General features: G+C 58.2%; 44 protein-coding genes. 20 read left to right on the top strand and 24 right to left on the bottom strand.

Features of this window, described 5'->3' with window-relative positions; genetic code table 11:
* Positions 1-491 precede the first annotated feature (491 nt).
* Entirely contained in the window at positions 492-3,332 is a 2,841-nt protein-coding gene (locus VEG30_09185) for a bifunctional YncE family protein/alkaline phosphatase family protein (GenBank protein ID HXZ80090.1), read from the top strand.
* Positions 3,333-3,382: 50 nt separating this feature from the next.
* On the opposite strand, the gene VEG30_09180 is transcribed toward VEG30_09185, so the two are convergent.
* Positions 3,383-5,512, bottom strand: a complete 2,130-nt coding sequence (locus VEG30_09180; protein HXZ80089.1) for a S9 family peptidase — start codon at positions 5,510-5,512, stop codon at positions 3,383-3,385.
* A gap of 324 nt (positions 5,513-5,836) precedes the next feature.
* Between VEG30_09180 and VEG30_09175 the strand changes: the two genes are divergently transcribed.
* Positions 5,837-6,862, top strand: a complete 1,026-nt coding sequence (locus tag VEG30_09175) for a hypothetical protein (GenBank protein HXZ80088.1) — start codon at positions 5,837-5,839, stop codon at positions 6,860-6,862.
* Positions 6,863-7,047: 185 nt separating this feature from the next.
* Here VEG30_09175 and VEG30_09170 read toward each other — a convergent pair whose 3' ends face one another.
* Positions 7,048-7,557 (bottom strand): HNH endonuclease, encoded by a 510-nt coding sequence (locus VEG30_09170; GenBank protein HXZ80087.1) that lies wholly within the window; start codon positions 7,555-7,557, stop codon positions 7,048-7,050.
* A 160-nt stretch (positions 7,558-7,717) separates the two neighbouring features.
* The gene (locus VEG30_09165) at positions 7,718-8,323 is read right to left on the bottom strand and encodes a ComF family protein (protein HXZ80086.1); all 606 of its coding nucleotides are present in this window, start codon (positions 8,321-8,323) and stop codon (positions 7,718-7,720) included.
* A gap of 571 nt (positions 8,324-8,894) precedes the next feature.
* On the opposite strand from VEG30_09165, the gene VEG30_09160 reads away from it, so the two are divergent.
* Together VEG30_09160 and VEG30_09155 are read left to right on the top strand one after the other, a co-directional pair.
* Positions 8,895-10,952, top strand: a complete 2,058-nt coding sequence (locus tag VEG30_09160; protein ID HXZ80085.1) for an oligopeptide transporter, OPT family — start codon at positions 8,895-8,897, stop codon at positions 10,950-10,952.
* Between the two features lie 199 nt (positions 10,953-11,151).
* Entirely contained in the window at positions 11,152-12,423 is a 1,272-nt protein-coding gene (locus VEG30_09155) for a GAF domain-containing SpoIIE family protein phosphatase (protein ID HXZ80084.1), read from the top strand.
* A gap of 41 nt (positions 12,424-12,464) precedes the next feature.
* On the opposite strand, the gene VEG30_09150 is transcribed toward VEG30_09155, so the two are convergent.
* The 10 genes from VEG30_09150 to VEG30_09105 form a co-directional block, all read right to left on the bottom strand.
* Positions 12,465-12,845, bottom strand: coding sequence for an EVE domain-containing protein (locus VEG30_09150; GenBank protein HXZ80083.1), 381 nt, complete (start codon positions 12,843-12,845; stop codon positions 12,465-12,467).
* 118 nt (positions 12,846-12,963) lie between these two features.
* Positions 12,964-13,146, bottom strand: coding sequence for a hypothetical protein (locus VEG30_09145; GenBank protein ID HXZ80082.1), 183 nt, complete (start codon positions 13,144-13,146; stop codon positions 12,964-12,966).
* Entirely contained in the window at positions 13,146-13,601 is a 456-nt protein-coding gene (locus tag VEG30_09140; GenBank protein ID HXZ80081.1) for a DUF6677 family protein, read from the bottom strand. Before VEG30_09140 ends, VEG30_09145 begins: the two co-directional genes overlap by 1 nt.
* A complete protein-coding gene (locus VEG30_09135; GenBank protein HXZ80080.1) occupies positions 13,601-14,767 on the bottom strand; it encodes a M24 family metallopeptidase in 1,167 nt (388 codons plus the stop codon). The genes VEG30_09140 and VEG30_09135 overlap by 1 nt, the downstream gene beginning before the upstream one ends.
* A 193-nt stretch (positions 14,768-14,960) precedes the next feature.
* Positions 14,961-16,817, bottom strand: a complete 1,857-nt coding sequence (locus VEG30_09130) for a carbon starvation protein A (GenBank protein ID HXZ80079.1) — start codon at positions 16,815-16,817, stop codon at positions 14,961-14,963.
* 106 nt (positions 16,818-16,923) lie between these two features.
* Positions 16,924-17,685, bottom strand: coding sequence for a DNA alkylation repair protein (locus VEG30_09125; GenBank protein ID HXZ80078.1), 762 nt, complete (start codon positions 17,683-17,685; stop codon positions 16,924-16,926).
* A gap of 22 nt (positions 17,686-17,707) precedes the next feature.
* Positions 17,708-19,180 (bottom strand): sodium:solute symporter family protein, encoded by a 1,473-nt coding sequence (locus VEG30_09120; GenBank protein ID HXZ80077.1) that lies wholly within the window; start codon positions 19,178-19,180, stop codon positions 17,708-17,710.
* Positions 19,181-19,268: 88 nt separating this feature from the next.
* The gene (locus VEG30_09115; GenBank protein HXZ80076.1) at positions 19,269-19,568 is read right to left on the bottom strand and encodes a DUF167 domain-containing protein; all 300 of its coding nucleotides are present in this window, start codon (positions 19,566-19,568) and stop codon (positions 19,269-19,271) included.
* Positions 19,565-20,275 carry a YggS family pyridoxal phosphate-dependent enzyme gene (locus VEG30_09110; GenBank protein HXZ80075.1) on the bottom strand — a complete coding sequence of 237 codons (711 nt, stop codon included), beginning with the start codon at positions 20,273-20,275 and terminating at the stop codon, positions 19,565-19,567. Before VEG30_09110 ends, VEG30_09115 begins: the two co-directional genes overlap by 4 nt.
* Before the next feature lie 10 nt (positions 20,276-20,285).
* Positions 20,286-21,746, bottom strand: a complete 1,461-nt coding sequence (locus tag VEG30_09105) for an amino acid permease (protein HXZ80074.1) — start codon at positions 21,744-21,746, stop codon at positions 20,286-20,288.
* A gap of 131 nt (positions 21,747-21,877) precedes the next feature.
* On the opposite strand from VEG30_09105, the gene VEG30_09100 reads away from it, so the two are divergent.
* The gene (locus VEG30_09100; protein ID HXZ80073.1) at positions 21,878-22,990 is read left to right on the top strand and encodes an aromatic ring-hydroxylating dioxygenase subunit alpha; all 1,113 of its coding nucleotides are present in this window, start codon (positions 21,878-21,880) and stop codon (positions 22,988-22,990) included.
* 165 nt (positions 22,991-23,155) lie between these two features.
* Positions 23,156-23,461, top strand: coding sequence for a hypothetical protein (locus tag VEG30_09095; GenBank protein HXZ80072.1), 306 nt, complete (start codon positions 23,156-23,158; stop codon positions 23,459-23,461).
* Between the two features lie 97 nt (positions 23,462-23,558).
* Here the strand turns inward: VEG30_09095 and VEG30_09090 are convergent, their stop codons facing one another.
* Complete coding sequence (locus VEG30_09090; protein ID HXZ80071.1) at positions 23,559-23,810, bottom strand: hypothetical protein; 252 nt, start codon at positions 23,808-23,810, stop codon at positions 23,559-23,561.
* A gap of 211 nt (positions 23,811-24,021) precedes the next feature.
* Here VEG30_09090 and VEG30_09085 point away from each other — a divergent pair, with 211 nt between their 5' ends.
* A complete protein-coding gene (locus VEG30_09085) occupies positions 24,022-24,621 on the top strand; it encodes a cysteine dioxygenase family protein (GenBank protein ID HXZ80070.1) in 600 nt (199 codons plus the stop codon).
* A gap of 26 nt (positions 24,622-24,647) precedes the next feature.
* Here VEG30_09085 and VEG30_09080 read toward each other — a convergent pair whose 3' ends face one another.
* Positions 24,648-25,106: a DUF1569 domain-containing protein gene (locus tag VEG30_09080; GenBank protein HXZ80069.1), complete on the bottom strand. Its 459-nt coding sequence runs from the start codon at positions 25,104-25,106 to the stop codon at positions 24,648-24,650.
* 290 nt (positions 25,107-25,396) lie between these two features.
* Between VEG30_09080 and VEG30_09075 the strand changes: the two genes are divergently transcribed.
* A complete protein-coding gene (locus VEG30_09075) occupies positions 25,397-25,774 on the top strand; it encodes a response regulator transcription factor (GenBank protein HXZ80068.1) in 378 nt (125 codons plus the stop codon).
* On the opposite strand, the gene VEG30_09070 is transcribed toward VEG30_09075, so the two are convergent.
* On the bottom strand, positions 25,771-26,028 hold the full coding sequence (locus VEG30_09070) for a hypothetical protein (protein HXZ80067.1): 258 nt from the start codon (positions 26,026-26,028) through the stop codon (positions 25,771-25,773). The two genes, VEG30_09075 and VEG30_09070, sit on opposite strands and share 4 nt — an antisense overlap.
* A gap of 461 nt (positions 26,029-26,489) precedes the next feature.
* On the opposite strand from VEG30_09070, the gene VEG30_09065 reads away from it, so the two are divergent.
* The 4 genes from VEG30_09065 (at position 26,490) to VEG30_09050 (ending at position 34,456) form a co-directional block, all read left to right on the top strand.
* Positions 26,490-26,768, top strand: a complete 279-nt coding sequence (locus VEG30_09065; protein ID HXZ80066.1) for a hypothetical protein — start codon at positions 26,490-26,492, stop codon at positions 26,766-26,768.
* Between the two features lie 1,213 nt (positions 26,769-27,981).
* Positions 27,982-29,721, top strand: a complete 1,740-nt coding sequence (locus tag VEG30_09060; protein ID HXZ80065.1) for a hypothetical protein — start codon at positions 27,982-27,984, stop codon at positions 29,719-29,721.
* Positions 29,722-29,733: 12 nt separating this feature from the next.
* The gene (locus VEG30_09055; protein HXZ80064.1) at positions 29,734-30,615 is read left to right on the top strand and encodes a hypothetical protein; all 882 of its coding nucleotides are present in this window, start codon (positions 29,734-29,736) and stop codon (positions 30,613-30,615) included.
* 1,402 nt (positions 30,616-32,017) lie between these two features.
* Positions 32,018-34,456, top strand: a complete 2,439-nt coding sequence (locus VEG30_09050) for a protein kinase (protein HXZ80063.1) — start codon at positions 32,018-32,020, stop codon at positions 34,454-34,456.
* 110 nt (positions 34,457-34,566) lie between these two features.
* On the opposite strand, the gene VEG30_09045 is transcribed toward VEG30_09050, so the two are convergent.
* Both VEG30_09045 and VEG30_09040 read right to left on the bottom strand, forming a co-directional pair.
* Positions 34,567-35,175: a redoxin domain-containing protein gene (locus VEG30_09045; protein ID HXZ80062.1), complete on the bottom strand. Its 609-nt coding sequence runs from the start codon at positions 35,173-35,175 to the stop codon at positions 34,567-34,569.
* Positions 35,176-35,209: 34 nt separating this feature from the next.
* Entirely contained in the window at positions 35,210-36,052 is an 843-nt protein-coding gene (locus VEG30_09040; GenBank protein HXZ80061.1) for a protein-disulfide reductase DsbD domain-containing protein, read from the bottom strand.
* Positions 36,053-36,297: 245 nt separating this feature from the next.
* Between VEG30_09040 and nrfH the strand changes: the two genes are divergently transcribed.
* Complete coding sequence (gene nrfH / locus VEG30_09035; GenBank protein HXZ80060.1) at positions 36,298-36,798, top strand: cytochrome c nitrite reductase small subunit; 501 nt, start codon at positions 36,298-36,300, stop codon at positions 36,796-36,798.
* Positions 36,791-38,212, top strand: coding sequence for an ammonia-forming cytochrome c nitrite reductase subunit c552 (locus tag VEG30_09030; GenBank protein ID HXZ80059.1), 1,422 nt, complete (start codon positions 36,791-36,793; stop codon positions 38,210-38,212). The genes nrfH and VEG30_09030 overlap by 8 nt, the downstream gene beginning before the upstream one ends.
* 132 nt (positions 38,213-38,344) lie before the next feature.
* Here the strand turns inward: VEG30_09030 and VEG30_09025 are convergent, their stop codons facing one another.
* The gene (locus tag VEG30_09025) at positions 38,345-39,445 is read right to left on the bottom strand and encodes a hypothetical protein (GenBank protein HXZ80058.1); all 1,101 of its coding nucleotides are present in this window, start codon (positions 39,443-39,445) and stop codon (positions 38,345-38,347) included.
* Between the two features lie 431 nt (positions 39,446-39,876).
* On the opposite strand from VEG30_09025, the gene ppk1 reads away from it, so the two are divergent.
* From ppk1 to bfr, 5 genes are all read left to right on the top strand, one after another.
* Positions 39,877-42,087: a polyphosphate kinase 1 gene (gene ppk1 / locus VEG30_09020; GenBank protein HXZ80057.1), complete on the top strand. Its 2,211-nt coding sequence runs from the start codon at positions 39,877-39,879 to the stop codon at positions 42,085-42,087.
* Positions 42,088-42,113: 26 nt separating this feature from the next.
* Positions 42,114-42,662 (top strand): GNAT family protein, encoded by a 549-nt coding sequence (locus VEG30_09015; GenBank protein ID HXZ80056.1) that lies wholly within the window; start codon positions 42,114-42,116, stop codon positions 42,660-42,662.
* Positions 42,663-42,779: 117 nt separating this feature from the next.
* Positions 42,780-44,075: a GGDEF domain-containing protein gene (locus VEG30_09010; GenBank protein ID HXZ80055.1), complete on the top strand. Its 1,296-nt coding sequence runs from the start codon at positions 42,780-42,782 to the stop codon at positions 44,073-44,075.
* 379 nt (positions 44,076-44,454) lie between these two features.
* Positions 44,455-44,997, top strand: coding sequence for a hypothetical protein (locus VEG30_09005; GenBank protein ID HXZ80054.1), 543 nt, complete (start codon positions 44,455-44,457; stop codon positions 44,995-44,997).
* A 127-nt stretch (positions 44,998-45,124) separates the two neighbouring features.
* The gene (gene bfr / locus VEG30_09000) at positions 45,125-45,604 is read left to right on the top strand and encodes a bacterioferritin (GenBank protein ID HXZ80053.1); all 480 of its coding nucleotides are present in this window, start codon (positions 45,125-45,127) and stop codon (positions 45,602-45,604) included.
* Between the two features lie 35 nt (positions 45,605-45,639).
* Here the strand turns inward: bfr and VEG30_08995 are convergent, their stop codons facing one another.
* The 4 genes from VEG30_08995 to VEG30_08980 all read right to left on the bottom strand — a co-directional run bounded on the left by VEG30_08995 (position 45,640) and on the right by VEG30_08980 (position 53,101).
* Complete coding sequence (locus VEG30_08995) at positions 45,640-46,641, bottom strand: zinc-dependent alcohol dehydrogenase family protein (protein HXZ80052.1); 1,002 nt, start codon at positions 46,639-46,641, stop codon at positions 45,640-45,642.
* A 493-nt stretch (positions 46,642-47,134) separates the two neighbouring features.
* Positions 47,135-48,445: an SEL1-like repeat protein gene (locus VEG30_08990; GenBank protein HXZ80051.1), complete on the bottom strand. Its 1,311-nt coding sequence runs from the start codon at positions 48,443-48,445 to the stop codon at positions 47,135-47,137.
* A 182-nt stretch (positions 48,446-48,627) separates the two neighbouring features.
* A complete protein-coding gene (locus VEG30_08985) occupies positions 48,628-49,338 on the bottom strand; it encodes a DUF169 domain-containing protein (protein ID HXZ80050.1) in 711 nt (236 codons plus the stop codon).
* Between the two features lie 283 nt (positions 49,339-49,621).
* Complete coding sequence (locus VEG30_08980) at positions 49,622-53,101, bottom strand: carboxypeptidase regulatory-like domain-containing protein (GenBank protein ID HXZ80049.1); 3,480 nt, start codon at positions 53,099-53,101, stop codon at positions 49,622-49,624.
* A gap of 601 nt (positions 53,102-53,702) precedes the next feature.
* Here VEG30_08980 and VEG30_08975 point away from each other — a divergent pair.
* Entirely contained in the window at positions 53,703-54,209 is a 507-nt protein-coding gene (locus VEG30_08975; protein HXZ80048.1) for a transposase, read from the top strand.
* 544 nt (positions 54,210-54,753) lie between these two features.
* On the opposite strand, the gene VEG30_08970 is transcribed toward VEG30_08975, so the two are convergent.
* On the bottom strand, positions 54,754-55,424 hold a 671-nt coding region (locus tag VEG30_08970; protein ID HXZ80047.1), incomplete at its 5' end, for a hypothetical protein.

Below are 55,424 nucleotides of genomic sequence, written 5' to 3'. Positions count from 1 at the left end.
TCTCGTGCGTGACCAACATGGCGGCCGGTATGCTCGACCAGCCGCTCCATCACAAAGAAGTGCTTGAGACTGGAGAGCGGGTGAAGGGCCAATTCGTTGCCTTGCTGGAGGCCGTGATTCCGCAGATCGCAAAAGAGCTGGAGCCGGCTGAAAGGTGATTGCTGCGCTTCGACGGGTGGAGCAGGCCTTTAGGCGGGCATCAAGGCGCGCATAGCTTTAGCCTCTGAGGGTCTGATTCAGTACAGAGCGAGCTTCCCTCAGCGGCTGAAGCCTGGGTTATCATGCATCGCACAAGCAGGGCTGAAGCCTGCTCCACCCAAAGTCTCGCCGCCCGTGTACGCGCGCCTGCTCGGTGCCTGACCTGAGTCACAACGAACCGCGTCTTTCACGGCTTTGTAATAAAGACTCTCTATGTTGAACTGAACCTCATGAACTCCGGTCATAAATCTTCCATCTCACGCTGTGTTTTCCCAACAACGATTCTGCTCGCATTGGCTTGCGGCCTCACGCTCCTCGCCGACCAGGTTGCCAAGAAAGAAATCCATCTCCCCACCAGCAAGCTGCTCCTGTCGCCCAGTCCTGGCAATCATCAGAAGATCGGAAGTTTTCCCGGGCGCTTGACGGTCAGCCCCGACGGGCGCTACGCGGTTGTGCTCGAAATGGGTTACGGGACACTCGAATCCAATGTGCATCAGGGAATTGCTGTGCTCGACCTCGAGACCAACCAGGTCGCAGAGTTTCCCGACGACCGCCTGCCGCGCCGCGCACGCCAGAGCTACTTCCTCGGACTGGCATTCTCCACGGACGGCAAACATCTCTACGCCTCGATGGCATCGATCACCGATCCCGAAGGCAAAAAGCCCGGCAGCATCGGAAACGGAATCGCGGTGTATGCGTTTGACCGCGGCAAAGTGACCCCGGAGCGTTTTATCTCCATCGCTCCACAGAAGCTGGCCTCTGGCAAAAAAGCAGGACGGATCTCGAAAGAAGCTCCTGCTGGAACTGCAGTGCCTTATCCCGCAGGATTGGCGGTTGTGAACAGCGGGGGTGGCGAGGCCGACCGCATCCTGGTCGCCGACAATGTCTCCGATGATGCCCTGCTCATCGACTCCGCGAGCGGCAAGGTACTTCACCGCTTCGATCTCAGCACGCATCGCGACGTACCTGCCGAGTTTCCGTATACGGTGGTCGCCAGCCGCGATGGCCGCCGGGCATGGTGCAGCCTGTGGAACACATCCCAGGTCGCGGAATTGGATCTCGAGTCAGGCGCGGTCACGCGGCGAATCGAACTGCGAGCGCCAAAGTCAGAGACTGCGCCGGGATCGCATCCCAGCGAGATGCTGCTGGGTGCGGACGAGAAATGGCTCTTCGTGGCGTTGTCGAATACCGATGAAGTCGCGGTCGTCGGCACCAGCTCGGGCCGTGCGGCATTTCTCTCCACCAAACTACCCGGCCAGGAATTTTTCGGAGCCTATCCGCAAGGATTGGCGCTGAGTTCAGATAGCAAGCGCCTGTTCGTGGCCAACGCATCGCTCGATGCCGTGGCAGTGCTCGATATTTCGCACATGGGCGAGACAAGTGCCCGACCTCAGAGCGGGTCTCCCCTCGGCTTCATCCCCACCGAGTGGTATCCCACCGCCGTTGCCGTTCGCGGCGATGAACTGCTCGTTGCCTCGGCAAAAAGCGAAGGAACCGGGCCGAACTCGATGCAGGTGTCTGCGGAAGAATTTGCCTATCGCGGTTACCGTCCTTATATTGCTACTCTGCTGCACGGCTCGGTCGCGCGCATCAAGCTCGGGGATGCAGAGCAAAATCTCGCCGCGCTGAGCGGTGAGGTCCTGCGCTCCAATCTGATGGCGGAAAAACAAGCGTTCGAGATTTTTCCCGCGGGCCACAACCCCATTAAGCACGTGATCTACATCATCAAGGAGAATCGCACCTTCGACCAGATTTTGGGAGACCTGGGTGTTGGCGACGGCGATCCTTCGCTCACCATGTATGGCGCAGACATCACTCCCAACGAGCACAAGCTGGCCCGGCAGTTTGGCGTGCTCGACAATTTCTACGACAGCGGCGAGGTCTCAGGTGACGGCCACGTATGGTCAACCGCGGCCATCACCAGCGACTACACCGAAAAAACCTGGCAGATTGGCTATCGCAGCGCCGAGCGCACCTACGATTATGAAGGCGAGGTCGGCGATGAATATCCGCTGCTGAAGGGCCAGCCCGACGTCAACGAGCCTGCCACCGGCTATCTGTGGACGAACCTGGCAACGCATGGCCTGACATATCGCCACTATGGCGAATATATCTCCACCGAATGGTGCGACCAGCCGCAGGGATGGCAGTCACCCGCCGAAGGCACGCCGCAGGCGGAGGGCCTAGAGTGCAAATCGCAATTCATTGCGAAAGGCGCGCATCTTCAATCGAATGTCGGCGATCCGCCGGGCGGGGAGAGTCCCTGGCCGTGGAAGATCCCGATCATCGCGCGCAATGTTCCCACCAAACCTGAGCTGCGCGATCACTTCGATCCACGGTTCCCCGATTTTCGCCTGGAATATCCAGATCAGCTTCGCGCGGATGAATTTCTGCGAGAGTTCAAGCAGTGGAGCCTGCAGACGAAAATGACGACTTCCGAACGCGCCTGGGCTGCGCAGAGAGACGAAGAGGGACAGAGCGTGGCAGCTAGGCCGGATCGCATGCCGGCATTCATCACTCTCCGATTGGGCAACGACCACACCTCAGGAACCCGTCCAGGCAGGGCCACACCATCGGCAGCAGTTGCAGATAACGATCTCGCCCTTGGCCGCGTGGTCGATGCCGTATCACACAGCCAATATTGGGAGAACACTGCCATCTTCGTCCTGGAAGATGATGCCCAGGATGGCTCTGACCACGTTGATGCGCACCGCAGCATCGCCTTTGTGATCAGCAAATACTCACCGGGATCGAGTGACAAGCCGTTTGTCGACCACGAGTTCTATACCACGGTGAATCTGATTCACACCATGGAAGCGCTGCTTGGCTTGCCGCCGATGAACAACAACGACGCGCACGCGCCGGTGATGACTCCGCTATTTCACGGACCGGGCACACAGCCGGCCTACAGAGCCGATTATCGCAACCGCGACAATGGGCTTCTCTATCGAGTGAATACTGAGAGATCGCCGGGAGCCCGCGAGTCCAGCAAGATGGACTTTTCGCACGCCGACCGCGCGGATGCGGCCCTGCTCAATCAAATTCTCTGGCGGGACCGCATGGGCGCGAAGCCGATGCCGCTGGCGAAGCACGCTGTAATCCCTGCGGCCAAAGTCAAAGAAGATGATGATTAGTCTCGCGGCCCGATGTCCACGGGAGTTACTGACACCCTCAGCTGATCGCCTCACTTCTTCAGGTACGAATCCACCCAGTCATTCACCGTCTTGTACCAGAGCTGGCTGTTCTGTGGTTTGAGTACCCAGTGTCCTTCGTCGGGGAAATAGAGCATCTTCGAGGGCACGTTCAGCCGCTGCATAGTGGTGAATAGCTGAAAGCCTTCAGAGGCGTCCAGGCGGTAGTCCAGTTGGCCGTGAATGACGAGTGTGGGCGTCTTGAATTTGGTCGCGAAGTTGTTCGGCGACCACTTCTCATAGAGCGGGCGATTGGTCCAGGGTGTGCCTTTGAATTCCCATTCGTTGAACCAGAGTTCTTCGGTGGTGCCGTACGCGGAGATGGAGTTGAACATGCCATCGTGCGAGACGAGGCAGCGGAAGCGGTTGGTGTGGCCCAGGATCCAGTTGATCATGTAGCCACCGTAGCTCGCGCCCAGAGCGCACTCGCGCTGCTTGTCGATAAAGGGATACGTCCTCTCGGCGTAATCGAGACCGGTCATCAGATCAACATAAGCGCGCCCGCCCCAGTCTCCATTGATGTCATCAATGAACCGCTGGCCGTAACCTGTGGAGCCGCGCGGATTCACCATGATCACTACATAGCCATTGGCGGCGAATAATTCTGCGTTCCAGCGGTAGGACCAGGAATCACCCCAGGCGCCCTGCGGCCCGCCGTGAATGAGGAATTTCACAGGATACTTCTTCGAGGAATCAAAATCGGGAGGCTTGATAAGAAAGCCTTGGACTTTGGCCCGTTCCGCTCCGGTGAACCAGAACGGCTCCAGGGAAGACATCGCGATGCGGGAGAGAACGGGATCGTTGACGTGAGAAACGGCCTGCACGGGCGAGTAGCAAGATTTGGGAACTGCCGGCGTGATCGGCGCGGGACGTTCTTTTGTGCGCCCGGAATCGCAGGAGGGCTGTGCTGCCAGTTGCAAGCTGCAAATCTCGTTCGGCCGCTGCACTGACATGCAATCGAAATAGAGCGACTTGCCGTCAGGACTGATTGCGAGTGAATCGAACTCGCCGGAGGCGACCTCTTTGACGGCAGCACCATGGATGTCGGTGGTAAAAATCGGGGCCTCGCCCTGATCCTCGGCCGCAAAGTAGAGATTCTGCGAGTCGGGAGCCCAGGCATAGGCGCCAACCCACCGGTCGAAGCCCTCGGTCAGTTTGGTAATCACGCCCGTCTTCCTGTTGTAGATGACCAGGCGGAAGCGATCGCTCTCATAGCCGCCGCGTTTTTGCATGCGCCAGGCGATCCACTTGCCGTCAGGAGAATAGAGCGGGGTGGAATCGCTGCCCGGGCTGGTGCTGATCTTTTTTGCCGCGCCACCGGAGACCGGAACAATAAAGATGTCGTTATTCGTGCTGATCGCTTCTACCGGATCGTGATTGCTGGTGTAGGCGATTTCCCGTCCATCGGGTGAGAAGGAATAGTCGTCCGGCCCGCCGAGCGAAAACGGCGGGACATCGTGGTCACCGGGAGTGATATCGTGAACTGCGCCGCCGGCTGCCGGCACAACGAATAGATGGCTGCGCTTGCCGCTGAAGTAAGCGTTCCAGTGCCGGTAGAGCAGGCGAGTGAAGACGCGCGCTTTCACCTTGGATTTTGCTTTAGCTTCTTCGCGCGATTTGTTGCAGGCGTCGTCGGGACAATCGGGGTAGACCTCGGAGATGAAGAGAATCGTCTTACCGTCGGGGGACCACAGCGCACCATCGGCGCCGGTGGAAAGGGAAGTGATCTTGGTAAGATCACCAGTCAGGGAGCCGTTTGCGGAATCGAAATCCTGCACCCAGATTTGAGAAACGCCATCGCGAGCGGAGACAAAGAGGATCTCCTTGCCATCGGGCGACCAGCGGCCACGGTCCTCGCCCGGACCATTGGTGATCTGGCGGGATTCGCCGCCCGCGGCAGGAACCACCCACAGATGGGAAGTCTTGGTGTTCGGTTCGAGGTTGACATCGGCAGCGCCAAAGAGAATCCAGTGGCCATCAGGGGAAAGGATGGGATCGCCGATGCGTTTCAGCGCCATCATGTCCTCGAAGGTGAACGGATGTTTGGCTTGAGCGGCGGCGAGGGTGGTAAGCAGCAGGGCGAAGGTAAGAAGTAAAGTTACGGCGCAGGTGCTACGAAGCATGAGGTTGCGGTCTCCAGGCTGTTCTGACTTTGTAGGGATCGGGACAAAACAGGTGAGTGTAGCATTTGGACTAAGCATTCAGCGGTCAGCATTCAGCCAGATCGGTTCCCAAAACCAACTGCAGATCCCTCGCAGCCGGAAGGCTGCTCGTGATGACAACCTGCGCGCGACCTGCGGGAATGTGTCGAGCCCGACCCGTCCGGGGCGGCAGGCAAAAAGAGATCGTTGTAGGATATTAGGAGACGCCGCGAACGTCGGGCGGCCGACAACGTGGCTTTCCGCCGTTGCATCGAAGTTAATAAGTATCCAAGGTTTGATATCACCATGAAAAGAAATCATCTCGCGAACATAGTCTTCGGTCTGGGAACACTGCTCACGCTCTCCCCGATGATGGGCGCGTGGGCGCAGGACCGCGGTGAAGGCCAACTGAATCCGGCTGAGCCGAAGGGCATCACTGTCCAGGAAGTCATCCAGCGCTTTGCCGCCAAGGAAAAGGAATTCAAGCTGGCGCGCGAGCAGTACACCTATCGTCAGGATGTGCGGATCACGGAAGTCGATGATGCAGGCGAATATCGGCAGGTAGTCGACATCCTGTTTGACGACAAGGGACGCCGGAGCGAGCAGGTGGTTTTTGCCCCTCAGACAACGCTGCAAAGAATCAGCATGACCCGGGAAGATTTCGACGACATCGAAAAGCGGCTCCCCTTCGTTCTCACCTCCGACGAAATTCCGGACTACAACATCATGTTCGTTGGCCAGCAGAAGGAAGACGAGCTGAATACCTACGTGTTCGATATCTCGCCCAAGACCATCGACAAGGGGCGGAGATATTTCGAGGGCCGGATCTGGGTGGATGATCACGATTTTCAGATCGTCAAGACCTTCGGCAAGAATGTTCCTGACATCCGCGCCAAGAAGGGGCAGGAAAATCTGTTTCCCAAGTTCACCACCTATCGCGAACAAATTGATGGCAAGTACTGGTTCCCAACCTTCACCAAGGTGGACGACACGCTGCACTTTTCTAACGGGGATGTGCGTATCCGCGAAGTCGTGAAGTACACGAACTACAAGCGGTTCGGCTCGCAGATCAAGATCACCTACGAAGGCGCGGATATCGCGCCCGGGCAGAAGGCCCAGCCTCCAGATCAGAAGGCGCAAACCCAGACGCCTGCCAGTGGGCCAACATCCGCCGGAGGTTCGTCGGGCGGAACTGCATCCGGCGGAGCTTCGTCGACCGGAACTACATCCGGCGGATCTGCATCCGGGAAATCCGGCTCGAGTGCATCTCAGGTACCGATTACGACATCGGGTGGGCCGCCGCCGGCACCGGACCCAGCTCCCAAGAAGTAAAGAGTTGGATTAGCTGTCGAGCCTTGCTCGACCCGAACGGACGGGACGTCCGTTCCCACGTGGTACTTGCCACTCCGGGCGTTTTCGCTCAAATGGAAGGCTGTTTCCTCTGAGAAGCTGCAGAGAGGCTTCGCGCGCCACGCGGGCTCAGCATGACCCCATCTAGAGTTCCTGCGGGACGAAATTTAGTAAAAGAGATATTTCCGCCACTTATCGTCGGAGTGGCCGAGCAGGCGCATGATGTGGCGGCTGGTATGGAGATTGAAAGAACGCGGCTCGCGCGTGAGCTTCATGCCGGCTTCCACGGGCAGCTGATTTCCCTTTATGCGATTGCAGGGATGGCAGCAAGCCACCAGATTTTCCCAGGTGGAATTGCCTCCGCGGGAACGTGGAACCACGTGATCAAGAGTCAGGTCGCTGGAAGCCAGGACGACGCCGCAATACTGGCAGGAATTACGGTCGCGCAGCAGGATGTTTTTCCGGGAGAGAGCGCGGGTCTGATGCGGGATACGGCGATACTCCAGCAGCCGGATCACTGACGGAACCCGCATGGCGAGACGGGCCGCGTGCAGGAAGGCGCCGTTCTCCTCCTCGGTCATGGCCACGCCCTTGAGCACCAGGACGATGGCGCGCCGCGCGGCGCAAACATTGATTGGCTCGTAGGAAGCGTTCAGCACCAGTACGGGCTGGTTCATAAAGCCGCGCCCGTTGCTGTGGTGGTGGTGAAGTCCAGCACCCGGCATTTCCGGGAGATGGCCGCGCGCGAAATTGTGAAGCTGTGCCGACATACCGCCAGTACCGTTAGTTTCCCCGGAATTTAAACATGCCTGAAACGAATCAAGCTTGCGCCCGGGATTACAGTAAATCTCGAACCTCTGCTACCTGTCTACGTTGCTGTTCCGGTTTGTGTTCAAGTTTGGGCTCAGACTTAAGCACCCGAGCCACAGTAACAACCCAAATTCTCTCCGCGCCTGCTCGATGCAGCACATGGGCACACTCCGCGATAGTGGTGCCGGTCGTAAAGACATCGTCTACCAGTAAGATGCTGCGGCCGGCAATCCGCTCAGGCTCTCGCGCCTGGAAAGCGCCGCGAACATTCTCGCCGCGCTGGCTGCGAGTGAGGCCGGTCTGGGACTCCGTGGCGCGCCGGCGAACCAGCAGCAGCGGAGGCATCTCCAGTTGGAGGTCCCCCGGCTTCAACTTAAGCGCTGCACGCGCGATGAGTTCCGACTGGTTGAATCCGCGTTGCCGTAGCTTGGTCTTGTGCAATGGGACCGGAACCACCAGCGGACGGGCTTCGCCGATTTCGGGGGCCAGCCACTCGATCGCTTCGGCGAGCAGATTCCCGAGGACGCGAGCCGCCGGCCGCATTTGTTCGTATTTGAACAAGTGAATCAACTCCCCCAACCCGCCTTCGTAGGCTCCGTAGGCTGTGGCGCGTACAAATGGCGGAGGGCTCATCAGGCAGTCGCCACAAACCTGCTGGCCGACCTGGTCCTGGTCCTTGGTCCCCGGAGAGGGGGACAGCGTGTATAACCGCTCACCGCAAATCGCGCATAAGACGCCGGAAATGGGCGGAATCGACTCCAGGCAATCCTGACAAACAGGGAGCCATGAGGCATGCGTTAGAGGTTCTTGGCAAAGGCGGCAATCGGAGGGAAATAAGACGCTGAAAAGGCTTTCGGTGGCGGCCCGCAGGAAGCCAAAACGCAAAGAATTCTCAGGCGAGCCAGAGGCTCCTGGAACCCGAGTTAGGTCTCCGGTACTGCTGAAGACGACCCTCCTCCCGATCGTCGCGGCAGAGGTCGCGGGCGATCGCGCCATTCAGTATAGCTGGCCTGTGGGCTACAAAGCAATTCGGCATTGCCAGTCGCAATCACCAGGGTGAGCACCGCCGGACAACGGCATGACGTCCCGAAGTAATGGAAATCACCAGAGTTGGCGTCTCGACACTTGTATCGGAAGCACGCAGCGTGCGAAACTTGCGCGGCCTCGCAGGGTACCATCTTAATCAAGGACACAAGGACTCCTGATGAGCACTCGGACAACAGCGCCACCGCAACCCGCCCCTAAATTCCAGTCTTACGTTCCGGCCAGCATGCAGATGCCGGAATTTACCTTCCGGGCAGTGATCCTGGGCTTGCTGATGACCGGAATCCTAGGCGCAGCCAATGCCTATCTGGGCCTGAAAGCGGGAATGACCATTGCCGCGACGTACCCTGCGGCGGTGATCGGGATGTCGGTGCTGCGCATTTTCAAAGGCTCGCTGCTGGAAGAAAACATTGCGCGAACCATCGGTTCGATTGGCGAGTCGGTGGCAGCAGGCGCGGTGTTCACGATTCCCGCCTTCGTCATGGCGGGCCTGTGGCCGGGACTCACCAGAGACCAGTACTGGAAATCAGTGGCACTGATGGTGATCGGCGGAACACTGGGAATTTTGCTGGTGACGCTCCTCCGCCGCGTGATGGTTGAAGATCCCGAACTTCCTTATCCGGAATCGGTGGCAGCTTCTGAGATTCACAAGGCCGGCCAGCAGGGCGCCAAGGCCGCCAAAATTCTGTTCGCCAATATGGGCTTCGGCGGATTCATGTACCTGCTGGGCGCAATCAATGTCTTTCAGCCTAACAATACGTTTCCCGTCGGTATCAGCGCGTTGGGAAAGCGATTGCTGCTACGCACCAGCACCAATCCTAACGTGGCAACCACGGTGACTGGCGGTACCACGCTGTTCACCTTGCCCGACGTCAGTCCAGCCTATCTTGGCGTTGGATACATCATTGGTCCGCGACTGGCGTCTCTGAACTTCGCTGGCGGCGTGCTCGCCTGGGGATTGCTGGTTCCGCTTCTCACGTTCACCGTAGGGCCGTACATCCAGGGATCGCTGCCAGCAGGACAGACGATCTCATGGCCGCTGCTGGCTCAAGCCATCTATTACTCAATCGTGCGGCCGATCGCGGTGGGCGGAATGCTGGTGGGCGCAAGCTACACCCTTTTCAAGATGCGCAAGCAACTGGCGATCGGCATGGGCCGCGCCGTCTCGGACCTAAGGAAATCCGCCGCCGCGCACGCCAGCACCAATCGCACGGAGCGTGATCTCCCTGCCAAGGTGATCTTCGTGGGTGTGGCGATTGTTTTTGTGGCGATGCTGGTTCTGTACCGCTATTTCATTAGCGGCGCCGGGAATCTTTCCAGTTCGAAGGTGTTGGTGGGAGCGCTGGTCGCGGCCGCAGTGATGGTGGTGCTGGGATTCTTCTTCGCCGCAGTTTCCGGAAACCTTGTGGGACTGATTGGTTCGTCCAACAATCCAGTTTCCGGACTCACGCTCTGCACCCTGGTAATTGCAGCCCTCTTGATGGTCGCGCTCGGAGTGTCGGGTACAGGTGGAGTGGCGGCAGTTCTGGGAGTGGCGGCGGTCATCTGCGTTTCATCAGCAGTTGCCGGCGAAATGCTGCAGGATCTGAAGGTCGGTCACATCCTGGGAGGCACCCCGGCAAAAATGGAAGTGGGCGACCTGCTCGGCGTGGTGGTTGCATCGCTGGTGCTTTTCTTCCCGTTGGCAGTGCTCGACAAGGCATACCATTTTGGCAGCCCTGCCTTGTCCGCGCCGCAGGCAGGCTTGATGTCGATGTTGGCCAAGGGCATCGTCGGCGGTGACATGGCCTGGCCGCTGGTGGTCGTGGGCATTCTGCTCGGCCTTTGCGCGATCCTGATCGAGGTGAAGAGCGTGATGCTCTTCGCGGTCGGCATGTATCTGCCGCTGGGCACTACCTTCGCGATTTTCCTGGGTGGCGTGGTGCGTTGGCTTACCGATCGGCTGCGCGACCGCCGCGACTTCAACGACGCCCAAAAAGCCAGGGTGGACAATGCCGGCGTCCTCACCGCGTCGGGCTTGATCGCCGGTGAAGCTTTGTGTGGGCTGGTGATCGCAGGTTTGGTAGGTGCAGGGAAGGATGTGGCGCTGTTCAAGTGGGCGTCCCCGATCTGGGTGGCGCTTGCCGCGCTGGTCGTGCTTATCCTGGTGATGATCCGGGTGCCGCTGGCGAATGCCGGCAGTCCGGATGAGCCTGCGCCGCCGACAGCAATCATGTAGGGCAGGAATCAGCCACGGATTCCACAGGTTTTCACGGATTGAAAACCAACCAGAGATGTTGTGCATTACTCCTTCTAGACTTCCTTCTGATCCGTGCTATTCCGTGAAACCGTGACCAGCCCCAATAGGGCAAAACTAAGAATCGAAAGCGTCTCCTTAGACATCAATAAAGCAACCTCAGGACATGGGGAGGGGAACCATGGCCACCTATCCGCGGCCTAGTGTCGACACGCCTGTCTTGCATCCCGACTACCGCTATGTTCAGGACCTCCTGCGCTTGCAGAAGGCAGCGCAGACCATCAACTCGACGCTGGATCTGGATTTGCTTCTCACGCAGGTAGTAAACGACGTGGCGCAGTCGTTCGGCTGCATCGAGGCGTCGATTTGGCTGCATGATCATGAAGCTCAGGAGATGGTTCTGGCAGGTGTTCGCGGCTGCACTGTGCACACGAAGGGATCGCGCCTCAAGATCGGTGTGGAGGGCATGGTGGGACACGTGGCCGCTACGGGTGAAATGCGGTATGCCCCCGATGTCCGGGTAGACCCTTATTACATTGGCTGCGAGCATGCAACGCTTTCTGAGGTGGATATCCCGCTGAAGGTCAATGGCAATGCGATCGGCGTTTTCAGCGCGACCCACAACGAATTGGACGCCTTCTCCCCCGAGCAACTGGAACTGCTGAAGGCTCTGGCTGGGCACATTGCTGTAGCCGTGGAAAATGCTCGCCGCTTCCAGCGCGAGCGGGAAGCTGCCGAACGGTTCAACCGTGATGCCGATGAAGCTCGCGCCATTCAGCAGGCCTTGTTTCCGAAGGCATCGCCGCTGATTCCGGGATTCGCCATCGAGGCCTTGAGCGTGCCGGCGGGGGCGGTGGGTGGCGACTGGTACGACTACATCGATCTGAGCAGGGACCGCTGGGGGTTCGTGCTGGCCGACGTTTCCGGCAAGGGCACGGCGGCGGCGTTGCTGATGTCTGCCACGCGCGCCATGCTGCGCTCGATCGTGCAGAACTGCCCGTGCACTCCGGGGGAATCGCTGGCGCAGCTGAATGAGGTGCTGATGAAGGATTTTCCTTCCGGGCGTTATGTCACCATGGTCTATGGCGTCCTAGACGGCGCAACGCGGACGCTCACCTTCGCTAACGCGGGGCATCTCCCGCCTCTGTTAGTGAGCGACTCTGGAGTCCAACTGCTGCAGACAGAGAGTGGGATGCCGTTGGGGTTAGGTTGCAGTTCGTATTCTGAACGCATCCTGACTCTGCCGCCGGGAGCTGTGGTCGCACTTTATAGCGATGGCATCACCGAAGCTGCCAACAGCCAGGATGTGGACTACGGAACGAAGCGGCTGGCTGAGCATGTCGCCAAGCAGGACGCGACACCGGAGAGCCTGCTACGGGACGTTCGCACATTTGCCGGAGGAGTGCCGCCGGCGGATGACGCCACGGTGATTTTTCTCAGAGCGAAGGGATAAGAGCTTTAGGTGTGGGGGACAAGCAATCCTGCCTGTCCTCATTACTCTCCCGTCAAGAACCGATATTGGGCATCCGTCAGTGGGACGACCGAAAGCCGGCCCTGGCGGATCAGCGGTGAGTCCGAGAAAATTTTGTTGGCCTTGATTTCACTAAGGCTGACCGAATTCGAGACGGGTTTGCCGACCTTGATCCTCACCTTAGGATTTCGCGCGTCGGAGTTATCGACTGAAACCACCGACGCTGTGCCTACGACTCGGCGCTCGTCGCCGGTGTGATAGATCACGAGCTTGGTATTGGGAGTCATCGTGCGCAGGTTTCTGAGCGCAACTGGATTCGAGACTCCATCCCAGGTGGTTTCCTTGTCGCGTTGCAGATCGGCGAACGAGTATTCGGAAGGCTCAGTCTTCAGAAGGTAGGGCATCGTGCTTCCATCAGTTGAATATCCCACCCTAGCAAAAGAATGGCTAGTGGGGCACCCTCAAGTTCGTAGTGGACGGGATCAACAAAAGCCGAAGACAGGATTTTCCACTGCATTTGAGTCAGCGGCGAAGCAGCCACATGGCCCAGCCGGCGACGATCACTCCGCCAACAAACAAGCTGAAGCAATAGAGTCCGTACTTCACCATGTCGCGCGCATTGTCGCGCTGGGTGATCCCAAACACGATCGAAGCGAATGTCGCGAATAAGAGGGCGGCGCTGAAATGCGAGAGTTCCAGGACCATCAAGCTTTCTTCCCAAGAGCGATATGGTGAGCGTCGACGGCAGCGATGATATTGAGCAGACCAGCGACGATGATGAATTTGGTGCCATAGTCAGCTACCGCGCGATGGATAGCTCCCTGTCCGCCATCCAGGGCCCGGGTGACGATGTAGAGCCCGCCGGCGCCCACATCGCCTACGAAGCCGAGCATGTCCAGCAGGTCGCCAGTATTAAAGCCGTACACCTTGCCCTGCATAAGCAGACCGAGCACGAACATGGTGACAATGGAGATCATGAGCAGCAGCCCGCGCCACCAGCGCTTCTGCACCAGATGGCCGGCGCCCGGAATCAGCCACCCCAGGGCCGGCGCAATCACCGCCATGGTGGTATTGGCAGGGGTAACCTGAGGACGCTGGGCTGCAGCCGCGCGGTTCTGCCGGTCCATGGTGGTACCGAGGTTCTTTCCAGAAGGAGCCATTAGATAGTTACGATCTCTTTTTGTATTTTACCCGTTACCTCGGCAGATTTATCGCGCACCAGAACATTTACCTCGCTGCGCACGCCGAATTCCGGCAGGTAGATGCCGGGCTCGATAGAGAAGCAGGAATTGGGCAAGATCTGGCGCTCGTCGTGGATTTCCAGGTTATCCATGTTGGCGCCGTTACCGTGGACTTCGGTTGCGATGGAGTGCCCGGTGCGGTGCACGAAGTTCTTGCCGAATCCGGCGGCGTTGATAACCGCGCGAGTGGCATCATCCACCTGCCAACCGGCTATGGGTTCTCCAGCGGCGATGGCCGTCTGCACTCGTTGAACACCAGCGTCGCGAGCGCGGGAGACGATGTCGAACACCTGGCGGTGGCGGTCGGACGGGGCGGAGCCGACGTAGCCGGTCCAGGTGATGTCGTAAAAGACGGCGCCGGGAGTCTTCTTCTTTGCCCAGACATCCAGCAGGACGAAATCAGCTTTGCGGATGGGAGCGCTCTGCTCAGAGCTCGGACCGTAATGCGGATTGCCGCTATTGGCATTGACGGCGACGATAGGGCCGTCGTCGGTCATCAAATCCTCGCGCTCGAAGCTTTCCAGGAACCACTTCTGCATTTCGAATTCATTAGTGCCGCCGTTGCGGACCCGGTCACCGATCTCGCGGAAGGCGGCAGCGACGATGCGATCGATAGCCTCACCCGCCTGGAAGTGGCTGCGGATCTGATCCTCGGTCAAAGTAGCTTCGAATTTTGCGACCAGGTCGCCTGAGCTGACGACGTTGTTGCCGAAGCTGCGGATGAGGTCGACAGTGCCCGCGTCCACCAGGGAAACGTAGAAGATGAGGTTGTTGGGCGAATACTGCATGGCAATGTTGTGGTAGGGCGCCAACATTGTCTTAAGTGCCCCGAACAGCTCCTGCCATCCGGAATATTCCTGCTTGCCGCCAGGGAGAGTATCGAGATGGCCGGCTTCGATGCGATGCACGAGTTTTCGCGGCTCGCCCTCCGCCGGAATCACGTAGAACCATCGCCGGGTCACAAAGAGGGTCTCGGGCAGACCGAGAATGCGATAGGCGATGGGATCGCGATGGTGATGGTCGTAAAACAGCCAGGCGTCGATGTTCTGCGCTCGTAGAGCAGATTGGATCGCAGCAAGGTTCATGGCGTATGAGCAGTATTGTATCGGAGGGGCTGCCGCAGCAATGAAGCGAACTACCCCATCCTAAACAAAGGACGATTAGGGCGGGGCACCCTCAGGGTTCGTTAGGGTGCCCCAGAGCTCGTTCCGGTCCGCCCCAGGTTAGCGCCGAACTGCAGGGCGCGAACCTGGGCCACAAGGTCGGCAGGGTAACGCGTCAGCAGCAGCCCATTTTGACTTCGCCGGCGGCCGTGACTGGTGGTCCAAAAGCAGTCTCCGGAACCGGGGCGCCCCGGAGGGTGGCCAGCCAGCGCCGCGACGCATCCATGACCACCAGGATGACTCCCGCGATGAAGATGGTCATTAGAATCGAGTCCAAATATCCGGTCACCATCTGCTGGCCAGTCTTGTGAGTCAGTGGCCAGAAGATATTTTTGATGGACAAGATTCCCGCGCTCACCGTGGTCACTCCCACAAAACACATGGGCAGGAAGGTAATCCAGGCATACTTCGATTTGCCCATGTTGATCAGGAAAGTGGTGGTCACGGCCAGGGCAATGGTGGCCAGCAACTGGTTCCCCGTACCGAACAAGGGCCAGATGGTGGAGATGGTGCCGGTCCAGATCAGATATCCCCAGGCTAGGACAATAAAGAAAGAAGTGAAGAGGTTGCCGGGCAGCCAGGCGGTGTTGCCGAAGGGCTTGTATGCTTTGCCCATGATTTCCTGCAGGACGTAGCGGGCAACGCGCGTGCCGGTATCCACGGTGGTGAGGATGAACAGCGCCTCGAACATGATGGCATAGTGGTACCAGTAACCCATCAGCCGATCCATGCCGGGCAGACCCTTGAAAATCTGGGCCATGCCGACGGCCAGCGAGACCGCGCCCCCGGTGCGTCCCGCCAGTTTCTCGCCGACCTCGCGGGAGAAGGTATCGAGATTGACGGTGGCCAGGCCCAGCTTGCTGAAGACTTCGGGCGTGGTATTGATGGCGAAGTAGTCTCCAGGATGCATCGAGGTGGCGGCGATCAGCGCCAGCACGCCAACCATCGACTCACAGATCATGGCGCCATAGCCGATGAAGCGGGCGTCGGTTTCTTTGTCAATCATCTTGGGCGTGGTCCCCGAGGAGACCAGAGAGTGGAAACCGGAGATCGCGCCACAAGCGATAGTCACAAACAAGAAGGGGAAGAGCTTTCCCTTGATGATGGGACCGCCGCCATGCACAAACTGAGTGAAGGCAGGGAAGTGAATATTGGGATGGACGATGAACACGCCCAGAATCAGAACGATAATCGTGCCCAGCTTCACATAGGTGGAGAGATAGTCGCGCGGTTCGAGCAGCAGCCATACCGGCAAGGCCGAAGCGACGAACCCGTACAGAGCCATCAGGAAAGTAATCTGATGGGGAGAAAAGGTCAGCGCGTGCGCGGCTGCGCTCTGTGCTACCCAGTGTCCGGCGATCACGCTGCTCAGCAACAGCACCACGCCGAAGATGCTGGGGCCGACCACCCTGATCTCACCCGCGTGGCTCTTGAACATCCACAACCCCATGATGAGGGCGATGGGAATAGTCATGCCGATGGTGAAGACGCCCCATGGTGAGTTGGAAAGAGCGTTGACCACCACAATTCCCAAGCCGGCCAGGGTGACGATCAGGATGAAGAGCACGGCGACCATCGCGACCGTCCCCGCAAAGGGGCTGATTTCCGTGCGCGCCACGTCCGCCAGAGAACGTCCGCGGTGACGGATAGAGGCCACCAGCACGGTGAAATCCTGCACGCAGCCAGCCAGCACAGCGCCGATCAGCAGCCAGAGGAAGCCGGGAGCGAAGCCGAATTGCGCCGCCAGCGTCGGACCCACCAGCGGACCGGCACCGGCAATCGCGGCAAAGTGATGTCCGAACAAGACCCACTTCGGCGAAGGAACGTAGTTGTGTCCGTCTTCGTACACGTGACCGGGAGTGGTGCGGCGATCATCGAGGGCCAGAGCTTTGGCGGCAATAAAGGCGCTGTAGTAGCGGTAAGCCAGCGCGTAAACGCAAAGGGCGCCCAACAGAATCGGGAAGGTATTCATAAGCGACTCCAGAAATGGGCTACTAGAGTTTTGGATGCGGCGCGCATTGTACCGGATATCGCGGACTTTAGGGTGTGATCGTTAACCGACGCGGGGGCGAGGTGCGTCACGCCGGGATTTTGGGCTGGCGCTTGCCGGAAGTGCGCATTGGCGGGCGCTTTAGGATTCGATCCCGGTCAGCCTTTGGCAGGGTCTCGCAGGCGGTACGGACCACCAGGCGCGGGGCGCGACCACAAATGCGCTTCAGATATGGCATGGAGCGCCGCGGGTCCGCTTTTGCAGTCTCGCGCAGAAGCCAGCCCAGGCCTTTTTGAACCATGTCGTCCTGGTCCTCGAGCAAGAAGTCGGAGAGGCGGACGATTTCGGGAAAGAGCTTTCGCTCGCGAGCGCTGCGAATCAGGGCTACAGCCGCGGCCCGGCGGTGCCAGCGGTTGGAAGACCAGGCCCAGCGGAAAACGCGGGCCGCGCGCTTAGGATCGGCGAGGATCAGAGGCCCGATCAGGTAGTGCAGCAGCCCGTCGTGGTCGGCCCAGGTGCTGATGCGGCCGAGCCAGGATTCGAAGAGCCGGAATTCCTTGTCGCCGAAGCTTGCGGTGGATTTTTCCAGGAGGAAGACAGCAAAAACTTTCTCTTCGAGAATCTTTCCCTGAAACAGCTGGTCGGCCACCGCGACCAGGTAATCGAGGCCGGCTTCCGCGATAAGCTGACGGCGAAAGCGAGCGGCCACTCGGCGAAGGTCCTGGGTGTACCAGCCGCGCGACGCAATCTCCTCCTTGAAGAACCACTGGACTTCTTCAGAGTGGGGAGCTGAGCCGCCGTCTTTCAAGACGCGGCGGATGTGAGCAGCAATTTGCGAAGGGGGCTTCATCGGGGCTCAGTAGATATCGCCGTCACTTTTTCGCTTCTGCGGCAAGGGGAGCTGATTCCGGATAATCTTCGGGAAACAGCGGAGCCAGCTTTTCGCGCGGAGGCGGCGCGGTCAGCAGACTGACCACTACCAGGGCAGGCACCGAAACCACCAGGGCCGGGAAGATGGCGTCGCGTTCCGCCCATTGGGGCGGGAGAAAGCTCTTGCCGCCGTAATTCCAGAAAATCGTCACCAAGGTTCCCAGCGCAATGGAGACGATCGCGCCGGCAGCAGTCGCGCGCTTCCAAAAGAACGCGCTCATCACGACGGGAGTGATTGCCGCCGAATAGATCGTGTACGCGTAGAGCGCCATGGCGAGAATCGAAGTCCAGTAAGCGCCCTGCATCAGCGCAAACAGCCCCAACAACACCACCAACACCCGAGAGACCACCAGAATCTTCTTGTGCTCCGCGTGTGGATTGATGAAGCGCGTGTACACGTCATTCACCAGATTTGTCGCCGGTGAGAACAGGTAATTATTCGCGGTGGAAATCACTTTGGCGAAAACCGCGCCCATCAACAAAGCGCCTATCCATGGCGGCAGGCCGTGGCGCGCCACGAAGGGAATGGTCTCGCGCGGCTTGGCGGTGAGTTCAGGGTCGGTTCCGAACAGCGCTGAGCCAAAGACAGCGATGGCGACGATCAGGGTTTCCAATATGAGCGTGCCGATGATCCACCCGACGACGGCGATGCGCGCGTCTTTCTCCGATTTGGCGGAGAAAAATTTCTGGTACATGCTCTGGTTGCCCAGCATGAGAAGAAATGTCGGGAAGAAAAATTCCAGCGCGCGGGTGAGCGTGAGATGACCAAGCACCTGGAAGCGGTCGGGCGGAAGCGCCTGGTGCAGCCCAGACCAGCCGCCGGTTTTGTCGAGCAGCAGCGGCACTGCTAAAAAGCAGGTGACGGTGATGAGCAGGCCGATCACCACATCCAGGTATGCGACCGACGACATTCCGGCCAGGGCCGTGAACACGATCACGAAGCTGGCGATGATGTACATACCGGTGGTGTTGTCGATGCCGGTAGCCAGATGCAGAATGTCGCCGCCGCCTTTGAACTGGTAGGAAGTGATAGCGGTGTAGGCGAACAGAATGGCGATAATGCCGAGGATTCGCGCGGCGGTGTTGTAGCGCGTCTCCAGCAGATCAGGGATGGTGAACTGCGCAAAGCGGCGGGCACGAGGCGCGACGAAGTAGATGATCAGCAGCCCTGCCCAGCCGCCTCCCGGCTGCCACAGCGAAGCGAAGCCGTTGCGGAACGCGTTCTCTGCCCCGGCAAACAGGCTGCCGGCGCCAATCCACGAGGACAGCAGAGTGAACACCAGCACGTAGGCCGGAAGACTGCGGCCGGCAACCAGAAAGTCGGCCTTGGTTTTAACCGTATGAATGCGGCTGATGCTGAGGGTAAGCAGCACCAGCACGATCAGGACCAGGACGGTGACGTAGAGGTTGAGCATGAACGAATCGGGTGATCGGGCAAATGATAATCGGGCAAACGAAAAGTCGTGTCGAGAACTGCCCTGATCTCGGCCCGAATGCTCCTTCTCAGATTCCTAAACCCGCAGCCAGACGATGCCGCGCTTCTGCCGCTGTCAGGCCTGCGACACGAATTACTTTGTTGCGGCTGGTTTCGCCGGCGGCTATGGTAACCGACGAGCGCGGCACATTCAAAAATTCCGCAAGGAATGCGATGCATGCCTCATTGGCCTTGCCGTTCACGGGAGGCGCGGTGAGCGCCAGCTTCAGAGAGTCTCCAAGTTCGCCGATGATGGCGTTCTTTTTCGCGCGAGGCTGGACGCGCACTGAAAATGTCGCGCCTGCTGCAGTGTCGTTGACTGGGATCATGGTTTCGTCCGTGCCCCAAAGATCGCGGTACCGATACGCACGCAGGTCGAGCCCTCTTCGATGGCCACTTCGAAATCATGCGACATTCCCATAGAGAGAACGTCCATGGCGACGCCCGGCAGATGACGCGCGGCAATCCGATCGCGCAGCTCGCGTAATTGGCGGAAGAATGGACGCGCGCTCTCGGCGTCGTCGCCGAAGGGCGGAATCGTCATCAGGCCGCGAATCTCGAGATGCTCCAGCCGGGGCGCGGCCGCAAGCAGGGTCTCCAGTTCTGGCGAATCCGGCGGCAGTCCGCTTTTGGCCGATTCCGCACCGGTGTTGATCTCGATCAGCACGGGCAAGCGTCTTCCTGCGGCTTGAGTGGCCGCTGCCTCATTCAGGCGTTCCGCGAGTTTGAGGGAGTCGACAGAATCGACGGCGTCGAACAGTTCGGTCGCATGCTTTGCCTTGTTGGACTGCAAGTGCCCGATCATGTGAAAGCGCGCGCCCTCGAGTTGGCGGAGTGCCTCGGCTTTGGCGGCAAATTCCTGCACGCGATTTTCGCCGAACAAGCGCTGGCCGTTCAGATAGGCCTCGCGAATAATTTCGGCCGGAAATGTCTTGGAGACGGCCATCAGCTCAATCTCGTCGGGCTGGCGCGCGGCACGGCGGGCGGCAGCCTCGATGCGCTCGCGAACCTGGGACAGATTGTCAGCGATCGACATTCCTTACAGTTTAGTGCGCAGCATGGGTGCGGCGGTGCCAATAGAGATAGAAAGGCACGCCGACGGCCAGCAGGCCAAGGTTTGCCAGCGTCTCGCGCGGGCGATGAATGATGGTGTTCACCACCCAGCCTCCGATCAGGATTTCATACGCGATCGGCAGCCAGGGATAGCCGAAGCAGCGATAGGGGCGCGGCAGGTCCGGCCGCCGCTTGCGAAATACGAACAGCGCCGCCACGCAAGCCACATAGGACAGGATCATCGCGAAAACGGTGTAAGTGAAGAGCTGCTCGTAGGTCCCGCTGAGCGCGATGAGTGATGCCCAGATCGCCTGCGCAATCAGCGCAAATGCCGGAGTCCGGAAGCGAGGATGAACATCGCCCATGTGCTTAAAGAACAGGCCGTCGCGTCCCATGGCGTAGCTCACACGCGCTCCTGCCAGCACATTGCTGGAGGTTGCGCCGAAGCAGGAGATGGCGATCAGCGCCGAGAGCCAGAAGGCGACAGCAGGCGAAAACAGCACCTCGGCAGCCGCCTGTGCGACTGCGGGCTGCTGGGCGATCCCCGGAACCGGCAGTGCGTACATGTAGACTGCATTCACCGCCAGATAAACCACGATGACCGCGACCAGTCCCAGAACCAGCGAGCGAGGGATATTGCGCTCGGGATTGCGAACTTCCCCCGCGGTCCAGGCAATGTAAACCCAGCCTTCGTAGCACCAGAAGACCGCGATGAAGGCCACACCGACCGCGGTCATCAATGGATACATGCCGTGAGCGAAGCTCTCTCGTATTCCCGCCGAGCTGAAGTGTCCCCAGCTGCCTCTGCCCAAGGTCAGCCCGAAGACGATGAATGCCGCCAGCGCCAGGTATTTGATCCAGGTGGCGACGTTCTGGAGCACGACCGCTGGGCGAAGTCCGCGGACGTTGATCGCTGTCAACAGAAGAATGGCGGCAATCGCGACTACATCGCCGCGCGTGAGATGCCAGACTGAGCCGGCGAGGCGCCAATCGTGGACGGTGACGCCAGGCGCCGCCATGATCACTTTTTCTGCCGCCAGAGGTGTCGCCACCCGGCCGAAGTATTCGGCGAAGGCGACTGCGATGGCGGCGACTCCGCCGCTCGACCCGGCAACGAACATCATCCAACCATAGAGAAAAGCAGCAAAGTCGCCATAGGCCTCGCGCAGGTAAACGTATTGTCCACCGGCCTCGGGAAACATGGCCCCGAGCTCGCCGAAGGCGAATGCCGCCATCAGAGAGACCACACCTCCGGCTGCCCACACCCCCAGGTAGAGCAACGGCGCAGGCACGGCCGTGGCGACGTCGCTGGGCGTCAGGAAGATGGCGCTGCCAATGGTTCCGCCAATGATCAAGAGCGCGGAGTCGAGCAGCGACATGCCCCGCACCAGGCCGGGGCGCGGCTGTGGAACCGGCTGTTCTTTCGCATCGAGCTGAGCGCGGGTGGATTCCATTCACGAAATTGAGGGGAATTTAGGCAGACATCGTCGCCCAAGTCTCGAAAAACGCGAGACCTGGGGCACCCCACGCCTCAGGTTTGGCACGCTTGCCTATAATTCGTGAGTTCGTCGGGAGGCTATCGGGAATGGCGCAGAGCGTCAACAGAATTTCCAATGCACTTATCGATCCCGCGGTGGAACGGGGTTTCACTCTGCCCTCGAATTACTACATCGAGCCGTCCTGGCTCGAGCTGGAACAGCAGCGCCTGTTTTTCAAAACTTGGCAGGTGATCGGATATCACGAGCAGGTAACCAAACCCGGCGACTACTTTACGTTCGATCTGTTGGGAGAGCCGCTGCTGGTCGCGCGTGGAACCGATAACGCTCTGCGCGGGTTTTACAACGTGTGCCGCCATCGCGCGGGCCCGCCGGCCGAGGGCTGCGGTTCGCGAAAGGTATTCCGCTGCGGATATCACGGCTGGACCTACAACCTCGAAGGCCAATTGCTGAATGCACCGGAGATGGAAGGAGTTTGCGACTTCGATCCCCGCCAGTTCGCACTACGTCCGATTCCCGTTGATGAATGGGGAGGGCTGGTGTTCGTGAACCTGGATCCGCAAGCCGAGCCGCTATTGCGCGATTTGCGCGAATTGCCCGAGCAGGCAGCCAAATTCGGCTTCGACAAGATGCGCTTCTACAAACGTCACGACTACATCATGGAATGCAACTGGAAAGTCTACATCGACAATTATCTGGAGGGGTACCACCTGCCCAGCGTGCATCCCAGCCTGAACCGCGAGTTGGATTACAGCCAATATGTGACAACGCTATATGCGCGGCACTTGCTGCAGTATTCGCCTATTCGCGGACCGGAGAATGAATCGACCAGCGAGCGCCGCTACCGCCAGTCAGAAGCAGAGCTGGCCGCGGAATACTACTGGATTTTTCCCAACTGGATGCTGAACTGTTATCCCGACAATATGTCGTTAAATATTGTCCTGCCGCTCGGGGTGGAGCGCACGGTGGCTATTTTTATCTGGTTTTTCCCCGAGCCCACGCTCAATACCGACACGCCCGAGACGACCTTCCGTTTCAGCGACGAAATCCAGATTGAAGATGGACAGATCTGCGAAGTCGTGCAGCGCAACCTGAGGTCGCAGAGCTACGATCGCGGACGCTACAGCGCGAAGCAGGAGAAAGGCGTGCACCAGTTCCACCGGCTGTATGCGGAAGCGATGGGGCTGGAAGGGAGGAGGTAGGAGCGCGAATGCTCGATCCCACCCTTCGCTGGGCTTAGGGTGGGGCACAGGCCCAGGACGACAAAGTGAAATTTCTGATATCGCATAGCGCGGGCATCGTCCTTCCGGCCGTCCACCTTTGTGATCTGGGGATGGGGGCGGAGTAAGCGTATGTTGGAGAGTGGAATGGTGTCGAAGGTACGCAGTACCGGCGATCTCTGGGAACACGAAGTGGTGGACTACTCCGCCAACATGGTCAGTCTGCGTCCGGTGAGGCGCCATGGAAGGCAGCACCGCATTCTGATCGGCACCGAGGAATGGATCGCCAACTCACTGCAAATCGGGGGCGCGCTCTGGGGAGTGTACGTGTTGCTCAGGCAGCCGCAACCCTGGGAGTCGCTGATAATGACTCCTGGACCCCTGGAGACCATCGGGGTGGGCGCTCTGTTGTGGCTCCATGCCAAGTGGCGCAATTCGGTAAAGCTGCGGTAAAAGGAATTTTCGCCAATAAACCGCAAGGCCCTTCGACTCGGACGCGGATCGCTTCACCGCGTCCTCGCTCAGGATGACACTATAGAGAATCAGCAGGTCACCGCCTCGAACTGATAACGGTGGAAGTCATCCAGCGTTCAGCTTCTTTCAGGGCACATCCGGCGCCGCACAGATGCGCAACGTCAAGCGAGCGGGCCATCAGTTCCGACCAGGGCAGCAACTGCCACTTCGGTTTGAGCGTCTCGTGATCGCTGGGTTGCACCTGCTCCACCCACGCCAGCCACCAGTGATCGACCTCGCCCTTGCGCTTGCCACAAATATTGCAGGTGAATGATTCCGTCCAGGTCATGTCCGCACTCCTAGTCGCTTGCCGCATGCCAAACCGTCCTGCCGGAGAGGTCTCTAGTTTCCTACCGGGAGCGGCAACACGCAACCCCTGAGATGGGAAGCGCGTCCCAGTGCTTGGATCGGGCGGCAGTTTGATCTATTCTTTGGTCTTTCGTCTTTGGTCGTTGGCCTTTGACTTTGGGGAGTTTGGGCTTCTGGGAAGGAGCGTATCGATGGCAACTCCAAAAACCGCACACCAGATCTGTTCAATCCAGGATTTCGTGAAGCAGCTGCGACAGCTTCCCGAGAGGACGTTTCAAGAGATCGAAGAGCTGCGGTCCTTCCTTGCTCACAACCCCGTCGATCCCGACACGCTCACTCCCTACATCTGCTGGGATAGCCAGCACTATACCCGCACTCTGATCGACAAGACGAGGCTCTACGAACTGCTGGCCATCTGCTGGGAGGTGGGCCAGGTGAGCTCGATCCACAACCATCGCGGGCAAAACTGCTGGATGGCGGTCCCCATCGGCCGGCTTATGGTGCAGAACTATCGCGTGCTATTTCAGGACCTGGAAGGCGGCCGATGTAAGCTTGAGCGGACTTTTGCGGTGGAGATGAATGCCGCAAGCCCAGTGGCCGTCAATCCCAAGGAACCTGTGCACAAGGTTTACAACCCCAAAGAATTTGGCGAGCGCGCGGTGAGTCTGCACATCTACTCGCATCCCTTCGATAGCTGCGATGTGTACTCCGAAGAGCAGCAAACCTGCGGCACGATCAAGCTGAGTTACACGACAGAGTACGGGAAAAGACGCGCAGCTTCCGGAGTGTAGTCCTTCCAGACGACAAGAGCATTCGCTTACGCTCCGAACTGCCGCAAGTGGTGATCCATATGCAGGTAGGCCATGCGCATCCATGCCTTCTCCGACATGGGGCCGAGCTGCGGATGAGGCTGGAATTGGAAGTCTCGTGGCTGTCGGGTGAAGCGATCCATCAGATTCCTTAGCTCGCTTACATCGTTAGCGAAGACTTCCGGTCGGGTGCCGCCTTTCTGTTGATCCAACTCGGGAACGGATTTGAATCCCTTAGGCCAGGGAATCGGCGCCCAGAGTGCGATCCATCTCGCCAGCGCTCTTGGATAGGGAACCGGCGTGCTGCTTACTCGTTTCACGCCCATGTACATGCGGAATCCGTCGCTCAAATGGCAGATCATCTCGTGAGCCGACATTTTTCCCCAGCGGCGTTCGGACGAGGGGCCGATCTTTTCGAGCCGGGCGATGAGCTCGGCCTTTTCTCCCGTGTTGCTGAGAGTCTTCATAAGAAATGCAGCAGCGTATTATTCTGCCACGAAGAGACGGACAGCGGATGTGATATGTTGCATGTCCTACCCTTCGCGAAATGCGGGCAAAAGGGTGGGCGACCCATCCTGGTCTTCCTCTGACGCGCAATACCAGTTAACTTCAGCTCCTCGGTCTCAACTGTGATCTGGCACGGGACAAGAACATCTGCAAAAGAGCACACCGCGAATTTTACAGAAAACACCCTCCACGCCGTCCGCATCTCTAGCCCAGGACCGGTCCGACAGAGAGCGGCTGGAGGTCAGCGGGCGTGCGCAGGGCAGTGCTGGTAGTAGATGATAACTCGACGATTCGCCAGGCAATCTGCCGGCTTTTCACCGCGGACGAGGACTTTGATGTATGTGGTCAGGCAAAAAACGGTAGGGAGGCAATCGCCAAAGCTCAGGAGTTACGCCCCGATTTGATTGTCATCGACCTTTCCATGCCCATCATGAATGGTCTAGAGGCAACGCGGGCCATCAAAAAGATCATGCCTACGGTCAGGATCATTATGTTTACCGAGTACGACGACGACTTCCTGAAGCAAGAAGCACATTCCGCCGGGGTTTCGGCAGTGTTGTCTAAATCCGAACATATTTCGCGGCTGGTGGGCACAGCTCGCGGCCTCTTTCTGGCAGGGGCAGCTTAGCCGGTAGTTCCCCAATCGGGATAATCCAGCTTAGTTTTCTTCACGATTCGCAGCGATCGCATCGCATCGGACAGGGCGAGCCGTTCCCGTTCGTGATCAGGACTCAGCGAGATGGCCTGCAGGCGATTGAAGATCGCGGTCTCTGCTTCGGTAACCCTCTCCTGCAATTCCCCTGGATCTGCGATTAGTGCCGCCAAGTAAGGCTTTTGCCACTCGGGATAAATGAACTCCGGTTCCGCTGGAGGTTTCATCATGTGACTCTCTTCTTGCAAGGCAAGAGCCTGCTTACCCTGTCTGAGAATGGTTCTTTCGGTTGAGAGGTTCGTCTCTGGCTGCATTCCCTTTGTCCTTTCTGGAGGAATTTGAATGTCTGCAATCTTTTTAACCACCTCGACCGGAATCTGCTCGAAATGAGTCTTGGTACGTCGCATGGTACGTCGCATGACACTTCACCCCCACCAGGCAAACAGTAGCAGGTCAACTCTCATACGGGTCATATCTGTTGGAAATTGCTAGCTCGGTATTTTGGCCTGCCAGATGGCGCATTTAACGGCTATTCCTGAGCCCTTCAAGGGCCTTTTGCTTGCACATTTAAGGGCTATTCTGGCTGGATGGATAATTATACGGTTCTTTATTTTTGTTTTACATCTCGTTACGTTTTTGATACGATTACTTCACGTTAGCAATGCAGCACGTTGGTGCGAGGAGAACTGCGATGAAACCCCGCGGCAACAAAGTCGCGATGAACTTCAAGACCATGCAGCAGATGGATGTCCCGCAGGGTCGCAACGGAAAGCACAAACAGATCGTGACCCGTATCCTCTCCGACCTCGATCAGGTGGACAAGGGCGTCGCCCTTAGAGTGCCATTGGCAGAACTGGCGGAGAGCAAGGAAAAAGTTCGCTCGGCACTGAGCCGCGCAACCCACAAACTGGGGCGCAAAGTGGTCACTGCCAGCGATGGCGACTTCCTGTACGTGTGGAATGAGAACTAGCGCTACCGCGTGGGTGCCTACGGGGAGCCAGGGCTGATTGCGCGGTCCAGCGGTGGAATTGCCCCACTCAATCCAACAGAGGGCTTAAGTACGCCACGCGACCACGCGTCCGAGGCGCGGGCCCGTGAGTGAATGAAGGGTCCCGGTGTACGGGAACTGCTTCTGCGACTTTTTGTTGCTGATATTCTCTGGCTGCACGTGAATTGGCCCTTTCTGGTTGCCAGCTGGTGTTAGCTTGCGGCACTATCGCTGCGGAAGAGCAAGCGGGCCGCCCAAGGCGTCTTGTGCAAGATCAAAAGCTTCAGCTATTTAGAAAGAGCTGTCCTGGAACCCCTCGGCGAGTTGTGCAATCACTTGCAATAGTGTGGCAAACTTTTTCTCGCGCCAATGCGACCGACTTGAACCGTCGGCAAATCCCGTTCTGAGTTCCGTAGTTGGCGTAACATCCCCATTACGCTCATTGTCCGGTAGTGGTTTTAATTGCTTGTTTGGAATGTTAGGTTTGGCTTCGAGGTTGTAAAATGAGGGGCCCACGGGAGACCCGAATGTTGCTGCGCCTTCTCCCCGTCATCGGTCTGATTTTTCTATCCCAAGTGTGCTTTACCTACGTGCCCGGCCTAGGCCATGCTTTTCGTAAACTGCGCCAGTCGCCAAGTCCACTGCACCACTCGCTGAACTTATCGCGCCTGACTCGTCGCCAGCTGAAAGTCGTCCGATTGCTTTCGCTAGCTCCAACGCAGAGCTTGCTGGCAATAGTTGATATTCACTTGCATCTAGCACGCCAATGGGGGCGAAGTTTGCGCCATCCCACGAGATTTTCAAACCGTTGAATGCTTCCTCGACTATTGCCTTCCGCTTAGGTCCTCGTTCGACTAGGTCTCGGGTCATTGCAACAAGCGAACGGTTTTGTTCCTCAAGGCTAAGCTGTTCGAATGCTCGACTAATAGCTCTTAACGTAGGAGCCCTGCGCTCAGGGTCTGCACCCGGGATGTCGAACCCAGCCCTAAGGCCCGCAGTGTAAAACTCCTTCGCTGATATGAATTCTTCTTTTTCGGCAGAAGCCCATTCTCCAAGCACGATAGCAAAGAGCGACGCAGTCCGCCCCTCCGGCTTCACGTCTGACTTCGGCAGTATTCATATCGAACCCTCGAATCCCGGTGCTTTTGACGCCGTACATTTCCTGTACGACCCGACCAACGGATTCTCTTCGATCATGAAGATATTTGACCGCGACTTGAACACCGACATGAGCAAGCATGCATGGAGTAGGAAAGAAGGCTGGATGCTTTGGGCGCCGATGCTGGGGCTGCAAACGCCCGACCCGGCGCTTCAGTTTCCGGCTAGCACGAAGCTTCAGCCCTATGTGTTCGTGAGGAATTTGTCGGCCAAGCCGACCAACGTGCAGATGCGGCTCTATTGGCGTTCGGCGTCTTCTAACGGAGCCACACCTCCACAGGTGCTCACACTGAAAGCCGGCGAAATGCAGAAGCTGGATGTTGTCTCCCAGTTCAAAAACCTGCCCAAGGAAGCCAATTGGGCCACCGTATCGATGCTGACAAATTCCGGACCGGATGAGGTGATTGCCGTTGCGGCCTCATACGATGATACCGGCCGCTATGGCGTGCAGACTCCATTCACAGACCAGATGTCGGCTCACTGGGAAGGCGGTGCGTGGGAAGTGGACGACGCCCATAACACGCTGATCACGGTCGGCAATGGCGGCCGCAAAGACACGCACGCGCGAATGATCTTTCACTATGTTACGGCTAAGGGTCATGCTGACTATGTTCTCGAGCAGAAGCTGGCACAGGACGAGCAATTGTTCATCGATCTGGGCAAGTTGATTCGCTCGCAAACCCCCGATGCGAAGGGCAATGTCTTTCCCACTTCAATTACGAGTGGCAGCTACACGCTCCTGGACCTCGACGACAAAATGGGGAACGTTTTTGAGGGCAAGGTAGTTACCGATAAGCGCTACGGAGATGCCTCTTACGGCTGTATGCAGTGCTGCGGTGTTGGAGTTCACGCCTACCTCGATCAGAATCCTATCGGAGTCGGGATGGGGCTAAGTTTTTCACCCGTGACGGTGACTGGTATGGACGGATGCACGGATGATTTCTTGGATGCGACTGGTTTCTTTAACTCGTGGTGGACGGCAGATGCTTCCATTGCCACCGCTCAGTATTCCCAGTCAAACGGAATCAGCGTAGGATCGACTACTACGTTGGCGCAAGGGCAGGTTCCTCGTAATTCTTTGCGTACACCATGCCATACAGACCTGAAGACTCCGCAGTCCGGCACGAATGTTCCACCACAGTTCAATGTGGCGTACAGCGACTATATTGGAGTCGATTGGATCAACGGCCCAAGTTATTGCTACTATCAAGGAAATTCGAATGATTTAATCTACATGGGGGATGCCTATCGCGGCACATATCGCGCAACGGAATCGCTTCTGATAATACCGGACCTCCAGACATATTCTGGTTTTTTCAAGGGGGTCGGACAAAGTAGAAACTATGGTGCTGGCTCACCCGCCAATGGGTCCACACTGTCTGCCGCGGACGAGGACGGTATTCCGAACGACTGTCACCTGTGGAACGCATCAGGGTTTGCTGATACGAGTTCTATGGGTTTGGTTACGAGCTTTCCCTATGCACATCAGGGGCAGGTTGAGTACAGTGGGGCAGCACAGAATCCGCTTGAGAGCACATATGCACCTATCACTTGGGACATGCGTACAGTGCTCGACACAACCAATCCGCAATCGCCAACCGCATACGCGAATTACAACCACACTTGCTTTCCATCCCATCAGATCAAGGTCAACAATGCCGTGATTTATCTTTACACTCCGAGCCGGTACGATCTTACGTACATAACTTATTGTTTGTATTTCCAGTACGGCAAGATCACCGGCCAAACAACGGCTACCACTGTTCCACCTCAATAAGGAGAAATAAGAGTGTTTTTTGCGCGGCAGGTAGGGTTCCGCTATTTAGCGGCTATTGTGGTGGCCCTTGCGGTATGCCAACTACACGCTCAAGTGGCGAGTACGGAGGCAGGGGTCTCTCTTCAGAAGTCATTTCAAGGTTTCATTGAACGCTTCAACTCTGCACAGGCCCCCAAGGACGATGAATTGCTGAGGATTGCCGACGGTATTCCGGGCACACGTTCTGATGATGTCTCCAAAGCCATTCCGTCATTTTGTGCAGCGCTTTTGCGCCAGGATGACAGGATTAAACTTGCGGGCGCCTTCATGTTAACGATTGTCGCCCAACGTTCAGACGGCGCTGCTCTATTGACACCCCATGTGGATTGCATAGGTAGACTTCTCAATCTACCCGACGAACGATTACAAGCGGCAGGAGTTGGCATTTTTGCGTTCATGAAGCCAAGCCCGCCATCATCCGCAACGAAATCTCTAATTGAGTATCTGACGCGAACTGATCGAAACCCTATGGCGCAGGCCAATGCTCTCTCACTGCTTTTGCGAATTGCGCCCGAGAATAGCGAGGTCACATCGGCGGTAGACAAATTCTTGTCGCAGTCGTTAAGCCTTCAGGTAAGAGAAGCTGTCCTCAATGGCATTGCAAATACACGTACCGAGAACCCCCATTTCACAAACATTCTTATCGCAGCCTTGAACGATCGAGACAAGGAAATAAGATTTCAGGTTGCGCAGGCGTTCCAAAGAATGCCGAAAGAGGCGGTGCTACAAGCACAGCCCGCTCTCCAGAAAATGATAGAAAACCCAAGGGAGTTGGTCGACATTCAGAATGCTGCGCGAGAAGCTCTGAAGCGGAATGGATTGATCATGCAGTCAAATGATGTGGAGAAGAAATAGACAAGTGGCATTCGGTCTACTTGAAAAGTCTGCTTAGCGGATGCGGTCCGACGTCCTTTACACTAGCGTTTGCACCGCTTGATCCCCAGCCACCAACATCTTGGACTTTCAGGCCGTCGACGGAAATTGCGCGGTATCCATAGAGGCCACGATAGCGATTGCCCCATGCCTCAAACTCGACGATCACGACAGTCCTTCCAGATTTTTCCAGCTGGTTGCATAGACCCTGACCAGAAATGACCTCCTCATAGTGGGGGTTCTCAATGAACCTGAGTCGTACCGGCTGGGCTTGGGGGTAGTTTCGCATATAGTATTCGGGTGCACATTCCCATGTCATCTCTTTCTGAACCCGGATCTCACGATTGCAACCCACGCCAAAGAACAGCATGCTACTTATGATAATGATCATCGAGACCTGTCGATTCATCTCAGGAGACCTGACCCACCTCTACTCATTGTAGACGCTTATGAAAATGAAGGAGCAAGGATGTGTCTTTGGATGAAATCAATCCCATAAAGCGGCTTAGTTTAGCGTTTGTTGGGCTGCTGGCGGGCGATGCGGTGTTGCTTGTTTGTCTCCTGGAAGAGGCCGCCCGGCTGCGTGCCAGGCTCGTCGTAGAACATGCTGGGGGAACATTCCGCCTAATGCCAGGAGCGTTAGAACACTCTGTCTTGTATGGAATCTTCTCATTCTGGGGTTGGCTCTTAGTCGGCGTACCTATTGCAGTGTTTGTCCCCCCTGCTGCTATTAGACGCTTATCTTGGCCTCTCACTTTGTTTGTTGGTGCTGCTCTCGGTCCGGTTACTCTATTGCTGATCTTTCTTCTGCATGGGCATGGGCACGTACAATTACTGCCCGATCCTTTTTACACTCGAATTGTATGGGGTTTCTCAGTTGTGGTCTCCACTGTTTCTTTTGCCGTGTATGCGAGTCTTTTGCGATGGATGAGACTATTTCATCGACGCGCGCGTCCGGCGGCCTGATCCCGGATAGGATTGGCACAAATTTTGTGGGTTCTATCTGCGCGGCGAGAGAGGTGAATGCAACAACAGGACAGGGTTGGCCTACGAGCGGAAGCGGAGAGCGGGTGATACCGCTGCGCCCTGGAAGAGAACCGTAGAAGCAAATCTAAAGAAGTAGAGAAACCTCTAAGTATATTGCGCAAGGGTCCTCCCAGTCAGACTAAAAGGAAACTTGAATCGTGCGCGATTCCGCCCCCCTCCATGCCCACATTCACTCCCTCTCCCGTGCACGTTTCCGTAACCGCTCCCGGCCCCGATCCCGCTCCGGCAACGGCAGGGGGGTCGGAATTTTTCCCGAAGGATACCTCCCCCCCAGCCGATTGACTTGATATGCGGCGCGGCCTAACATGGCCTTCCCGACAGGGTGGAGGCCTTCCCATTGATCGGCCGTACCATCTCTCACTATCGCATCCTGGAGAAGCTGGGAGGTGGCGGCATGGGAGTGGTTTACCTGGCCGAGGACGTCAAGCTGGGACGCCGGGTTGCCATCAAGTTCATTCCTGACCGCCTTGCCGATGACAGCAAAGCAGTAGAGCGTTTCGAACGCGAAGCCCGTTCCGCCTCGCAGATTAATCACCCCAATATCTGTACCATCCACGAAATTGACGAGCAGGACGGGCAGCCCTTCATGGTGATGGAGTTGCTCGAGGGCGACACTTTGAAAGAGCGCCTTCAGGGCAACAAACCGCTGCCTTTCGAAGAAGTGCTGACGGTGGGGGTGGAGATTTCCGAGGCGCTGGATGCGGCGCATGCGCGCGGGATCATCCACCGCGACATCAAGCCAGCCAACATTTTCCTGACCACCCGAGGTCACGCCAAGATTCTGGATTTCGGCCTGGCCAAGCTGCAGGAACGCAAAATGGCGCCCCGCCCGGTGACGACCGCGGGGGATGAGGTCTCTGACACCAACTACGAAGAGACTCTGACTGCGATTGGGGTGGTTCCGGGCACCGCCGTGTACATGTCGCCCGAGCAGGCTAAGGGCGAGGAACTGGATTTCCGCACCGATATCTTTTCGTTCGGCGTAGTGCTGTACGAGATGGCCACGGGGCAGAAGCCGTTCGCTGCGAAAAACGTCATCATGACGCTGGATGCAGTGTTGCACAAGAAGCCAACGTCGCCGCTGAGATTAAATCCGTCGTTGCCGTTCGAGTTTGAGCGCATCGTCGGCAAGGCGATGGAGAAAGACCGCGACAAGCGCTACCAGAGCGCCAAGGAACTAGGGGCAGACCTGCAGAAGCTGAAGCACGACACCGACGCGGATACGGTGACCAAGACCGCGGTCAGTGCAGTTCTGCGGCGGCGCCCAACCAACACGTTCAGCGGCATGGATTCGATCCGTATTTACCGGCTGATCGGATTGGGGGCAATCGTGCTGGCTTTGCTGCTGCTGGCGGTGGGGTGGTTTGTGCGCCACCGCGGAGTGAGCGTTCGCGCAAGTTCGGGGAAGTCATTGGCGGTTCTGCCGTTCCAGAATGCGAGCGGCGACTCTTCGCTTGACTACCTGCGGTTCGCGCTGGCGGACGAACTCGGCACCGCGCTCACCTACATGCCGTCGCTGGAAATTCGCCCTTCGTCGGCTACGCGCAAATATGCTACGGGAGACTTCGATCCGCAGAAGATAGGAAAGGAGCTACACGTCGACACCACGGTTTCCGGACATTTCGTCAAGCAGGGTGAAAGACTGATCGTTGGACTGGAGGCGGTGGACACCAAGACAAACCGCGTGGTCTGGCAGGGTTCGGTTACCGGACTTCCGCAGGATTTGACAGGGATGCAGGCCCAGCTGAGCTCGCAGGTGCGGCAAAGATTGCTGCCGGCGATCGGGGCAACTACTGGCGGCGTGGAGAGCGCCACCAAGCCCAAGAATCCCGAAGCATATGATCTGTTCCTGCGCAGCGCCTCGGTTCCGCACGATCCTGTTCCCAACCAAGAAGCTGTCAACATGCTGGAAAAGGCGGTGGGCCTGGATCCGGCGTACGCGCCGGCGTGGGATGAGCTGGGGATGCGCTATTACTACGACGCGTCTTACGGGACTGGCGGGCCGGGAGTATTTCAGAAATCGATTGCCGCGCTGGAGCGGGCAGTTGCGTTGGATCCCAACCTGATTTCGGCTGCCGCGCACCTGGCGCGGGATCGGGCGGAGAGCGGCGACATAGTTGGGGCATACAAGCAGGCGCGCGAGTTGGTGAATCGCCGTCCCGACAATGCCGGGGCGAGGCTGGCACTGGCGTATGTGCTGCGGTATGCCGGGCAACTGCAGGAGTCGGCCCAGGAATGTGAAAAAGCAGGCGGACTCGATCCGGGGAATTTTGAATTCCGTTCCTGTGCTTTTACCTTCTTTGAGCTGGGGGAGAACCAGCGGGCGATTGAATTCCTGGAACTGGACGCCGGCTCGGAATATGCCAACAATGTTATGCCGTCGATCCTGTTGCGCCAGGGCAAGGTCAGCGAAGCGCGAGAGATCGTGGACAAGATGTCGATGCGGCCGCCGTGGAATGGAGGCATCCTGGAGCGCTGCCTGACGGCGCATTCCGCCTCCGAAGTCGAGCAAACGGTGAAGGATCTTGAGCCGTCGCTACTGCTGGAACGCGATCCGGAGATGAAATATTTCCAGTCGTCGCTGATGGCCTACTGCGGGCAGTATGGCATCGCTGCCAACGTCTTGAAGACAGCGATAGCGCAGAATTATTGCGCGTCCGTAGCGCTGGAGAAGGATCCTTTGTTTAATCGCTTCCGGCAGAAACCGGAATTCCCTCCATTAAAAGCAGCAGCCACGGATTGCGAGAGCAAGTTCCTGGCGGCGCGGGGAAAATAATTGCCACACCCGGTCGAAGCTACGCTTCGACCTCCCACGTTAGCCAACTGACGCCTAACATAGGGCACCCGCAAAACTCGCCGAAATTCGGCGGAAATAAATCAACTACATCACTCTGCGTATTTCACCGAGCAGCCGTAGGGACGGCTGGTCGGGTTGCTGACGGGCTTCCCCGTGGTCGCCTCTTGTAACGCCGCCTCTACATAGTTTTTCGAGGTTGGGATGTCGGAGGCGTCGGTTGAGGCTTTGTCGTCGATAGCGCCGTTGTAGATCAGCACCCCATCGGGATTGATGATGAACATGTGCGGCGTGGTTTTGGCATCGTAGAGATGGCCGACGGCACCGTTAGGGTCGAGCAGGACCGCGGTTGGAGACGCTGCCATCTGCTTGAGGTAAGCATTCTCTTCGTCGGCGGTGACGTAGCCCTGCTTGCCGGGAGCTGAAGAGATCACGGTAAACCACACCACGCCCTTGCCGGTCCATTCCTTCTGCAGATTTTGCATGTTGTGACTGGTGTAGTGCTTTTGGGTGAATGGGCATCCTTGATTGTGCCATTCGAGGACCACAAACTTGCCTTTGTAAGCGGAAAGCTGCTCCGTCTTGCCATTGCTGTCGGTGGCGGTGAAATTGGGAGCAGGATCGCCCACCTTGGCGGCAAAAGCCGCAGCAGAGAATGTTAAAAGCGCGAGAGAAACGAGGAAGGAACGGGAGAGCTTCATTAGGGAACCTCCTGCAGCATCAGAGGATGAAGATTTAGCGTACGGATTTCTTAGATGCGGCGTCCGCGACGGGAGCGTCAATGAAGTAACCCTCGTTGGCGGTGACGACCAGTACACCTTTCAAATTGGAGATCGATTTCAGCAGCTGATCGGATTTCTTGAGATGCAGCTCCCATCCTCGTGGGCCGGGAGTGAGTTTTTGTTCGGCGGCGTTGTCGATCTGCTCAGGTTCGAGAGGGAAGAAGCGCGCGTCGGAAACCGACTTCCCAGCCTTAATGTTCAGCACGAATTCCTGCGGGCGGGATGAAACCGACGCTTTCCAGGTCTTGGGCAGGGGCTTGGGGAGCTTCATGCGGCTCTTGTCGAAGAATTCCTTTACCGCGGTATCGGGAGCAGAGGTTTGGGCAACGGGCACGGCCAGGGTGACTCGGGCCTTGCCGGGCATGCAGACGTTGCGGCACATCAGCCATTTGACATTGGCGGCTAGGTTGACCCTGGTTCCTGGCTTGGCCGTGGGAGGTGCGGTGATCGGAACCAGCAAGACTGCCTGATCGTGATAGCCGTAGTCCACGATGGTATCCATCTGGAAGCGCTCTGGCGTGGGCCACTGGATTTCGCCGGCGGTGAAGCCGGGCGGCAGATCCCATTGGACTTTCGGCGGCTCGCCGGAGTCACCCGCGTTGATCCAATAGATGTGCCAGTTGCGCGCAATGTCGAAGTGGAGACCGATCCAGAATGGCTGCCCAGGCGAAATAGCCTGGTTTTCCGAAACCAGGTTCAATTCCACCGGCGAGGTTAGAGCGTCGCTCGCCCACGCCGATGCCGCCGCGAACAGCAGCAGGACGAGCAGGCGGACTTGCAAGGAGGCGAGGCACATGTCTCTAGTTTAACCTGAAGGCTCGTTGCTGTAGTCTTGCCAATTGCGACGCGCGAGGACCGGCGGTGCGATTGCTCCCACATCTCTGGTAATTGGATTGCAGATTCGTGGCGTGACCAGTGTCACATCGCCGGGCGGTTACCTCATCCATAATCGCTCGCTCAAACCGATAGCCAGGATCGCAAGAGGATTCGCTCGCCTCTGGATTGAGCCGGGGCTGTCTTCCTAGCTCTTGAGAGGCTGGAATGCGGGCAAGATTTGCAGCCGCGGTGCTGATTGCAGTGCTTCTGGGGACAACCATCGGCATTGGCGCCTACACCTTTGTTTATGCCAAGGGATATTCCTACCTCTCGAACAACCCCGGGGCCTGCGCTAACTGCCACGTCATGCAGTCGTACTACGATGCCTGGATCAAGAGCAGCCACCGCTCCGTGGCGGTTTGTAATGACTGCCACACGCCTCACAACCTGGTCGGAAAATATGCGGTGAAGGCCAGCAATGGATTCTTCCACTCCCTGGCGTTTACTTCGGGACGCTTTCCCGATTCCATCGATATCAAGCCTAGAAATTATCGTGTGACCGAGGCCGCCTGCCGGCACTGCCATCAGGAAATCGTGACCGCGATTGATGGCTGGCATCGGCAGGCTGCCGGCATGTCGTGCACCCGCTGTCACTCTTCCGTGGGACACACGGAAACAGCGGCCTCGCTGCCGCAACCCACACATCGAGGAACAAGCAATGAATAGGATGAGCGAGACAGGCCGCGCCCGAATTTTGTTCTTCGCCACTGTGTTCTTCGCCGCCGTTGCCGCGCTGGCTGTTACCGCGCTGCTGGTTAACATCTTCGAGCGCAAGCAGGAGGCTAAGAATCCTTTCTATCGCGTGGTGGAGTTGAACAACACCGTCGACGACCCGGAAACCTGGGGCAAGAACTTCCCCATGCAGTACGACGACTACAAGCGCACCGTCGATCAGCAGCGCACCCGCTACGGCGGCAGCGAAGCCCTCCCCCATACGCCGACGCAGGCGGATCCGCGGGCGGTAGTCGCGCGCTCCAAGCTGGAAGCTGACCCTCGATTGATTGAAATGTGGGCGGGATATTCCTTTTCCAAGGACTATCGCGAGAAGCGCGGCCACGCTTACATGCTCGAGGATCAGACCTTCACTGAACGTCAGAAGGCGAATCCTCCGGGAGCCTGCCTGAACTGCCACGCCTCCATGGTGGTGGCCTACAACCAGGTGGGAAATGGCGATCCCATGAAGGGCTTCGAAGCCATCAATCACATGACTTATGCCGAGGCCCGCAAGCTGGTGAAGCACCCAATCGCCTGCATCGATTGCCACGATCCGCGGACGATGGAATTGCGAGTCACGCGCCCGGCATTTATCGAAGGCATCAAGGTGCTGAAGGCGTCACAGGGGATCGCAGATTACGACGTCAATAAGATGGCCAGCCGCCAGGAGATGCGTTCATTTGTGTGCGGGCAGTGCCACGTGACGTATTACTTCCGCGGGCCGACCAAGCAGCTTACGTTCCCGTGGGCCAAGGGATTGAAGGTCGAAGAGATTGTGGCGTTCGAAGACGAAGACAAGGTGGTGGAGTGGAAGCACGCGGAAACCGGAGCACCGCTGATCAAACCGCGGCATCCGGAATTTGAGCTGTGGAATCAGGGCATCCACGCGCGTTCGGGCGTGGCTTGCGCCGACTGCCACATGCCGTACAAGCGCGAAGGCGGCCTGAAGATCAGCGACCACAACGTGCGCAGCCCGCTGTTGAATATCAACCGCGCCTGCCAGACCTGTCACAAGTGGCCGGAAGAGGAGTTGAAGGCGCGGGTGGAGGAGATCCAGACGCGCTTCTTCAACATTCGAAACGTAGCGATGGATTCGCTGATCGACCTGATTCACGACATCAAGGCAGCCAAAGCTGAAGGAGCGAGCGATGCCGAACTGGCGAAGGCGCAGGATTATCAGCGCAAAGCCCAGTTCTATATCGATTTCGTGGAGGCAGAGAATTCCACCGGATTCCATGCGCCCGGCGAGGCCACGCGCATTGTCGCCGACGCCATCAATTTCTGCCGCCTGGGGCAACTGGAGCTGCGCCAGATGAAGCCGGTGAAGCAGGCGGAGGTGAAGAAGACGGGGATGGGCGAAAGATAGAGCGGTGATTCGTCGGAAACTCTAACCACAAGATCTTTCGACTCGGACGGGGATCGATCTGCCCCGTCCTCGCTCAAGATGACAGGATAGGTGCATTGCCGGTGAGCTTCAAAACGCGCATGAGCCCAAGAGCTATTCGCCAGAACGATCGCTGCTCGGTCGTGGTTCCACCGCGGAGAAGAACCACCCAGGCTCATCGAATCGCGAATAAACGAGATGCCTGCCATCGGTTCCGTTCAACCATTTGAAGCCGCTGGGCTTTGGAAGCCGCCTCGATGCCGCGCCTATAGGAAGCCACTCTCCGCTGTGCCCCTCTTTTCGAAGCTGGTACAAGGCCCACTGGGCGCTGCCATCTCTATTGCGAGTGACGAAACTCGCATACACCTTGCCAGAGTCCAGCATCGCAACTCCGGTGATGGAACTCCCGAAAAGCCTTTCCGGCAGATTGTGGCCATCAGCATCGTACTCAGCCCAGGGATGAGTCGCCTGCGGCAGCTTCCAGCGGCTCAGAACACCGCGAGACGTGTCGTATTCGATCCACTCGTCAGTCGCGCCTTCGTAGATTCCCACTGTCGTGCCACGGCATTGCATGGTCAGATCAGGAAGCTCATGAAGGCCGCGAAGTGCCGGTCCAGGCCATTTGGGAAAGCTCGCTCGGTCTAAAGCGGCCGTAAGCCGCTTGCCGTCACTCAAGCGATATTGCCGGAGCACAGGATATGATCGCGTGCTCTCCCGCTCGTTGATTCGCACCCAGCCCATGGCCCACACCGTTGAATCATCACAGGCGCTGACCCTCGTGACCGCATACTTTCGCGTGTCCAACATGGGGTCAAGCTGACCCTCGCGATCGACTCGGCCCACGAAGCACTGCCGCGCTCCATCCTCGAGCAGAGCACACCCGGAGACGATCAGTTTGCCGCCAGGACTGACGCTTGCATCCGACAGGCTGACAGATCTCGCATTCGGAATTGAGATTTTGATCGATGCGCGAAAAGTATCCTTGTCGTACAGGTCGACAAAGGAATCGGGATAAGGGTGGACATAGACCAGATAGTCCCTCTCCCAAACACCACGCCCTTGTTGAAAAAACGGATCATAAGCCGTGGTGCTCTCTGGAGCGGCAAGTGCAAGCTGCGGCGCCTCCACTACTTTCGTTGTGTCTTGCGGTTGCTGTGAAATTGCGCAAGTGAGTGAAACCAGAACCGCGGCTGTCACTGAAATCAGTCGGTGCATATATTCTCCGCTCGCAGCAACCACTCAGCTGCGTGATCGTATCCTTAGAACGCTGATGCTGTTCGACGATTGCAATGAATTCCGCACAGGTTCAACGACGTTTGAACTATCGACCGGACCACGCGAGCGGTCGCTTGCCGAGCGGCCCTGTCACCATCTAAGTCCTGAAAGGTCATAGGCTTGAGCAGCCCAGCCTATTCGAGCGAACCTTCCCACTAAATCCACTAGTGCCCATCCCAGATTTACCCAAAAGTTCATATCCCGCTCGCCGCGGACTTGCTAAGCTATTAGCAGCGGAAATCCCAGTAGTATTCCTGTGGATCCCCCGATTGATGGATGCGGTTGGATATTGTCCGCAAGATCCACCCTCTAAGTTGCAAATGTTCTAGCGGAAGTCTTGTCAGCGAGGGCTACCGAAGGCGAATTCTTTTATGGCAACCAAGACCACCGCTCTCATCAACCGCCGACCCAAGCCGGAAATCGTAATCGAAGAAGAAATCACGACAGCGCCGGAACTCGAGATCCCTTCGCTTGACGATCGCAGCCTGTATCTGAATCGTGAGCTGAGCCTGCTCGCGTTTCAGCGCCGCGTTCTGGAAGAAGCGCAGGACGAATCCAATCCTCTGCTAGAGCGAGTGAAGTTTCTGTCGATTGTTGGCTCCAACCTGGATGAGTTTTTCATGGTGCGGGTAGCGGGGCTGAAACGGCAACTGGAGAGTGGCGCTTCAGAAGTCGGACCGGACGGTATGAGTCCGGCGGCGCAGTTGGAGGCGATTCGCACCGAGGTACTTGAGCTGCTGGGAAGCGCCCATCGGTGCATTCGCCGGCAGCTGGTCCCCGCCCTAGAGCGGGCAGGGATTCACCTGATGGAGTACGAGCAGCTGACGCCGCAGCAGAAGGCGCGCGCCGACCGGTACTTCACCGAGACCGTGTTTCCGGTATTGACCCCGCTGGCCTTCGATCCCGGGCGGCCGTTCCCCCACATCTCGAACTTGAGCCTGAACCTGGCGATCCTCATTCGCGACAAGGAGGGTGAGGAGCACTTCGCTCGTCTCAAAGTACCCGACGGGTTGCCCCAACTGGTCCCGGTCGATCGTGTAACTCCCAATGGGAGGCGGTCGAAGGTCCAAAAGCACCAGTCATTCCTCTGGCTTGAAGATCTGATCAGCGCGAACCTGAACCTGCTGTTTCCGGGCATGGAGATTGTGGAAGCGCATCCTTTTCACGTGACGCGCGACGCCGATATTGAAATCCAGGAGCTGGAAGCTGGAGACCTGCTGGAAACGACAGAAGAAGGAATCCGGCAACGACGTTTCGGTGATGTGGTGCGCCTAGTGGTGCGTGCTGAAATGCCGGCGCACATCCTGAAGATTCTCATCAACAATCTCGAAGTCGACCGCAAAGATGTGTACCGGGTGAAGGGCCCGCTCTCCCTCAGCCGCTACAAATACATCGCCGGGCTGGACCGGCCGGAGCTGAAGGATCCGCCATTTTTGCCGGCGGTGCCAGCCTCGCTCGATCTCGATGTGGCCAGCGAGGAGGAGGATCTTTTCAGCGCCATTCGCCGGCGCGATATCCTGCTGTACCATCCTTACGATTCGTTCCAGACGGTAGTCGATTTTTTGCAGAAGGCGGCGCGCGATCCCTCGGTGCTGGCTATCAAGATGACGCTCTATCGCGTGGGACGGAATTCGCCCATTGTTGAAGCCTTGCTGGAAGCCAGCGAAAACGAAAAGCAGGTAGCCGCGCTGGTGGAATTGAAGGCAAGGTTCGACGAGGAAAGCAATATTGAGTGGGCGAGAGCGCTGGAACGTCAGGGCGTGCACGTCGTCTACGGACTGCTAGGTTTGAAAGTGCATTCCAAGGTTGCCCTGGTAGTGCGCAAAGAAGGCGACACCATTCGCCGCTACGTGCATCTGGGAACCGGCAACTACAACCCAGTGACGGCGCATTTGTACACCGACTTCGGTCTGTTCACCGCGGATCACGATATTGGCGCCGACGCGACCGACCTGTTCAATTATCTGACGGGCTATTCCGCAAAGAATGACTACCGCAAACTGCTGGTGGCACCGATCAATCTGCGGGACCGTTTGGAGCACCTGATCCGCCGTGAAATCAAGCAGCATCTGCAGCACGGCAATGGGCACATGAGCCTGAAGATGAATGCCCTGGTGGACACGGAGATGGTCCGCCTGCTTTACGAAGCTTCACAGGCGGGAGTGAAGGTGGACCTGCTGGTACGCGGCATCTGCTGCTTGCGGCCGGGCGTGCCGGGAGTAAGCGACAACATTCGTGTGATCAGCGTCGTCGGCCGCTTCCTGGAGCACAGCCGCATCTATTACTTCCACAACTCGGGCGACGACGAAGTCTACCTGGGTAGCGCCGATCTGATGCCGCGCAATTTGAACCGGCGTGTAGAGGTAATTTTCCCGGTAGAGGATCGCCGCCTGGTGCGCTATCTACGGGATGAAGTGATCGAAACTTACATGGCGGACAATCTCAAGGCCCGGGAAATGATGCCCGATGGAAGTTATCGCCGTCTGACGCCGGCAGAGAGTACAGACGGGCTTGAACGGGAAAAGATCAGTTCCCAGGCACTGTTCCTGAGCCGCGCCCAGGCCTCGGCGGCGCGGAGATAGCCTTGCTGCGCAGGGCTGCGGAAACAATGTCTCTGCCGGTCCTGGAAACTGCACGCCTGCTGCTTCGCGCGCCTGCTGACCGGGATATTCCGGCACTGGTGAAACTGGCGGGCGCCCGCGAAGTTGCCGCCACCACGCTTCGTATCCCGCACCCCTATACCGAAGCTGACGCGGGTGAATTCCTGCTGGCTTGCCGGGAAGGTCGGGCTCGCGGCGAGCGCATCCTATTCGCCATCTGCCGCGGCGAAGATATGATCGGCATGGTCGGCCTGGAAATCCAGCCAAAACACTCGCATGCCGAACTAGGCTACTGGATCGGAGTGCCGTACTGGGGAAAGGGATATTGCACCGAGGCAGCACGGGCGGTCCTTGAATTTGGCTTCGGGACCCTGAAGCTGCACCGCATCTATGCCGGGCACTTCCGCGGCAACGACGCTTCGCGGCGAGTGCTCGACAAGTTGGGGATGCAACATGAGGGATGCGCGCGCGAGCATGTCGAGAAGTGGGGAAAATTTCTCGATGTGGAGAATTATGCGCTGCTGGCCGAAGACTATCGGCGGCAGGCGAAACCTTGAGCGGCGGACCAATAGCATGCTCGGCTGGGCCTATCCCCTTCGTCACCTCCCCGTATCACAGGAGTAATGGGCTCGCACAAAGCCCGACCGGGATAATACTTGGGGGCAGGCAGAGTCTTGAGCGAGCTAGCGCGAATTTGGCCGGAGAAACGTGAGCTTCTTTATCTCGCGGCGTTTCCTGGCGGGCTCTCGCTGGCGATAGCCGGCCTGCTGCTGGCCACGGGAATCCTTCCGGCATCCAACTATTCTTTTCTGCAGTTCTACTTTGACGCTGTCTTCGCCATGGGAGTGTTGCTGGCGCTGCGCTTTCACTCCAGCCGCACGCTTTTCGGGCTGCTCACGCTGGCGATTGCGATCCAGGCGCCACATCCTCCGGCCGCTCCCGCGTACGCTGCCGTGGTGGCGTTTGTGTTGCCGCTGATGCTCGCGATCTTTGCGCTGTGGCCGGAAAGCGGATTCAGCCTGGTTGCCGTTGCTCCACGCTTTGTCGCGCTGCTGGCGGGTTGCGCGTTCGTGGCCGCGCTTTCGCGTTCTGAGGTGGCCGATATCGCTGCCTCGTTCAAGGCTCACCTGGTCCCCGCGGCATGGACCGCGTGGTGCAGAGTTCCGCAGCCAGCAATGCTGGCCTTCCTAGGCGCAGTGATGGCAATTGCGGTCCTGTTTGCTATCCGCTGCAAGACCATCGAAGCGGGATTCTTCTGGAGCGTGGCCTCCTGCGGTATCGCAATGCAGTTGGGCATGGCACGTCCCATCTCGCGGGCTTTCCTGATCACCGCCGGCCTAGTGCTGGTGATCTCGCTGGTAGAAAACTCCTATCGCCTGGCGTATCACGACGAACTCACCGGACTGCCTGCACGGCGCGCTCTCAATGAGGCGATGCACTCGCTGGATGCAAAGTTTTCGGTTGCCATGGTCGACGTGGATCACTTCAAGAAATTCAATGACACATTCGGGCATGACACAGGCGATCAGGTGCTGCGCATGGTAGCGGCGAGGTTGGGCGGGGTAAATGGTGGGGGGCGCGCGTTCCGCATCGGGGGCGAGGAATTTGTTCTGCTCTTTCCGGGAATTCCGCTGCGCGATGCTTATCCACATCTGGAAGAGGTTCGCAAACGAATCGAAGACAGCAAGTTCGTAGTCCGAGGACCGGACCGTAAGCAGCGCTCGGCGCAGGACCGGCAGTTCACGGGAACTCGCGCAAGCAGTCTCACGGCGAAAGAAGTCTGTGTGACCGTCAGCATCGGCGCAGCCGAGCCGCATGCAAGCGGCGAGAGTCTGGAACATGTGATGAGGCTGGCCGACAAGGCCCTGTACAAAGCCAAGAAAACTGGGCGCAACCGCACAGAGATGGCCGGGGTCAGGGCGTCGGCGCGCAAATCCGCTTCCACCGGCGGCAGTTCGCAGATGGTGTAGGGAAACTGATAGCCAGAAGCAGGATCGGGTGGCCCACTCAAGCCCTCTTTTGGCTTGATGGCAGGTCGGCTGGGGCAAGCGAAATGCAGAGATGCTTCGTCCGCCACGCGGGCTCAGCATGACACTGCTGGGGCTTCTGCCGGTGAGTACCCGGCAAGGCTTGCCTATCCGGTTCGGCATCGTCTGCCCAGCTATTTCTTCCACAGTAAGTCGAGGGATAGAGATACCGGCCAAGTTCTTCGAAAATGAGGGAGTTTGGCTTTTCGAACCAGAGTTCGTTTGGCAGCCGACCTGCTTGATTCACGGCGATAGAGCGGCAGCTGAAGTTCCGACTCAGCCGTGCCGATAAGAAGTACGAAGAAAGTTTGAAGGAGAGGTCATGTCAGTGTCAGGCATTTCCAGCAGCTCGCTTTTTGATTTCGGCCTTCAAAGCATGCCAAAGCGGATGCAGCAATTTCGGCAGGAGTTCCAGCAGCTTGGCAAGGATCTGCAGTCGGGGAATCTGTCGGCGGCACAGGCGGATTTTGCCAGTCTGCAAGAGCTCCAGCCGAAGGCAAACTCAGCTTCTTCTGCCCAGAACAGCAATCCCATCGCACAGGAGTTCCAGCAGCTATCGCAGGATCTGCGGTCAGGGAATCTTTCGGCTGCTCAGCAGGATTTCGCGGGGATCCAGCAGAACTTTCAGAGCCAAGCCAGGCAGGTGCATGGTCATCACCATCATCATCACAGCGGTGGCGACAGCAATGGCATAAGTCAGATGCTGAATCAACTCGGCCAGGCCCTCCAATCCGGTGACCTGTCCGCTGCGCAAACGGCGTATAGCACATTGCAAAAAGAGTTTCAGCAGTTTGACCAGAGCAGCGGATTGCTGACGCCGGGGTCATCGGGTTCCAGCGCAGATGGGCTCTCGGTAAACGCCTAGCCGTTGTCGCGGCGGGACGTTGGCGTCTGTGCCTTGAAGGCGAACATCCGGCAGGATCCCTCTGTGCCCTGCGTCACAGCACTTCCGTTTGTCCAGATCGCAATATGGGGGGCGAACGGAGCAAACCATGCATGGCAACCAGAAGGTGATCGAGCGGTTAAACGCAGCTCTGGCCTCGGAGTTGACCGCGATCGTGCAGTACATGACGCAGTCGGAGATGTGCCACAACTGGGGTTACAGGCGGCTGGGCGAGCTCACCGAAGCCCGCGCTATCGAGGAGATGAAGCATGCGGAAGGGCTCATCGAGCGCATCATTTTCCTCGACGCGATTCCCAGTGTCGATGTCGGTTTGAAACCTCAGCTCGGCAGCAAGGTGCAGGAGCAGATGGAGATTAACCTGAAAGACGAGCAGGACGCAGTGCGACAGTACAACGAAGCAGTGAGGATCTGCGTTGAGGCCAGAGACGACGGCTCCAAGATGTTGTTCGAACACATGATTCAGGACGAAGAGCGGCACGCGGACTTCCTGGAGGCGCAGCTGCACGCGATCAAGGAGATGGGCACGGCTGCCTATCTCGCACAGCAGTTGCAGGGCAAAAACGATTGACAGCGTGCCTGGGTGGGGATCCGCGGGGATCAAGATTACTCTGAAATTTGCAGTACGCCTGCGCCTTCGATGCGGCTGTGCTTCAGATGCTGGAGCGCCTGATTGGCCTGCTCCAGTGAAAACACCTGAATTTCACTGCGAACCGGAACTTCGGCAGCCAGCTCCAGAAACTGGCGCGCGTCCTGGCGGATGCTGTTGGCGACGCTGCGCACAATTCGTTCCTCGTAGAGCAGGCTGTAGTCGAGGGCGGGAATCTGTGACATGGTGATCCCGGCGAGCGCCAGCGTCGCTCCCTTACGAAGATGACCAAGCGCCAGCGGCACCAGCGAGCCTGCTGGTGCAAAGATGATGGCGGCATCCAGCAGTTCGGGCGGACGATCCTCCGCCTGACCCACCCAGGCTGCACCCAGGCGCAACGCGAGCTCGCGATGTGCAGCGGCGCGCGTAAATACGTAGACCTCGCATCCCAGGTGACGCGCGAACTGGATCACGATGTGCGCCGACGCGCCAAAACCATAGAGCCCCAGGCGGGCGCCAGCGCGCGCTCCGCTCAGTCGATAAGAACGATAACCGATGATTCCCGCACAGAGCAGCGGAGCGGCGGCTTCGTCGGAAAAAGCGCGCGGGATCGGATAAGCGAACGCTTCGTTTACGACCGTGGCTTCGGCATAGCCTCCATCGACGTCATAGCCGGTGAAGCGCGCGTTATCGCAAAGGTTTTCCTGGCTGGCACGGCAATAGCGGCATTCGCCATCGGTCCAATTCAGCCAGGGAATCCCGGCGCGATCCCCTTCCTTGAAAGCTCGTGATCCTTTGCCGACTGCGTCCACCAAACCGACGATCTGATGACCGGGAACGACGGGAATTTTGTGCAGCGGCAGGTCGCCTTCTACGGTGTGAAGATCGGTGTGGCACAGACCGCAGCAGTGCACGTGCACGCGGATTTCACCATCCCCCGGCGTTGGTTCGGGAAGCTCGCGCAACTTCAGGGGACTTTGCTCAGCCGGTGCGGCCTGGGAAAGGACCATCGCCCGCATGTATCGGAGTCTAGAGGGCTGTCCTGGGGGGCAGCAAGCATTTGGGGAAAAAGAGAGGCGGGCCTGGTTTGACCCGCCTTCTTACACATAGAGAGAAGGGTTTCGAGCTAGCGCTGTTAAGGAGGAGCAAGGCGATTGCCGATCGAAGGGCGGGCTCTATTTGCTTAGGCGTCAGAGACTTAGATTGAATTCGTGGGAGGATGGTCAACCGCCTGGAGGTGGCATAGTGCATTTCTTTGCACATCAGAGGGAGGGCGTTTTTCCCAGGGCAAGAAGCAGGTCCCTTCCAAGCGCGATTGGATCGCTGGGGCGAATCCAATCGCTTGGTTGGCATGACAGGAAGCAGGATCGGTGATCGGGTGAAGTGAGAAGTGAGTCGAGGCCAGGCCTCGAGCTGAACGGACGAGACGTCCCTTCCCGCGTTTTGCCGTTCGGGGAGCCGCATAGTTTCAAAGTACAGATAAATAGCAGGCCCCCCAAGGCGACCAGAGGCTTAGTGGCGGGTCGGGTGCTCGGTCAGCCAGGTGGTGATTCTTCGCTGTGCTTCCTCAACCTGATGTGGGGTCATTATCTGCTGTAGTTCTTTGCGCGAGCGCTCGCTATCCTGATTGCCCGCGGCTGCCGCCAGGCTGTACCACATGTAGGACTGAACATAGTCGAGGCCGACCCCGCGGCCGGCGCGATAGAGCTGACCCAGGTTCGCCTGCGCGGCGACATTGCCCTGCTCGGCTGATTGCAGGAACCATTTCTCTGCCTCTCGTTCGCTGCGCGTTACTCCTGCACCCATGAGGTATAGGAAGGCAAGGTTCGCCTGGCCTGCCGCGAGCCCGCGATCGGCGGCTGCGCGATACCACTTTGCCGCCAGCGCATCATCGCGCTCCACGCCTTTTCCCGAGAAGTAGCAGGTTCCCAGATTGTTCTGGGCCATCTCGAAGCCCTGTTCCGCCGACTTCTGATACCAGGTGAATGCCTGAACAAAATCTTTTGAAACACCTTTTCCCAGTTCGTAGAGATAAGCCAGGTTGAACTGCGCCGCCGGCAGGTCCTGCTCAGCCGCCGCGCGGTACCAGCGCGCGGCTTCGCCATAGTCGCGTGCAATGCCGTGTCCCTCGGAATAGAGGTGGGCCAGATTGTTCTGCCCGGAAGCATCTCCCTTTTCCGCGGCGAGCCGGTACCAATGAAGTGCCGCGCTGTAATCGACACTCACTCCGTTGCCGTGCTCATACATGTGGCCGAGATTCGTCAGCGCGGGTGCATAGCCCTGCTCCCCTGCTGCCCGGTACCAGGAGAGTCCTGCGTTATCGTCGCGGGCAATGCCCAGACCCTCGGCATACATAAAGCCGAGGTTGTTTTGCGCGGCAGGATCGCCCCGTTCTGCCGCTTGCCGCAGCCAGCGGACCGATTCAACATCGTTGCGCTCTACGCCTAACCCGTGGTGATAGAGGTATCCGAGCGCGGTCTGCGCACTCGCGAATCCCTGCTCGGCCGCGGCCCGGTACCACCGCACCGCCTCGGCCAGATTGCGCGCGACCAATCGGCCGCGGTCATAAGCAAGCCCCAGCAGATACTGCGCCTCGACACGGCCGGAGAGCGCCTGCAATCGAAGCTCGTCGAACTTACTGGAGGTCACACCGAGCAACTGGCTTTCGGCAGGAGGCGGAGGGGGAAGAGCGGCGACCTCACGCGTCTCTTTTTCTTGGGCCAGAGCAAATTGCGACAGAGGAGACAACTGGCGCGGAACTGCTACAAAGGCGATTAGCAGAGCGGCAGCAATCGGGGCAGACTTGCGCTCCAGTCCCAGCATCTGCGGCCTCTTCGGAAGAAGTCAGCCGTTCAGACAAGGGTGGCGCGATCTTCACCACACCAAGCGAGAAACGGGAGGGGCGCATTGTAACCCGAAATGCAGACGCTTCATCCCTAATTTTCGCGGAGTAGTCCCCGGGGACGAGATTTGGCTCAGAAGCGGCGGATGGCTGTGACCAGGCTTTATTCAGTAGCCAGGGCTTTCCGGCGGGCGGCATGGTACTGCTGCAATTCGGCATTTGCGGCCACAATGGCTTCGAGAGCGTGGATGAACTGAAGAAGATCGCGTCCAGGTAGCGCCAGATAAAGTTCATCGTCGGCCAGGGTGGTATAAACGCGATTGCCGATACATCCTGTGCTGGCTACGGTTCCGCTGGCCATCGCCGCGGGAATGGCCATGCAGGTAGGGCGGCCGAGCGTGGGTGTCGCAGCAGCGATGCCGGCGCGGATTGCGGCTTCGTAGGCGAGCATCAGCTTGCCCGGCGTGCCGCTGCAGATCACCACGTCGGGAGCCACTGGTGTGTCACCCAGGGGAGCGTAGTTGATTACTCGCGGCTGGAATTTCAGTTGGGGAATCTTGCCGACTTCCTCCATCCGGATGTACCCAATCCCGGTCATGAATCCGATGGTGTCGGACAGTTCCTGTTGGCGTTCCGCGGGAAGCGGGATGTTGTGGGTGTGACTGCCGACGGCGCAGTTGTAATGATCGGAGGGCACGGTGTAAAACGTCTTGCCCTCGGCCGCCAGGCGCCAGTAACTGCAACTGGAAGGCTCGGAGCCTTCGAACTTCTGGACTCCCGGCGCAGGGGTCTCCAGGAATGCAATCGCTACCGGCGGCCGCTTCAGGTCGAGCGAATCCAGCAATATCTTTTCGAAACTCTTGTAGTCGCGCATGGATGTTTTCCAGTTGCGTGACGATGATACAGGAACCGCAGGCTTCAGAAACAGGGTCGGATGAAGTGGGAAGTGATCGAGGCTCGGCCTCGACCTGAAGGGGGGACGTCCGTTCCCACGTTTCTGTTATTTCCACTCAAAAGCAGGTCGCTCCAAGCGCGATTGGATCGCTGACGCGATTCAATCGCCTGGTCGGGATGACAGTGCGAGGGGGCTTTGCAGGGCCGAAACAAAGAAGGGGATGGCCGAAGCCATCCCCGAAAAGCAGCCAAGGCTGCAAGAACTAGAAGGTCACACGCAGCGCGAACTGACCGAAGCGGCGCTCGTCGTGATTGCCGCCAATGGCGTTTACACCGAGGCCGCCTTTCAGTTCAGGCACTGTGATGGCGTTGGTGCCGTAGTTAAACACGTCGAGGTTCAAAGCGTTGACATAGAAGTTGTGGTGGTTGAGGATGTCAAATCCCTCAGCCCGGAACTCCAGCTTCACGCGCTCGGTGAGCGCAAACGACTTGCTTGCGGCAAGGTCGAACGTCCATGCGCCCGGGCCGCGGAAAGCATTTCTGCGGCTCATAGTGATCGGGAACGGCCCGAAGTCTGAGACACCCAGCACCGGATCGAAAGGAGCCTGGTCGCCACTTGGCAGCGTAAGAGCTGTGAAAAGATTGGGCGCGGTTGCCGTGGGTGAAGAACTCACGGAATAGCTGGTGATCGCGCCGTTTGGCGTGTAGCGTGGAATGCCGAAGCCGGATCCGGCGTTTATTGAGTTGATGGTGTCATAAATGGAGAACGGCGTGCCCGAGCGTGCCGAGAACACCGGCACTAGGGTGTAGCCGCCCAGCAATTGGCGCTTCCAGCCCTTTCCCGTCCTGTACCACGGCGTCTCCCAGATCGGCGTGATCGAGACACGGTGCCGGATGTCGAAATCCGAGCTGCCCCAGTCGAGTCCGGGGTTGCGCGGATCGAGATATCCGAGGTTGCCGATACCGTTCGATGCGCCGCCGGTGCTGTCTGAGAAGGTTGAGCTCAGATCGTCGAGCGAGTGCGACCAGGTGTAGTTCGCCACCAGGCTCAACCCCGTGTGATGCAGGTTAGTGCTCTGGAAGCGCAGGTTCAGAGCGTTGTACCGCGACCCACCAAGGCTGCCACGGGTGTTGATTCCCGAATACTGCTGGTTGGGACGCGTGCAGATGCCATTGGCAAACGAGTCTCCGAGATAAACCTGCCCACCGCAGAGTTGGTTGAATGCCGCGATATCGTACAAGTGAACGCCGTGTGCGCCGGAGTACTCCACCGCGAACACGGTCTGGGGCGCCAGTTCCCGTTCCACGGCCAGGCTCCAGAACTGCGTCTGTGCCACCTGGATGTCCTGGTTCACGTGCCGCAGACTGGAGGGAGAAAGCGGGACCGAACCGGTGGACCCGGCAAATGGGCCAAGGTTGTCATTGGTCACCGGAATGGGAGCACCCAGGTTGCCTGGCGTTAGTTGCACGCTGGCGTAGTTCGGCGGGTTCTGGATCACGTTGAAGGTCACGTTGCCGAAGTTACGCTCGTAGCTGATGCCGAATCCGCCACGGAGACTGGTCTTGCCGTCGCCAAACAGGTCCATGGCAAAGCCAACGCGCGGCGCCACCGTACCCCAGCGTGGGTTCCACAATCCGCCTACACCACTGTTGGGCACGGTCTGCACCGAGCCGTTGCGGACCTGCTCATATACGTCGCTGCCCGAGCCATAGTAGAAGTTGGAATCAAGATTGGGATCCACGTTGTGCTGCACTCCGTAATGCTCGTAGCGCAGGCCGTAATTGAGAGTGAGTCGCGGAGTCATGCGGAAGCTATCCTGGGCGAAGATCGCCCAGTCGTTGTAGCGATAGGAGCGCGAAAAACTCGGCGACGTGGTGGGCAAGGTGAGTGTGCAATCCGGGGTTGCGATCAGCTGGTTGGTGTTGGGATCGCGCACGCAGGGGAATTTGTTTTCCGGGAAAACCGCCGCCTGGAACAGCGCCAGATTGCCCAGCGCCAGATTGTCGAAGCCCTGCGCGTTGCTCAACCCGAGCTCCTCCACGCCCTGGGCGTACGCTCCGAATGCACGATTCATCTGCTGGTAGTCATAGAGACCGCCAAACATGAGGTTGTGTCTTCCTTTGGTCCAGGAGACTGTAGGCGCCACCTGGAAAACATTCTGCGGGCCGCCAAAGGGCAATCCGCCGGCTCCTGCGAACTGCGCGAACAAACCTGGCAGCTGTACCGGCGTTCCATTGACGCTGGCCCCGCTGGTGATCAGCAATTCCGGCACATTCTGCTGCGCTTTGTCGTAGGTGTTCACGAAGTTCACGCGGCTGGCGCTCAGCTTGACATTTGCCAGCAACGAGTTGCTGAACGTGTGACTGATCGAGAACAGTCCGCTCTGGTTGTAGGAGGAGTCGCCAACGTCGTATTGCGGATAGGGAGTGGCGAAGTCCGCGCCGATGAAGTTGTCGATGTTCTCCAGAGCGTAGCGGAAGAACATCTGAGTCTTGTCGCTCAGGTTGAAATCGATGCGCCCAATGATGCGGTAGGTGTTGGTGGGAACGCCGCCGCCCGCATCCGCCGGTGCGCTGAAGTTCACCAGGCCCAGCGCCGGCAGGGAAGACGGAAGCGCGGAGAAGGCGCCGGTCGAGCCTACGGCGCTCGCCACCTGTCCCGCGTTGAGCGTGCTGGCGAAGTTGAAGGTGTTCGCGCCGTACGTGCTAAAGAAGTTCTGCACGTTAGGCGGCAGCGCCGCCAGCAACTCCGGCGTGGGGACATATGAGCTCAGGCTGGCGTTGCTGCGCACCCGCGTCCACTCCGTGCTCTGGAAGATGAACAGCTTGTTCTTGATGATCGGTCCGCCGATGTCGTAACCGAACTGGTTGCGCGTGTACTGGCCCTTGGGAAGGTCCTTGGACGAGTTGTCGTACGTATTCGCCGTGTAGGCGGCGAGGCGGTTGAACTCCCATGCCGACCCGTGGAAGTTGTTGGTGCCTGATTTCGTGCTGACGTTAACCACGCCACCCGACGCGCGCCCATACTGCGCATCGAAGTTGCTGGTGATGACGCGGAATTCCTGCACGGAGTCAACCGGAATCTGCTGTCCGACAGTGGCGGTGAACAGATCGATGTTCTCCACGCCATCGAGCAGAATCTCGGTGCCGGAAGTGCGCTGACCATTAATGGCATAGCCGACGCCGCGGCCAGTCGTGTTCTGATCGCCGCCGGAAGCGGTGCGGTCACCGCCGCTCACATTGCCCGATACAGCCACAAAGTCGTAGGGATTGCGCGTCAGGCTGGGCAGTTGCGCCACCTGCTGCGGCGTGATGATCTGCGACAGTTCTTGGGTCTGGGTGTTGACCTGCGTGCCGCCCTCGCCGATCACCTCTACTACAGTTTCCGCATGCGAAACACCCAGGGTGGCGTCGAGGGTGACGTGCTGTCCCACCGTCACCGTAGTGCGCGCGTTGTACTGGGCGAAGTTCGGCGCCTTGACCGTTACCTCGTACTGGCCGGGCTGCAGCGCCGGGATGTTGTACCCGCCCTGGGTGTTGGTCTGCGCCGTCCGCTCGGCACTGGTAGCAACATTTCTGGCAGTTACAGTGGCATTGGGAATGACTGCGCCAGAGGCGTCGCTCACCGTGCCGGCGATCGTACCCGTATCGACCTGGGCCATTGCCTCGAGGGCAAACAGCGCCAAGCTCAGCAGCAAAGCCAATAGCATGCTTCGGGTGTGCTTAGAATTTGACTTCATCATTTCTTGACTCTCCGATATGCGTCATGCGCTGGAGAGGTCTCCAGCGGCGGCTCGAGGAAAGGTTTCGCTTGGAAGGACAATCTCATTACAAGCTCACGAAGTGATCCCGTCGGCTTACAAGGTCATCCCTGACATTCGCAGTTTGGTAACCAAAGAGTTAATGGGACAATTGCGCAGGATACGGTGACGAGGTTCGACTGACCTGTGATGCTCGGCCCAGCCGCGCTCAGTTATTCAGAAATTGGAAGATGCAGGGGAGAAACAATCCATAAGAATGGAGGAGATTTTGTGACAATCCCGCGATAGTCGCGGTTCGTGCTTAGAGGAAAGCGCGTAGTCCCGGAGTGATCGCGGACTGACGTGCATCACAGGATGTTCTGTATTTGGTGGAGCAGGCCTTCAGGCCTGCATTGGAAGAGCCACAAGGATGAGGGCTTCAGCCCCTGAGTTGCTTTTGCCTGATACACAAAAATGTTCCACAAGGCGGAAGGCCCGGCTGAGGCTCAGCTCCACCCAAATCGGAACCTGCTGATGAATAATGGAGGCTTAGGGATTTGGGGTCTCATGTCGCGAGCGTCAAAATTGTGCTAAGAATCGTGCTATGATCATTCCCCTCCGCGGTCATACCAGCGAGTCAACCTACTTCCTGACTGCATCCACCTATTGCAAGCAGCAACTGCTTCAGTCCGAGCGCTCGGCACTGTTACTCATTGACGTGCTCTACCACTATCGCGAAGAGAGTAAGTACCTATTGCATGAATTTGTAATAATGCCTGACCATTTTCACCTGCTGATCACCCCTGGCTCCCGGGTCACTATCGAACGCGCCATGCAGTTCATCAAAGGGGGCTATTCCTTCCGCGCAAACAAGGAGCTAGGGCTCACAGGCGAGAAATGGCAGACGAGCTTCCACGATCGACGGGTGCGAGATGCAGTCGAATCTCAGAGATACCGAACCTACATTCACGAGAACCCAGTACAGCGGAGACTGGTGGGAGTCGCACAACACTATCCCTATAGCTCGGCCAATCCGAAATATATTCTGGACGCAGTTCCGCAGTGGCTCAGACCAATGGCTGGTGAGCAGGTTTCATACTTCAGGGGCTGAAGCCCTCATCCTTACAGCTTCTTCTGATGCAGGCCTGAAGGCCTGCTCCACCCTCGCGCACGGTTAGCGCTCACTCCTTTACGTCCGATAGAAAAGAGCAAACGCAAGATCCTTCGACTTCTCGCCCGCGAGCCGCGAAAGACGTAGGTCGGAAGAATTAGACCGACGCTCACCCTCAGCAAACTAAAAGCCGGTTTGCTGGGGACTCCGGGCGCGTCGCCCAGGATGACAGCCTGAAGTTCTGAAACCTCCCGTCCGTTCACATCTCTCATGACGGGGTAGAGCAGGCCTTCAGGCCTGCATTGAAAGCAGGTGTAAGGATGAGGGCTTCAGCCCCTGAGGTGCTTTGACTGACACTAGAGTATGTTCAACGACGGCTAAAGGGCTGAAGGCCTGCTCCACCCCTCATGAGTAATGCAGGCGCAGCGGCTAACCAACAAAAGTAATTCTTGGACATTTATGCAGTGGTCTGGGAAGGGAAAACAACAAAAAAAAAGGGGATGAGCTGAGCTCATCCCCCCGAAGCAGCACAAGGCTGCGAGAATTAGAAGGTCAGACGCAGAGCGAACTGCCCGAAGCGCCGCTCGTCGTGGTTGCCTCCGATGGCGTTGATACCGAGTCCGCCCTTCTGAGCCTGGACAAGGGGTGCACCACTAGCGAAGTTTGGAACATCCAGGTTCGAGGCGATGACATAGTAGTTGTGGTGATTAAATATGTCATACCCCTCGGCGCGGAATTCCAGCCCGAACCGCTCGGTCAGCTTGAAAGACTTGGTAACCGCGAGGTCAAAGTTCCAGGCACTGGGACCGCGAAACGAATTCCTACGCGTCATGTCGATAGGAAATGGACCGAAATCGTTGAAGCCCAGGTTTGTATCGAAGATCTCGGTGTTTGCTACTGGCAAGCTCAGCAAGTCGAACTGGTTCGGTCCCGATGCCACCGGTGAGCCAGTGTGGTAATCGGTGATCGGAGTGTTAGGTATGTAGCGCTGCCAACCCGGAACGCCGCAGTTCACGCAGTTGGTGCTGTCGAAGATCGAGAACGGCGTCCCAGAGCGTACGCTGAACACCGGCACGATGGTCCAACCGCCCAGCGCCTGCCGCTGCCATCCCTTGCCGCTACTGTACCACGGCGTTGCCCAGACTGGAGTCAGCGAGAAGCGGTGACGGATATCGAAATCCGAGCTTCCCCAGTCGAGTCCGGGGTTGCGCGGAT

The organism is Terriglobales bacterium, from assembly GCA_035624455.1.
GTDB lineage: Bacteria > Acidobacteriota > Terriglobia > Terriglobales > Acidobacteriaceae > DASPRM01.
Note: the sequence above shows the minus strand (reverse complement) of the source record. Positions and strands in the feature narration are given on the sequence as shown.

Excerpts from the sequence above, each read along its gene's own strand:
- VEG30_09180 (HXZ80089.1), bottom strand. The coding sequence starts at position 5,512 with ATGCTTCGTAGCACCTGCGCCGTAACTTTACTTCTTACCTTCGCCCTG.
- VEG30_09175 (HXZ80088.1), top strand. The coding sequence starts at position 5,837 with ATGAAAAGAAATCATCTCGCGAACATAGTCTTCGGTCTGGGAACACTG.
- VEG30_09170 (HXZ80087.1), bottom strand. The coding sequence starts at position 7,557 with ATGAACCAGCCCGTACTGGTGCTGAACGCTTCCTACGAGCCAATCAAT.
- VEG30_09165 (HXZ80086.1), bottom strand. The coding sequence starts at position 8,323 with ATGAGCCCTCCGCCATTTGTACGCGCCACAGCCTACGGAGCCTACGAA.
- VEG30_09160 (HXZ80085.1), top strand. The coding sequence starts at position 8,895 with ATGAGCACTCGGACAACAGCGCCACCGCAACCCGCCCCTAAATTCCAG.
- VEG30_09155 (HXZ80084.1), top strand. The coding sequence starts at position 11,152 with ATGGCCACCTATCCGCGGCCTAGTGTCGACACGCCTGTCTTGCATCCC.
- VEG30_09150 (HXZ80083.1), bottom strand. The coding sequence starts at position 12,845 with ATGCCCTACCTTCTGAAGACTGAGCCTTCCGAATACTCGTTCGCCGAT.
- VEG30_09145 (HXZ80082.1), bottom strand. The coding sequence starts at position 13,146 with ATGGTCCTGGAACTCTCGCATTTCAGCGCCGCCCTCTTATTCGCGACA.
- VEG30_09140 (HXZ80081.1), bottom strand. The coding sequence starts at position 13,601 with ATGGCTCCTTCTGGAAAGAACCTCGGTACCACCATGGACCGGCAGAAC.
- VEG30_09135 (HXZ80080.1), bottom strand. The coding sequence starts at position 14,767 with ATGAACCTTGCTGCGATCCAATCTGCTCTACGAGCGCAGAACATCGAC.
- VEG30_09130 (HXZ80079.1), bottom strand. The coding sequence starts at position 16,817 with ATGAATACCTTCCCGATTCTGTTGGGCGCCCTTTGCGTTTACGCGCTG.
- VEG30_09125 (HXZ80078.1), bottom strand. The coding sequence starts at position 17,685 with ATGAAGCCCCCTTCGCAAATTGCTGCTCACATCCGCCGCGTCTTGAAA.
- VEG30_09120 (HXZ80077.1), bottom strand. The coding sequence starts at position 19,180 with ATGCTCAACCTCTACGTCACCGTCCTGGTCCTGATCGTGCTGGTGCTG.
- VEG30_09115 (HXZ80076.1), bottom strand. The coding sequence starts at position 19,568 with ATGATCCCAGTCAACGACACTGCAGCAGGCGCGACATTTTCAGTGCGC.
- VEG30_09110 (HXZ80075.1), bottom strand. The coding sequence starts at position 20,275 with ATGTCGATCGCTGACAATCTGTCCCAGGTTCGCGAGCGCATCGAGGCT.
- VEG30_09105 (HXZ80074.1), bottom strand. The coding sequence starts at position 21,746 with ATGGAATCCACCCGCGCTCAGCTCGATGCGAAAGAACAGCCGGTTCCA.
- VEG30_09100 (HXZ80073.1), top strand. The coding sequence starts at position 21,878 with ATGGCGCAGAGCGTCAACAGAATTTCCAATGCACTTATCGATCCCGCG.
- VEG30_09095 (HXZ80072.1), top strand. The coding sequence starts at position 23,156 with ATGGTGTCGAAGGTACGCAGTACCGGCGATCTCTGGGAACACGAAGTG.
- VEG30_09090 (HXZ80071.1), bottom strand. The coding sequence starts at position 23,810 with ATGACCTGGACGGAATCATTCACCTGCAATATTTGTGGCAAGCGCAAG.
- VEG30_09085 (HXZ80070.1), top strand. The coding sequence starts at position 24,022 with ATGGCAACTCCAAAAACCGCACACCAGATCTGTTCAATCCAGGATTTC.
- VEG30_09080 (HXZ80069.1), bottom strand. The coding sequence starts at position 25,106 with ATGAAGACTCTCAGCAACACGGGAGAAAAGGCCGAGCTCATCGCCCGG.
- VEG30_09070 (HXZ80067.1), bottom strand. The coding sequence starts at position 26,028 with ATGATGAAACCTCCAGCGGAACCGGAGTTCATTTATCCCGAGTGGCAA.
- VEG30_09065 (HXZ80066.1), top strand. The coding sequence starts at position 26,490 with ATGAAACCCCGCGGCAACAAAGTCGCGATGAACTTCAAGACCATGCAG.
- VEG30_09060 (HXZ80065.1), top strand. The coding sequence starts at position 27,982 with ATGAAGATATTTGACCGCGACTTGAACACCGACATGAGCAAGCATGCA.
- VEG30_09045 (HXZ80062.1), bottom strand. The coding sequence starts at position 35,175 with ATGAAGCTCTCCCGTTCCTTCCTCGTTTCTCTCGCGCTTTTAACATTC.
- VEG30_09040 (HXZ80061.1), bottom strand. The coding sequence starts at position 36,052 with ATGTGCCTCGCCTCCTTGCAAGTCCGCCTGCTCGTCCTGCTGCTGTTC.
- nrfH (HXZ80060.1), top strand. The coding sequence starts at position 36,298 with ATGCGGGCAAGATTTGCAGCCGCGGTGCTGATTGCAGTGCTTCTGGGG.
- VEG30_09030 (HXZ80059.1), top strand. The coding sequence starts at position 36,791 with ATGAATAGGATGAGCGAGACAGGCCGCGCCCGAATTTTGTTCTTCGCC.
- VEG30_09025 (HXZ80058.1), bottom strand. The coding sequence starts at position 39,445 with ATGCACCGACTGATTTCAGTGACAGCCGCGGTTCTGGTTTCACTCACT.
- ppk1 (HXZ80057.1), top strand. The coding sequence starts at position 39,877 with ATGGCAACCAAGACCACCGCTCTCATCAACCGCCGACCCAAGCCGGAA.
- VEG30_09015 (HXZ80056.1), top strand. The coding sequence starts at position 42,114 with ATGTCTCTGCCGGTCCTGGAAACTGCACGCCTGCTGCTTCGCGCGCCT.
- VEG30_09005 (HXZ80054.1), top strand. The coding sequence starts at position 44,455 with ATGTCAGTGTCAGGCATTTCCAGCAGCTCGCTTTTTGATTTCGGCCTT.
- bfr (HXZ80053.1), top strand. The coding sequence starts at position 45,125 with ATGCATGGCAACCAGAAGGTGATCGAGCGGTTAAACGCAGCTCTGGCC.
- VEG30_08995 (HXZ80052.1), bottom strand. The coding sequence starts at position 46,641 with ATGCGGGCGATGGTCCTTTCCCAGGCCGCACCGGCTGAGCAAAGTCCC.
- VEG30_08990 (HXZ80051.1), bottom strand. The coding sequence starts at position 48,445 with ATGCTGGGACTGGAGCGCAAGTCTGCCCCGATTGCTGCCGCTCTGCTA.
- VEG30_08985 (HXZ80050.1), bottom strand. The coding sequence starts at position 49,338 with ATGCGCGACTACAAGAGTTTCGAAAAGATATTGCTGGATTCGCTCGAC.
- VEG30_08980 (HXZ80049.1), bottom strand. The coding sequence starts at position 53,101 with ATGATGAAGTCAAATTCTAAGCACACCCGAAGCATGCTATTGGCTTTG.
- VEG30_08975 (HXZ80048.1), top strand. The coding sequence starts at position 53,703 with ATGATCATTCCCCTCCGCGGTCATACCAGCGAGTCAACCTACTTCCTG.